General features: G+C 37.1%; 63 protein-coding genes and 1 pseudogene (1 of these 64 running past the window's edge). 54 read left to right on the top strand and 10 right to left on the bottom strand.

All coding sequences use genetic code 11. The annotated features are described in order from the left end of the window. From IQI_RS09730 to IQI_RS09670, 13 genes are all read left to right on the top strand, one after another. Positions 1–347, top strand: the 3' portion of a protein-coding gene (locus IQI_RS09730) for an AI-2E family transporter (protein ID WP_064092454.1). Its footprint begins 760 nt before the window's first position; 347 of the gene's 1,107 nt are visible here — the last part of the coding sequence; the start codon falls outside the window, past its left edge; the stop codon is at positions 345–347. A gap of 370 nt (positions 348–717) precedes the next feature. After that, the gene (gene alaS, locus IQI_RS09725; protein WP_064092453.1) at positions 718–3,351 is read left to right on the top strand and encodes an alanine--tRNA ligase; all 2,634 of its coding nucleotides are present in this window, start codon (positions 718–720) and stop codon (positions 3,349–3,351) included. Between the two features lie 83 nt (positions 3,352–3,434). Next, entirely contained in the window at positions 3,435–3,701 is a 267-nt protein-coding gene (locus IQI_RS09720; RefSeq protein WP_064092452.1) for an IreB family regulatory phosphoprotein, read from the top strand. 3 nt (positions 3,702–3,704) lie between these two features. After that, positions 3,705–4,121: a Holliday junction resolvase RuvX gene (gene ruvX / locus IQI_RS09715; protein ID WP_064092451.1), complete on the top strand. Its 417-nt coding sequence runs from the start codon at positions 3,705–3,707 to the stop codon at positions 4,119–4,121. A 14-nt stretch (positions 4,122–4,135) separates the two neighbouring features. After that, positions 4,136–4,423 carry a DUF1292 domain-containing protein gene (locus tag IQI_RS09710; RefSeq protein WP_064092450.1) on the top strand — a complete coding sequence of 96 codons (288 nt, stop codon included), beginning with the start codon at positions 4,136–4,138 and terminating at the stop codon, positions 4,421–4,423. A gap of 173 nt (positions 4,424–4,596) precedes the next feature. Continuing rightward, on the top strand, positions 4,597–5,727 hold the full coding sequence (gene mltG / locus IQI_RS09705) for an endolytic transglycosylase MltG (RefSeq protein ID WP_064092449.1): 1,131 nt from the start codon (positions 4,597–4,599) through the stop codon (positions 5,725–5,727). Between the two features lie 288 nt (positions 5,728–6,015). Beyond that, positions 6,016–6,657 (top strand): O-methyltransferase, encoded by a 642-nt coding sequence (locus IQI_RS09700; RefSeq protein ID WP_197489733.1) that lies wholly within the window; start codon positions 6,016–6,018, stop codon positions 6,655–6,657. A gap of 2 nt (positions 6,658–6,659) precedes the next feature. Next, positions 6,660–7,589, top strand: a complete 930-nt coding sequence (locus tag IQI_RS09695; protein ID WP_064092746.1) for a peptidase U32 family protein — start codon at positions 6,660–6,662, stop codon at positions 7,587–7,589. A 42-nt stretch (positions 7,590–7,631) separates the two neighbouring features. After that, on the top strand, positions 7,632–8,909 hold the full coding sequence (locus IQI_RS09690) for a peptidase U32 family protein (protein WP_064092447.1): 1,278 nt from the start codon (positions 7,632–7,634) through the stop codon (positions 8,907–8,909). 5 nt (positions 8,910–8,914) lie between these two features. Further along, positions 8,915–9,550 carry a uridine kinase gene (gene udk / locus IQI_RS09685; RefSeq protein ID WP_064092446.1) on the top strand — a complete coding sequence of 212 codons (636 nt, stop codon included), beginning with the start codon at positions 8,915–8,917 and terminating at the stop codon, positions 9,548–9,550. Between the two features lie 176 nt (positions 9,551–9,726). Then, positions 9,727–10,203 (top strand): transcription elongation factor GreA, encoded by a 477-nt coding sequence (gene greA / locus IQI_RS09680; RefSeq protein ID WP_064092445.1) that lies wholly within the window; start codon positions 9,727–9,729, stop codon positions 10,201–10,203. 581 nt (positions 10,204–10,784) lie between these two features. Beyond that, on the top strand, positions 10,785–12,545 hold the full coding sequence (locus IQI_RS09675) for a peptidoglycan D,D-transpeptidase FtsI family protein (protein ID WP_064092444.1): 1,761 nt from the start codon (positions 10,785–10,787) through the stop codon (positions 12,543–12,545). A 114-nt stretch (positions 12,546–12,659) separates the two neighbouring features. Then, positions 12,660–13,373 (top strand): YrrS family protein, encoded by a 714-nt coding sequence (locus tag IQI_RS09670; RefSeq protein ID WP_064092443.1) that lies wholly within the window; start codon positions 12,660–12,662, stop codon positions 13,371–13,373. Between the two features lie 95 nt (positions 13,374–13,468). Here the strand turns inward: IQI_RS09670 and IQI_RS09665 are convergent, their stop codons facing one another. Continuing rightward, positions 13,469–13,675 (bottom strand): DUF2536 family protein, encoded by a 207-nt coding sequence (locus tag IQI_RS09665; RefSeq protein WP_064092442.1) that lies wholly within the window; start codon positions 13,673–13,675, stop codon positions 13,469–13,471. Positions 13,676–13,850: 175 nt separating this feature from the next. On the opposite strand from IQI_RS09665, the gene IQI_RS09660 reads away from it, so the two are divergent. The 9 genes from IQI_RS09660 to arsC all read left to right on the top strand — a co-directional run bounded on the left by IQI_RS09660 (position 13,851) and on the right by arsC (position 21,085). Further along, positions 13,851–14,489, top strand: a complete 639-nt coding sequence (locus tag IQI_RS09660) for a class I SAM-dependent DNA methyltransferase (RefSeq protein WP_064092441.1) — start codon at positions 13,851–13,853, stop codon at positions 14,487–14,489. Positions 14,490–14,504: 15 nt separating this feature from the next. Continuing rightward, positions 14,505–15,197 (top strand): 5'-methylthioadenosine/S-adenosylhomocysteine nucleosidase, encoded by a 693-nt coding sequence (gene mtnN, locus IQI_RS09655; protein WP_064092440.1) that lies wholly within the window; start codon positions 14,505–14,507, stop codon positions 15,195–15,197. A gap of 137 nt (positions 15,198–15,334) precedes the next feature. Further along, positions 15,335–16,258, top strand: a complete 924-nt coding sequence (locus IQI_RS09650; protein ID WP_064092439.1) for a PLP-dependent cysteine synthase family protein — start codon at positions 15,335–15,337, stop codon at positions 16,256–16,258. A 2-nt stretch (positions 16,259–16,260) separates the two neighbouring features. Continuing rightward, on the top strand, positions 16,261–17,397 hold the full coding sequence (locus IQI_RS09645) for a bifunctional cystathionine gamma-lyase/homocysteine desulfhydrase (protein WP_064092438.1): 1,137 nt from the start codon (positions 16,261–16,263) through the stop codon (positions 17,395–17,397). 112 nt (positions 17,398–17,509) lie between these two features. Continuing rightward, positions 17,510–17,752, top strand: coding sequence for a YrhC family protein (locus tag IQI_RS09640; RefSeq protein WP_082892654.1), 243 nt, complete (start codon positions 17,510–17,512; stop codon positions 17,750–17,752). A gap of 381 nt (positions 17,753–18,133) precedes the next feature. Further along, the gene (locus IQI_RS20280; protein ID WP_082892653.1) at positions 18,134–18,277 is read left to right on the top strand and encodes a YrzI family small protein; all 144 of its coding nucleotides are present in this window, start codon (positions 18,134–18,136) and stop codon (positions 18,275–18,277) included. A 709-nt stretch (positions 18,278–18,986) separates the two neighbouring features. Next, the gene (locus IQI_RS09635) at positions 18,987–19,331 is read left to right on the top strand and encodes an ArsR/SmtB family transcription factor (RefSeq protein WP_064092437.1); all 345 of its coding nucleotides are present in this window, start codon (positions 18,987–18,989) and stop codon (positions 19,329–19,331) included. 20 nt (positions 19,332–19,351) lie between these two features. Beyond that, complete coding sequence (locus tag IQI_RS09630) at positions 19,352–20,641, top strand: arsenical efflux pump membrane protein ArsB (protein WP_064092436.1); 1,290 nt, start codon at positions 19,352–19,354, stop codon at positions 20,639–20,641. Between the two features lie 24 nt (positions 20,642–20,665). Continuing rightward, entirely contained in the window at positions 20,666–21,085 is a 420-nt protein-coding gene (arsC, locus tag IQI_RS09625) for an arsenate reductase (thioredoxin) (protein ID WP_064092435.1), read from the top strand. A 60-nt stretch (positions 21,086–21,145) separates the two neighbouring features. Here the strand turns inward: arsC and sigK are convergent, their stop codons facing one another. Next, positions 21,146–21,859 carry an RNA polymerase sporulation sigma factor SigK gene (gene sigK, locus IQI_RS09620; protein WP_064092434.1) on the bottom strand — a complete coding sequence of 238 codons (714 nt, stop codon included), beginning with the start codon at positions 21,857–21,859 and terminating at the stop codon, positions 21,146–21,148. Between the two features lie 197 nt (positions 21,860–22,056). Here sigK and IQI_RS21180 point away from each other — a divergent pair, with 197 nt between their 5' ends. Further along, positions 22,057–22,188, top strand: coding sequence for a hypothetical protein (locus tag IQI_RS21180; RefSeq protein WP_268874485.1), 132 nt, complete (start codon positions 22,057–22,059; stop codon positions 22,186–22,188). A gap of 127 nt (positions 22,189–22,315) precedes the next feature. Here the strand turns inward: IQI_RS21180 and pssA are convergent, their stop codons facing one another. Further along, positions 22,316–22,855, bottom strand: coding sequence for a CDP-diacylglycerol--serine O-phosphatidyltransferase (pssA, locus tag IQI_RS09615; RefSeq protein ID WP_064092433.1), 540 nt, complete (start codon positions 22,853–22,855; stop codon positions 22,316–22,318). A 117-nt stretch (positions 22,856–22,972) separates the two neighbouring features. Between pssA and IQI_RS09610 the strand changes: the two genes are divergently transcribed. After that, the gene (locus tag IQI_RS09610) at positions 22,973–23,752 is read left to right on the top strand and encodes a phosphatidylserine decarboxylase (protein ID WP_064092432.1); all 780 of its coding nucleotides are present in this window, start codon (positions 22,973–22,975) and stop codon (positions 23,750–23,752) included. A gap of 115 nt (positions 23,753–23,867) precedes the next feature. Here the strand turns inward: IQI_RS09610 and sda are convergent, their stop codons facing one another. Continuing rightward, positions 23,868–24,008, bottom strand: coding sequence for a sporulation histidine kinase inhibitor Sda (gene sda / locus IQI_RS09605; protein WP_064092431.1), 141 nt, complete (start codon positions 24,006–24,008; stop codon positions 23,868–23,870). A gap of 450 nt (positions 24,009–24,458) precedes the next feature. On the opposite strand from sda, the gene IQI_RS09600 reads away from it, so the two are divergent. The 8 genes from IQI_RS09600 to IQI_RS09565 are packed head-to-tail and all read left to right on the top strand — an operon-like array spanning position 24,459 to position 29,467. Then, positions 24,459–24,980: a YqeG family HAD IIIA-type phosphatase gene (locus IQI_RS09600; protein ID WP_064092430.1), complete on the top strand. Its 522-nt coding sequence runs from the start codon at positions 24,459–24,461 to the stop codon at positions 24,978–24,980. Further along, positions 24,977–26,077, top strand: coding sequence for a ribosome biogenesis GTPase YqeH (gene yqeH / locus IQI_RS09595; RefSeq protein WP_064092429.1), 1,101 nt, complete (start codon positions 24,977–24,979; stop codon positions 26,075–26,077). Before IQI_RS09600 ends, yqeH begins: the two co-directional genes overlap by 4 nt. A gap of 10 nt (positions 26,078–26,087) precedes the next feature. Next, entirely contained in the window at positions 26,088–26,936 is an 849-nt protein-coding gene (gene aroE / locus IQI_RS09590; protein WP_082892652.1) for a shikimate dehydrogenase, read from the top strand. After that, positions 26,923–27,216, top strand: a complete 294-nt coding sequence (gene yhbY / locus IQI_RS09585; protein ID WP_064092428.1) for a ribosome assembly RNA-binding protein YhbY — start codon at positions 26,923–26,925, stop codon at positions 27,214–27,216. The genes aroE and yhbY overlap by 14 nt, the downstream gene beginning before the upstream one ends. A gap of 11 nt (positions 27,217–27,227) precedes the next feature. Then, positions 27,228–27,797, top strand: a complete 570-nt coding sequence (locus IQI_RS09580) for a nicotinate-nucleotide adenylyltransferase (RefSeq protein ID WP_064092427.1) — start codon at positions 27,228–27,230, stop codon at positions 27,795–27,797. Continuing rightward, entirely contained in the window at positions 27,790–28,356 is a 567-nt protein-coding gene (gene yqeK / locus IQI_RS09575) for a bis(5'-nucleosyl)-tetraphosphatase (symmetrical) YqeK (RefSeq protein WP_064092426.1), read from the top strand. Before IQI_RS09580 ends, yqeK begins: the two co-directional genes overlap by 8 nt. A gap of 4 nt (positions 28,357–28,360) precedes the next feature. Continuing rightward, positions 28,361–28,714 carry a ribosome silencing factor gene (rsfS, locus tag IQI_RS09570; RefSeq protein ID WP_064092425.1) on the top strand — a complete coding sequence of 118 codons (354 nt, stop codon included), beginning with the start codon at positions 28,361–28,363 and terminating at the stop codon, positions 28,712–28,714. Then, positions 28,715–29,467, top strand: coding sequence for a class I SAM-dependent DNA methyltransferase (locus IQI_RS09565; RefSeq protein WP_064092424.1), 753 nt, complete (start codon positions 28,715–28,717; stop codon positions 29,465–29,467). It begins immediately after the preceding gene. A gap of 232 nt (positions 29,468–29,699) precedes the next feature. Here the strand turns inward: IQI_RS09565 and IQI_RS09560 are convergent, their stop codons facing one another. Together IQI_RS09560 and comER are read right to left on the bottom strand one after the other, a co-directional pair. Beyond that, positions 29,700–29,882, bottom strand: coding sequence for a DUF4083 domain-containing protein (locus IQI_RS09560; protein ID WP_064092423.1), 183 nt, complete (start codon positions 29,880–29,882; stop codon positions 29,700–29,702). Positions 29,883–30,047: 165 nt separating this feature from the next. After that, positions 30,048–30,869 carry a late competence protein ComER gene (gene comER, locus IQI_RS09555; RefSeq protein WP_064092743.1) on the bottom strand — a complete coding sequence of 274 codons (822 nt, stop codon included), beginning with the start codon at positions 30,867–30,869 and terminating at the stop codon, positions 30,048–30,050. Positions 30,870–30,951: 82 nt separating this feature from the next. Between comER and IQI_RS09550 the strand changes: the two genes are divergently transcribed. The 3 genes from IQI_RS09550 to IQI_RS09540 are packed head-to-tail and all read left to right on the top strand — an operon-like array spanning position 30,952 to position 34,479. Further along, complete coding sequence (locus IQI_RS09550) at positions 30,952–31,575, top strand: helix-hairpin-helix domain-containing protein (protein WP_064092422.1); 624 nt, start codon at positions 30,952–30,954, stop codon at positions 31,573–31,575. A 59-nt stretch (positions 31,576–31,634) separates the two neighbouring features. Then, positions 31,635–32,201, top strand: coding sequence for a ComE operon protein 2 (locus IQI_RS09545; RefSeq protein WP_064092421.1), 567 nt, complete (start codon positions 31,635–31,637; stop codon positions 32,199–32,201). Further along, entirely contained in the window at positions 32,191–34,479 is a 2,289-nt protein-coding gene (locus IQI_RS09540) for a DNA internalization-related competence protein ComEC/Rec2 (protein WP_082892651.1), read from the top strand. The genes IQI_RS09545 and IQI_RS09540 overlap by 11 nt, the downstream gene beginning before the upstream one ends. A 156-nt stretch (positions 34,480–34,635) precedes the next feature. Here IQI_RS09540 and IQI_RS20145 read toward each other — a convergent pair whose 3' ends face one another. Further along, on the bottom strand, positions 34,636–34,770 hold the full coding sequence (locus IQI_RS20145) for a YqzM family protein (protein ID WP_064498967.1): 135 nt from the start codon (positions 34,768–34,770) through the stop codon (positions 34,636–34,638). Positions 34,771–35,064: 294 nt separating this feature from the next. Between IQI_RS20145 and holA the strand changes: the two genes are divergently transcribed. Next, on the top strand, positions 35,065–36,096 hold the full coding sequence (holA, locus tag IQI_RS09535) for a DNA polymerase III subunit delta (protein ID WP_064092420.1): 1,032 nt from the start codon (positions 35,065–35,067) through the stop codon (positions 36,094–36,096). 127 nt (positions 36,097–36,223) lie between these two features. On the opposite strand, the gene IQI_RS09530 is transcribed toward holA, so the two are convergent. After that, positions 36,224–36,556: a winged helix-turn-helix transcriptional regulator gene (locus tag IQI_RS09530; RefSeq protein WP_064092419.1), complete on the bottom strand. Its 333-nt coding sequence runs from the start codon at positions 36,554–36,556 to the stop codon at positions 36,224–36,226. A 133-nt stretch (positions 36,557–36,689) separates the two neighbouring features. On the opposite strand from IQI_RS09530, the gene IQI_RS09525 reads away from it, so the two are divergent. Next, complete coding sequence (locus tag IQI_RS09525; RefSeq protein ID WP_064092418.1) at positions 36,690–37,184, top strand: lactoylglutathione lyase family protein; 495 nt, start codon at positions 36,690–36,692, stop codon at positions 37,182–37,184. A gap of 453 nt (positions 37,185–37,637) precedes the next feature. Here IQI_RS09525 and rpsT read toward each other — a convergent pair whose 3' ends face one another. Continuing rightward, positions 37,638–37,889, bottom strand: a complete 252-nt coding sequence (rpsT, locus tag IQI_RS09520; protein WP_064092417.1) for a 30S ribosomal protein S20 — start codon at positions 37,887–37,889, stop codon at positions 37,638–37,640. Between the two features lie 201 nt (positions 37,890–38,090). Between rpsT and gpr the strand changes: the two genes are divergently transcribed. The 14 genes from gpr (at position 38,091) to deoC (ending at position 55,521) form a co-directional block, all read left to right on the top strand. Continuing rightward, a complete protein-coding gene (gene gpr / locus IQI_RS09515) occupies positions 38,091–39,227 on the top strand; it encodes a GPR endopeptidase (protein WP_082892670.1) in 1,137 nt (378 codons plus the stop codon). 388 nt (positions 39,228–39,615) lie between these two features. Further along, on the top strand, positions 39,616–40,821 hold the full coding sequence (gene spoIIP, locus IQI_RS09510; protein WP_064092416.1) for a stage II sporulation protein P: 1,206 nt from the start codon (positions 39,616–39,618) through the stop codon (positions 40,819–40,821). A 17-nt stretch (positions 40,822–40,838) separates the two neighbouring features. Then, positions 40,839–41,174, top strand: coding sequence for a DUF3679 domain-containing protein (locus IQI_RS09505; protein WP_064092415.1), 336 nt, complete (start codon positions 40,839–40,841; stop codon positions 41,172–41,174). A gap of 330 nt (positions 41,175–41,504) precedes the next feature. Then, a complete protein-coding gene (gene lepA / locus IQI_RS09500; RefSeq protein WP_064091437.1) occupies positions 41,505–43,340 on the top strand; it encodes a translation elongation factor 4 in 1,836 nt (611 codons plus the stop codon). A gap of 66 nt (positions 43,341–43,406) precedes the next feature. Continuing rightward, on the top strand, positions 43,407–44,570 hold the full coding sequence (gene hemW, locus IQI_RS09495) for a radical SAM family heme chaperone HemW (protein WP_064091601.1): 1,164 nt from the start codon (positions 43,407–43,409) through the stop codon (positions 44,568–44,570). Between the two features lie 86 nt (positions 44,571–44,656). Beyond that, the gene (gene hrcA / locus IQI_RS09490; protein WP_064091602.1) at positions 44,657–45,691 is read left to right on the top strand and encodes a heat-inducible transcriptional repressor HrcA; all 1,035 of its coding nucleotides are present in this window, start codon (positions 44,657–44,659) and stop codon (positions 45,689–45,691) included. Positions 45,692–45,813: 122 nt separating this feature from the next. Beyond that, positions 45,814–46,392: a nucleotide exchange factor GrpE gene (gene grpE / locus IQI_RS09485; RefSeq protein WP_064091438.1), complete on the top strand. Its 579-nt coding sequence runs from the start codon at positions 45,814–45,816 to the stop codon at positions 46,390–46,392. 37 nt (positions 46,393–46,429) lie between these two features. Continuing rightward, complete coding sequence (dnaK, locus tag IQI_RS09480; RefSeq protein WP_064091439.1) at positions 46,430–48,259, top strand: molecular chaperone DnaK; 1,830 nt, start codon at positions 46,430–46,432, stop codon at positions 48,257–48,259. A 270-nt stretch (positions 48,260–48,529) separates the two neighbouring features. Further along, complete coding sequence (gene dnaJ, locus IQI_RS09475; protein ID WP_064091440.1) at positions 48,530–49,654, top strand: molecular chaperone DnaJ; 1,125 nt, start codon at positions 48,530–48,532, stop codon at positions 49,652–49,654. 24 nt (positions 49,655–49,678) lie between these two features. Continuing rightward, a complete protein-coding gene (gene prmA / locus IQI_RS09470; RefSeq protein WP_064091441.1) occupies positions 49,679–50,620 on the top strand; it encodes a 50S ribosomal protein L11 methyltransferase in 942 nt (313 codons plus the stop codon). 31 nt (positions 50,621–50,651) lie between these two features. Further along, positions 50,652–51,404, top strand: a complete 753-nt coding sequence (locus IQI_RS09465; protein ID WP_064091442.1) for a 16S rRNA (uracil(1498)-N(3))-methyltransferase — start codon at positions 50,652–50,654, stop codon at positions 51,402–51,404. 5 nt (positions 51,405–51,409) lie between these two features. Further along, positions 51,410–52,753 (top strand): tRNA (N(6)-L-threonylcarbamoyladenosine(37)-C(2))-methylthiotransferase MtaB, encoded by a 1,344-nt coding sequence (mtaB, locus tag IQI_RS09460; protein WP_064091443.1) that lies wholly within the window; start codon positions 51,410–51,412, stop codon positions 52,751–52,753. 239 nt (positions 52,754–52,992) lie between these two features. Next, a complete protein-coding gene (locus tag IQI_RS09455) occupies positions 52,993–54,657 on the top strand; it encodes a glycoside hydrolase family 13 protein (protein ID WP_064091444.1) in 1,665 nt (554 codons plus the stop codon). Between the two features lie 192 nt (positions 54,658–54,849). Next, positions 54,850–55,521, top strand: a complete 672-nt coding sequence (gene deoC / locus IQI_RS09450) for a deoxyribose-phosphate aldolase (protein ID WP_064091445.1) — start codon at positions 54,850–54,852, stop codon at positions 55,519–55,521. Between the two features lie 31 nt (positions 55,522–55,552). On the opposite strand, the gene IQI_RS09445 is transcribed toward deoC, so the two are convergent. Further along, entirely contained in the window at positions 55,553–56,488 is a 936-nt protein-coding gene (locus IQI_RS09445) for a Na/Pi symporter (protein WP_064091446.1), read from the bottom strand. A 351-nt stretch (positions 56,489–56,839) separates the two neighbouring features. Here IQI_RS09445 and rpsU point away from each other — a divergent pair, with 351 nt between their 5' ends. The 3 genes and pseudogenes from rpsU to IQI_RS09430 all read left to right on the top strand — a co-directional run. Beyond that, the gene (gene rpsU / locus IQI_RS09440; RefSeq protein ID WP_032087602.1) at positions 56,840–57,013 is read left to right on the top strand and encodes a 30S ribosomal protein S21; all 174 of its coding nucleotides are present in this window, start codon (positions 56,840–56,842) and stop codon (positions 57,011–57,013) included. A 14-nt stretch (positions 57,014–57,027) separates the two neighbouring features. Next, positions 57,028–57,474: a GatB/YqeY domain-containing protein gene (locus tag IQI_RS09435; RefSeq protein WP_064091447.1), complete on the top strand. Its 447-nt coding sequence runs from the start codon at positions 57,028–57,030 to the stop codon at positions 57,472–57,474. Continuing rightward, positions 57,431–57,671: pseudogene (locus IQI_RS09430) on the top strand (UV DNA damage repair endonuclease UvsE); the annotation flags it as partial. The gene IQI_RS09435 and the pseudogene IQI_RS09430, both read left to right, overlap by 44 nt.

Genomic DNA, 57,671 nt, shown 5'->3' with positions numbered 1-57,671 from the left:
CAAATGTGATTCCTTATTTCGGTCCCATAATTGGTGCAATCCCCACTGCCATTGTGGCAAGTACAATGTCTTTGAATATGGTGATATATGTTGTGGTTTTAGTTATTATATTACAATTCCTTGAAGGAAATATCCTATCGCCTTTAATTGTTGGGAAAAGCCTGCATATGCATCCTCTCTTTATTATGGCTGCCTTAATTATTGGTGGAGAGGTTGGAGGAGTTATGGGTCTTATTTTAGCCGTTCCGGTCCTGGCCATTGTAAAGGTAGGTATACTTCATGGTAAAACTCATTTTATAAATACAGTAAGTGAAGAGAATCTTTCAGAAAAGAGCCATGAGCATTGACAAATAGAATGAAAATTTCTATAATCCAACATATACAAGTAAACTTAAATAGTTAAATGCAATGACGGAACCAGTACGTTATAGTCCATCTTTAAGAGAAGAATTTCCTTAGGCTGAGAGAAATTCTAGGTGAAGGATAACAGAAAGCTAATCCAGAGTGCAGGTAAAGCCTGCCGTATAACCGCGTTAAGGTGTTTTGAGGGATGGACAATTATAGTAGTACACTATAGTTTAGAGAATCGTAAACGATTCTACTAATTGTTCATAACCAGGGTGGTACCGCGAGCTAGCTCTCGTCCCTGTTTTTAGGGATGAGGGCTTTTTTCTATTCTTTTTTAACATGTACATAAATACAAGGAGGAAGTTTCACATGAAAACATTAACAGGTGCAGAAATTCGTCAGAAGTTTTTAGATTTTTTTCAGGAAAAAGGTCATAGTGTTGAACCAAGTGCATCCTTAGTTCCCCACGAAGATCCTTCTTTACTGTGGATCAATAGTGGAGTAGCTACATTAAAAAAATATTTTGATGGACGAGTCATTCCTCAAAATCCAAGAATTGTGAACGCTCAAAAATCAATTCGTACAAATGATATTGAAAATGTAGGAATCACAGCTCGACACCACACTTTCTTTGAAATGTTGGGAAATTTCTCTATCGGAGAATATTTTAAGGTGGAAGCAATTGAGTGGGCATGGGAGTTCTTAACCGATAAAAATTGGATAGGATTTGATCCAGAAAAGCTTTCTGTGACGATTCATCCAGAGGACCATGAAGCCTTTGACATTTGGAACAAAAAGGTTGGAGTACCTGCTGAAAGAATCATCCGTATTGAAGGTAATTTTTGGGATATAGGAGAAGGTCCAAGTGGTCCAAATACAGAGATTTTCTATGATCGTGGTCCAGAATACGGGGAAAACCAAGAAGATCCTGAATTATACCCAGGCGGTGAAAATGATCGTTATCTAGAGGTTTGGAACCTTGTGTTCTCCCAATTTAACCATAATCCTGATCATACGTATACTCCACTTCCAAAGAAAAACATAGACACAGGTATGGGCCTTGAAAGAATGGCATGTGTTGTACAAGGAGTCCCTACGAATTTTGATACAGATTTATTTATGCCAATCATCTCTGCTACAGAAAAATTATCCGAAAAAAAATACGGTGAAAATGATGAAGACAACGTTGCTTTTAAGGTGATTGCAGATCATATTCGTACCGTCTCTTTTGCAATTGGAGATGGGGCACTTCCTTCGAATGAAGGAAGAGGATATGTTTTAAGACGTTTATTACGTAGAGCAGTAAGGTTCGCAAAGCAAATTGAAATTAACCGTCCGTTTATGTACGAACTTGTTCCAGTGGTAGCAGATGTTATGGTCGACTTCTACCCTGAAGTAAAGGAGAAAATAGACTTCATTCAAAAGGTTGTAAAAAATGAGGAAGATCGTTTCCACGAAACCTTAAATGAAGGGTTAGCCATTCTTTCGTCCATTATAAAAAAACAGAAATCTGCTGGAAATCAAACGATTCCGGGGGAAGATGTATTCCGTTTGTATGATACATACGGGTTCCCTGTTGAGTTAACAGAAGAATATGCTGAAGAAGAAGGTTTAACCGTTGACCATGATGGTTTTGAAAAAGAAATGGAAGCTCAACGTAATCGAGCACGTTCAGCTCGTCAAGATGTAGGAAGTATGCAGGTTCAAGGTGGAGTTCTAAGTGATATCGTAGTGGAAAGTACGTTTGTGGGGTATGATTTATTAGAGACCGAAGCTACGGTGCTAGAATTACTGGTGAATAACGAACGTCAACCAAAAGCGGAAAAGGGACAGGAATGTCAATTTATATTAGATCAGACACCTTTTTATGCGGAAAGTGGCGGACAAATCGGAGATAAAGGGTATGTAGAATCAAACGGGGTAAAGGTTTTTGTCACATCGGTAAAGAAAGCACCTAATGGACAAAATCTTCACTCAGGTATAGTGGAAGAAGGTGTACTGGAAACCGAACAAAAAGTTGTAGCGAACGTTTCCAGGGAATCAAGAAAGAAAGTGGAGAAAAACCATACTTCAACACATTTACTGCATCAAGCCTTGAAGGATGTACTTGGAGATCATGTCAATCAAGCAGGATCCTTAGTAGAGCCTGACCGTCTACGATTTGATTTTTCCCACTTCGGTTCAGTTTCTCAAGACGAGCTTGATAAGATTGAGAGTATTGTAAATGATAAAGTATGGAAAGCTATTTCAGTAAATACTTCACTGAAATCTTTAACAGAAGCAAAAGAAATGGGAGCGATGGCTCTATTTGGTGAAAAATATGGGGATGAGGTTCGTGTTGTTTCAATTGGCGACTATAGCCTGGAGCTTTGTGGAGGTTGCCATGTATCAAATACATCAGAAATTGGTTTATTTAAGATCATTTCTGAAAGTGGAATAGGTGCAGGAACAAGAAGAATCGAAGCAGTTTCTGGAGAAAATGCTTATGAACGATTAAACGATCAGGTCACGCAATTAAAAGAAATTGCCTTAAAATTAAAAACAAATCCTAAAGAAGTTGTTAATAAAGTGGATACTTTATTGACAGAGATGAAAGAGCTTCAGCGAGAAAATGAATCATTAGCAGCAAAATTGTCTAACATAGAAGCAGGAAGTCTAACAGATCAAGTGAAGGTCATTGACGGAGTAAATGTATTATCTGCCAAAGTTGGAGCAGGAGACAGTAATGGGTTGCGGACGATGATGGATGATTTAAAACAAAAATTAGGTTCTGGAGTCATTGTTCTTGGAACTGCTGAAGATGGTAAAGTTAGTATCATTGCAGGAGTTACGAAGGATTTAGTCGAAAAAGGTTATCATGCCGGAAAACTTGTGAAGGAAGTTGCTTCACGCTGTGGAGGAGGCGGTGGTGGCCGTCCAGATATGGCTCAAGCAGGTGGGAAAGACCCTGAAAAATTAGAAGAAGCTCTTCAATTTGTAGAAGAATGGATCAAATCCGTTTAACTCCATGTCAAAGTGGTGTACAATGTAGGTAACGATTAACAATTCGGTTGTCAAAGAGACAAGCCTAAAGAGAGGTGCTAATAATGAGTTCTTTTGACAAAACGATGCGGTTTGATTTTTCAGAGGAGCCGTTTGAACATGATGTGAGGGAAGTTCTCCTTCAAGTTCATGATGCTCTTCAAGAAAAAGGATATAATCCTATTAATCAAATCGTTGGGTATTTATTATCTGGAGATCCTGCTTACATTCCAAGACATCAAGATGCCAGAAATATCATTCGTCGTTTAGAGCGTGATGAAATCATCGAAGAATTAGTCAAATCGTATTTGAAACAGCATAAAGAGGGATAATACATGCGGGTAATGGGTTTAGACGTTGGCTCTAAAACAGTAGGAGTCGCAATTAGTGATGCACTTGGCTGGACAGCTCAGGGTATTGAAACCATTAAGATTGATGAAGAGCAAGGAGAGTTTCGAATCGATCGCTTAAAGGAACTTGCCGATGAATATGAAGTGGATACGATTATTGTTGGATTACCTAAAAATATGAACAATACAATTGGTCCACGTGGAGAGGCTTCAAAAGCTTATGGTGAATTAGCTCAGAAAGAGTTATCTATTCCTGTGAAGTATTGGGATGAACGACTTAGTACAATGGCAGCTGAAAGAGTCCTGTTAGAAGCCGACGTAAGTAGAAAGAAACGTAAAAAAGTAATCGATAAAATGGCTGCAATGATGATTCTGCAAGGATATCTTGACAGTCAAAAATAATGAGGTGAATGTTCATGGAACACGGAGAAAAACAAATTACAGTAGTTGACGAACAAGGAAATGAGCAATTATGCGAAGTACTTTTCACATTTGAATCAGATAAATTTAACAAATCGTATGTTCTTTACTATCCATTAGGAGCAGATGAAAACGACGAAGAAGAAATTGAAATTCATGCATCTGCATTCGTTGCTGGTGATCAAGGTGAAGAAGGCGAATTAAAGCCAATCGAAACAGAAGAAGAATGGGAAATGATCGAAGAAATGTTAAACACTTTCTTAGATGAGGAAGAAGCTGAATAAACAGGGTTCTTCGTTTCTTAAAAATAACAGGGATCGGCAGAAAGGATAAAAAATTTATCCTTTTTGCTGGTCCCTGTTTTACTTTGTGCAAAATATTGTATAATAGTGAAGATGATGTCGAAATGTGCACAAAGGATATCCCACTTTTTTGCTCGAAAGGGGGAAGTGAAGTCATGGTAGAAAAAAAGAATTTTAAAGAAACATTGATGAATAAGCTTTTAGAACGACAAGAAGAAGCTAAAGTGATTAGGAAAATTGTTGGACTGGTTATTTTATGCTTAGTCATTGTTATTGGTGGAACTGCTATTGGTGGGTATTTATATGTTAGTTCAGCGCTTAAACCCGTTGATCCAGAAAATAGTAAACCAGTAAAAGTCGAAATACCAATAGGTTCTGGAGTAACTTCTATTGGAAATATTTTAGAAGAAAATGGAATTGTCAAAAATTCAACCATCTTTAAATATTATGTTAAATTTAACAATGAATCCGGTTTCCAAGCAGGTTCTTATGACTTAACACCTGCTATGACCTTAAACGAAATTGTTAATAGTTTAAAAACAGGAAAAGTAATGAGAAAAGCGGAGTTTAAAATTACCATTCCTGAGGGACTTCAATTAGATCAGATAGCAGATATCATTGCGAAGAAGTCTCCATATAGTAAAGATGAAATCCTGACAAAATTAAGCGATAAGAAATGGATCGAGCAATTAAAGAAGGCATATCCAAGTTTGATTACCGACGAAATATTAAAAGAAGGAATTATAAGACCACTAGAAGGATATCTGTATCCAGCTACGTATTCATATTATGAAAAAGAACCTTCATTAGAGGCTATTCTAACAAAAATGATCTCTCAAACTGATGAGGTACTCGCCCAATATGAAGGCTCAATGGATGAACTGAAGTATTCCCCTCATAGTCTTTTAACATTAGCATCTCTTATTGAAGAAGAGGCAACGGAGAAAGCGGATAGAGGAAAAATTTCAAGCGTCTTTTACAATCGGTTAGAAGAAGGCATGCCTCTTCAAACGGATCCAACAATATTGTATGCACTAGGTGAACATAAAGACCGTACTGTATACAAGGACTTAGAAATAGATTCTCCGTATAATACGTATAAAGTGAAGGGACTTCCTCCAGGACCAATTGCAAATGCTGGTCTATCTTCCATTGAGGCAGCACTCGTACCAGATGAAACCAACTATTACTACTTCCTGGCTTCAGCTAATGGATCAGTTTATTATTCTGAAACGTTAGAAGAACATAATGAGAAAAAAGCGAAGTACATTACCAATCAAGAATAAAGAATTTCCACAGGGATTTTTCAATATTATGTGATATTGGTAGAAGAGGACTGGGAATAGTCCTCTTCTACTTGTGAGAACCTTTATTTAATATTCAAAGAAACATTCGCTTTCAAGTTTCTTATATGTTAAAATAGTACAAGTTAATTTTATATTTTTGCGTAATCCTACGGATATTTATGCAGACAGTAGAAAGCTCTTGGTAGCTTTCTTCTTTTCATGTTGTCTGCAAAAGAATCAATATTATGAAAAGGAAAGTTCCTTTTTTGCGAATCGAGAGGATTTATTATGAACGAACAAGTAGTTCAATATATAGAATCAATCACACCATCGCGTTCTGATTTATTAACAGAGATGGAACAATACGCTGACAATCATGATGTGCCTATAATGGAGCTGGTAGGAATTGAAGCATTACTAGGGATGTTAAGGATCCAACAACCCAAGCGCATATTAGAGATAGGAACAGCAATCGGTTATTCTGCATTAAGAATGGTTGAAGCTGTCCCACACTCTACTGTCGTTACCCTTGAAAGGGATGAAGAGCGTTATGAGGTTGCACAGAGCTTCTTATCCCGCTCCATTCATGGAAACCAAGTGATTTCATTATTTGGAGATGCATTGGATGTAGTAGAAGAAGCAGAGAAGCATGGCCCATTTGATGCGATTTTTATTGATGCAGCAAAGGGACAATATCAAAAGTTTTTTGATATATACTCTACAATGCTCACAAATAATGGAGTTGTGTATTCTGATAATGTGCTATTCAAAGGACTCGTTGCACAAGAAGAGGTTGAGCAGAAAAGAATTCGAAATATGGTCAAAAAGCTCCAAAAATATAATATGTGGCTTATGAATCATGATCAGTTCGTAACAAGCATTTTACCTGTAGGTGATGGTATTGCCATTAGTAAGAGAAGAGGTGAATGAATTTGAAAAAGCCAGAATTATTAGTTACTCCAACATCTGTTTCAACTATTGAAGCACTGGCACTAGCTGGAGCAGATGCTTTTTTTATTGGTGAACAAAGGTACGGTCTAAGGCTTGCTGGAGAATTTTCTAAAGAAGATGTGAAAAAGGCAATAAGAATTGCTCATCAATACGATAAAAAAGTATATATTGCCATGAATGCACTATTTCATAATGATAAAGTAGCTGAAATTGAAGAATATATTTCATTTTTAAATAAAGCAGGAGCAGATGCTATTGTGTTTGGAGATCCTGCTGTATTAATGGCTGCCAGAGAAGTAGCTCCTCAAATGAAGCTCCATTGGAATACTGAAACGACAGCTACGAATTGGTACACATGTAATTATTGGGGGAGAAAAGGAGCGAAGCGTGCTGTTCTAGCTCGAGAATTAAGCATGGACACCATTGTGGAGATAAAGGAAAATGCTGAGGTTGAGATTGAGGTGCAGGTTCATGGGATGACATGTATGTTTCAATCAAAGCGTTCCTTATTAGGTAATTATTTTGAGTATCAAGGAAAAGCTTTAGAGATAGAAAACCGTAAGGAACAAAAGAATATGTTCCTTCACGATAAAGAAAGACATAACAAATATCCCATCTATGAAGATGAGAATGGAACACATATTATGAGTCCAAATGATATGTGCATAGTAGATGAGCTTGAAGAAATGATTGAGGCGGGTGTAGACTCTTTTAAAATTGAAGGAGTTCTTAAAGACTCAGAGTATCTTCTCAATGTGACCAAACTTTATCGTAAAGCCATCGATCTATATTTCCAAAATCAAGAAGAATATGAAGAGGCCAAAGATGATTTGTTGGAAGAAGCAAAAGAACTTCAACCAGAAAATCGCCCATTAGATACAGGGTTCTTTTTTAAGGAAACCGTTTATTAATGAACGGTTGTGAACAAGTTGGATAAGAACGGAGGAGTTACGATGACAACGGTAGTTAAAAAGCCTATCTCTAAGGTTGTTGACGGGAAGCGTGTCATTGACAAAAAACCTGAATTACTAGCTCCTGCTGGTAATCTTGAAAAACTAAAAATCGCTGTACACTATGGTGCAGATGCAGTATATATTGGTGGACAAGAATATGGTTTGCGTTCTAATGCAGGGAATTTCACGTTAAAAGAAATGAAAGAAGGCGTGGAATTTGCAAAGGGATATGGCGCGAAAATTTATGTCACAACTAATATTTATGCACATAACGAGAATATGGAAGGGTTAGACGACTATTTACGTGGTTTAGAAGAGGCTGGAATAGCTGGAATTATTGTTGCAGATCCACTCATTATAGAAACCTGTAGAAAAGTTGCTCCCAACGTTGAAGTCCATTTAAGTACACAACAATCTCTTTCTAACTGGAAAGCAGTTCAATTTTGGAAAGAGGAAGGCTTGGATCGAGTGGTTTTAGCCCGTGAAACAAGCGGAGATGAAATTCGTGAAATGAAGGAAAAGGTAGATATTGAAATAGAAACCTTTATTCATGGGGCTATGTGTATTGCTTATTCAGGACGTTGTACATTGAGTAACCACATGACAGCCCGTGATTCCAATCGTGGAGGTTGTTGCCAATCCTGCCGTTGGGATTATGACCTGTATGAGCTTGATAAAGATACAGAGATGCCCCTTTATACTGAAAACGATGCCCCATTTGCGATGAGCCCAAAAGACTTAAAACTTGTGGAATCTATTCCACGTATGATTGAATTGGGTATTGATAGCTTAAAGATTGAAGGGCGAATGAAATCCATTCATTATGTTGCCACAGTGGTAAGTGTTTACCGAAAAGTAATCGATGAGTACTGTAAAGATCCAGACAACTTTAAAATAAAGAAAGAGTGGCTGGAGGAATTAGAAAAATGTGCAAACCGAGACGCTGCTCCTGCTTTCTTTGAAGGTGTACCTGGCTTTAATGAGCAAATGTTTGGTGTTCATAACAAGAAAAATACCAATTTTGATTTTGTAGGACTGGTTTTAGATTACAACGAAGAAACCCAAATGGTCACACTTCAACAACGAAACTATTTTAAAACAGGTCAAGAAGTAGAATTTTTCGGTCCGGAAATATCAAATTTCACTCAAATAGTTGAAAAAATGTGGGACGAAAAAGGAAATGAACTTGATGTGGCAAGACACCCATTACAAATCGTGAGATTCAAAGTTGATCAGAAAGTATACCCTGACAACATGATGCGAAAGGAGAACACCTGAAAATTATGAAACATAAACCCGTTGTGATTGGTGTAGCAGGAGGTTCCGGCTCAGGTAAGACAAGTGTTACTAAAGCGATTTACGAACAATTCCAAGGACACTCCATTTTAATGCTACAGCAAGATTATTACTATAAAGATCAGTCTCACCTTCCTTTTGAGGAAAGACTCAAAACGAATTATGATCATCCTTTAGCCTTTGACAATGATTTGTTAATCAAGCATTTACATGGTCTTCTAAGTCATAATTCTGTTGAGAAACCTGTGTATGATTATAAAATGCATACACGTTCAGATGAAACGATTCATGTTGAGTCGAAAGATGTTATCATTTTAGAAGGAATTTTAGTATTAGAAGATGAAAGATTGCGTAACTTAATGGATATTAAGCTTTATGTAGATACCGATGCGGATCTTCGTATCATTAGAAGAATGTTGCGTGATATAAAAGAGCGAGGGCGTTCCATTGATTCTGTGATTGATCAGTACATTACAGTTGTCCGTCCAATGCATAATCAATTCATTGAGCCGACCAAGAGATATGCAGATGTCATCATTCCAGAAGGTGGACATAATCACGTAGCGATTGATTTAATGGTAACAAAAATTCAAACAATTCTTGAACAAAAGTCATTTTTGTAATACGATAGCATAGATAAAGAGATATAACTAAAATTTACATTTCCCACATTGTTAGGTAACAGGGAATGGAGAGAGGCTAACTCATCTCCATTCCCTACCTTTACATTATTACAAAGTATTATTTACATAAAAGAGCAAGGGGAAGCTCTTAGAGAGTAGAAGGAGTGAAGAGGGTCATGAGTACAGACAAAGTATTTCCAATGACATTAGAAGGAAAAGAAAAGTTAGAAAAAGAATTAGAAAACTTGAAAACGGTTAAACGTAAAGAAGTAGTTGAGCGTATTAAAATTGCTCGAAGCTTCGGTGATTTATCTGAGAACTCTGAGTATGACGCAGCAAAGGATGAGCAAGCGTTTGTTGAAGGTCGTATCTCAACATTGGAAAATATGATTCGCAATGCGAAAATCATTCAAGAAACTGATAACAATACAGATACAGTACAATTAGGTAAAAAAGTAACATTTGTTGAACTGCCTGATGGTGATAAAGAAACGTATACAATTGTTGGTAGTGCAGAAGCAGACCCATTTGAAGGAAAGATTTCAAATGACTCTCCAATAGCTAAAAGCCTGTTAGGCCATAAAATTGGAGCAGAAGTCACAGTCCATACTCCAGGTGGAGAAATGAATGTGAAAATTATTGAAGTAAGCTAATATAGCTTTTTAAAGAAGAGACTCTTAAACGGGGTCTCTTTTTTTATGACTTAATGGTTCTTTATACAAAGTTGTTTTCGTTAATTTTGTTACTATTGAAATAGAGAGTAGTGGTTGATTTCCGCTCCAGGTGCTCGCTTTCCGCGGGGCGTGAGTTGAGCCTCCTCGGGCTTTGCCCTGTGGGGTCTCAACGTTCCCGCTATTCCCGCAGTAGTCGAGCACCTTCCGCTCCAATCAACTTTATAAGTATGTGTTTCTTGCTAAAGACTTATATAAATATCTTATAAAGAATTTAGTGGTGAATATAAATTGTATTTTAGAAAGACTGCTTTTTTCGATTGTATATTTTCACAACTAGGCTCTGTCACATAAATCTCTTTTGATAGTTGAGGGGAAATGCTTAAATTCCAACAAACTTTTTACTAGCCTCTTTTCTCTGAAATTTACTTCACATGTCTTTGTACAAAGCATCAAGAAAGATTGAAGAAAGATTCTTACTTAATAACAATTAACAAATACTTACACGAATTGAGAGTCTAAGCTGAGTAAAACTCGTCAACAATGTTGACGAGGTGACAATTATGAAGCGAAAAAGGGTCTATACCCTCAGCCTTGTTTTACTCCTGTGCTTTTCACTCTATTGTGCTAGATTAATGCAGCTGCAATTGTTTCAAACCGAATCCTTTTCAAAGCATAAAATAAATCTTCTTGAAGAAAGTGTCATTCAACGAACTCAACAGTTAATCATTGATGAAGGAAGAGGCGAATTTTTAGATCGAAATGGTGTACCCCTTACGTATACTGAAAAAAATGTTTTAGTACTATTTCCTTTTCTCAAAAAAATGAATTGGCCAGTGGAGAAAGTGGCAAGCGTCCTGAATATCAGTCCTGAATTTATCCGAACGAGCGTAGAGGAGTCAAAAGGACCTATTGTTTTGGGAGGCAAGTCAGCCGTTGAGCTGTCTGAGAATCAAATGGAGGCGATTAACGGACTTGAAATTCAGGGGGTATTCGCTCTATCAAAGAAATTTAAGAATGAACAAGTAATAGCTTCACAGTTAATTGGTATTACGGGTGAAAATGCTGAAGTATTTCATAAACGATACCCTGATAAAGTAAAGGGGTACAATCAGAAAATTGGTGTTTCAGGTCTACAAGAAAGCTTTGATGAATGGTTAGTAGCAGAAGAACAGGCCAAGCTCATTTATCATGTAGATAATATGGGGGGACCCTTGTTTGGAGTGGATGTTAAATATTTAGCACAAGCAAATCCTTTTTACCCACTTAATGTAAAGACCACCATTGATGGAGAAATTCAATTAGCTTTAGAATCGGTTGCTGACACCTACGATATAAATAAGGGTGGATTATTACTACTGGACATTGAAAAAAATGAAATAGTAGCCAGCGTATCAAGACCTAAAATGAGCAGTAGTGACCCTTTCAATGCAGGAGCAACTAACTTTATGCTCAAAGCCCTAATTCCCGGTTCTGTCTTTAAAACCGTTGTAGCAGCGGCAGCTATGGATGAAGGGATTGTTGACGAAAGTCGCTTGTTTCCTTGTGATGAGGATATCTATGGAAGCATGGCTGAAAAACCACATGGAAATATAAATATTAAGACAAGCCTTGCAGTGAGCTGCAATCGAACCTTTGCAGATTTGGCAAATGAGCTGGTGGAAAAAGATAGCCATGCCCTAGAAAACTACGCAAAAAAGCTTGGCTTATTAGGAGATATATCATGGAACGGAGATGTTTTCCATTATGAAAATTTCCCGCAATTACAAGTGAGTGAGGGAAGAATATTTTCTTCTGAAGTAGGAAGGAGTGACCCTAACTACATCTCCCAAACGGGTATAGGGCAATATGAAGTAAGAGTAACCCCTTTAGGAGTTGCCAATATGATGGCAACCATTGCAAGAGGAGGAGATAAGTATCAAGTGAGTGCGGTATCAGCTGTTGAGTATCAAAATGGAACGGAGATGTTTTCATTTCCTCAGAAGAATATAGGTGGGGAAACCATTACTCCATATACAGCAATGAAACTACAACAATATTTAAGAGGGGTTGTAAATTCACCTGAAGGGACAGCTCAATATTTGCAAACTGCGGCTTACCCAATTGCAGGGAAAACCGGTACGGCTGAGACAGGCAAGCACAAGTATCAAATAAAAGAAGATAAATATAAATTATACAATAAATGGTTTGCTGGCTATTTTCCGTTTGATAATCCCAAATATGCCCTTGTTGCTGTGAATATGGATGTTTTGGAGTATGAAGGTGGTATTTATCCAATTTATCAAGATAGTGTGGATGCCATATACAATATTGAGAACGAATAGTTCCATACTCTTACTTCTAATAATGGCGTATACCAACTTAGCCTATATGATGTTTTCCTTTATTCTTTTCCCTCTGTCATGTTAAAATGTTTAGGATAATAGGGAGGGAAACGAATGGCGAAATATAAGTCTCGATTAGATAAGCGATCAAAGAAAAATACAAATAAAATTTTAAACATCCTGATTGCAGTGGTAGTGTTACTCATTGTGGTAGTGGGTGGTTCAATTATTATGGGGAATACTTCAGGAGATGAGAAAGCAACTTCTGTGAGTCCTGATAAAGATACAAAAAATGCAGAAGAAAATAGCGAATCTGCCAAAAAAGAAGATAATGAAAAGAAAGAAGAAAAGTCTGTTGATATGAAGGAAGAAGATTCAGAGTCTGAATCCACTGATGAATCATCAACGGAAGATACAAAGAAAGAGGATGAAACGTCAGAAGAGAAAAAAGAAACAGTTGCTTTAGAATCAGAAGATGAAAATAAAGTTCAGGTTGAAGAAAGTGATGAACCGAATGTTAAGAAAAACATTGTCCATCCTGATTGGAAACCAGTAGGAACAGATCAAACAGGAGAACACGTTTCCTCGTATGATACAGGATCTGTTGACTGGCAAGAAAAAATCAAAGCTATGTCCTATGCTACAGGGATTTCAGAGGATAATATGACTGTCTGGTATATCGAAGGGAATGGTGGACCTCAAAAATCCCTGGGAACGATTACTTCCAAGGATCAATCACAGGTATACAGAGTTCATTTACAATGGGTTGATGGCGAAGGCTGGAAACCGACAAAAGTTCAAGAACTAGTTGAAAATGATAAAGATTAATATAAGTTGGCTCCCTTAAAGCGTTGAATTCACGCCTTAAGGGAGCTTTTTAATTTTGTTTTCGTAAAGCTCTTTTCTCAACAATGTATAAAGAATTATTTCTTCACCTTAAAATGAACGACTGCACTGTACAGTCTCCGCCCATTTTCATCGATGGCTACTCCGTGATTCACGCTGTGAACGCTTAACATAATCGCTTTATTGTGTTGTATTTGTTCATCTACTTTTTTTTCAAGTGTTTTTAAACTTTCAGCTTCAAAAAATTCTACTTTATCTTCAATTAAATCAAATGAAATATTCAATGTAATCCTCCTGAGAAATGCTTGATAGCTAATATTTTAAGGTCAAAAATCACATTTTACAAATATTATTTGTTGAATAAAAAGAAAGAGTGTGATAATTTAATAACAGTTTAATTTTTAATTCATAGTATGTTTATAGGAATTATAAACTTAAAATATACTGAGGTGCTTATCAATGGGTCGAGAGTTTTTGGATTTGTTTCAGGATTGGGCAGATTCTTACGATGATACAGTGACAGGGAAAGATATTGAATATAAAGCAGTATTTCAACATTATGACAACATTCTTGATGAGGTGGTAAAAAGATCGAGTGGTCGAGTGGTTGAATTTGGACCGGGTACTGGGAATCTTACACAAAAATTAGTAGAAGCCCAATTAGAAGTCCTTCCATATGAACCTTCACCGGAAATGAGAGCAATTGGAATGCAGAAGCTTGGGAAACAAGTGACGTTTTTTGATGGAGATTTTTTAGATTTTAATCTAGAGGGCAGTGTGGATTCGATTGTAAGCTCTTATGCTTTCCATCACTTAACTGATGAAGAAAAAGGAAAAGCTTTTAGCATATATGGAAAGCTACTATCACAAGGTGGTAAAATAGTATTTGCTGACACGATGTTTGAATCAAATCAGCATTATCAAGCCGCCATATCCCAAGCCAATAAACAAGGATTTCAAAATTTAGCGGAAGACTTAAAACGAGAATATTATACTACGTTAGATGTATTGAGAGACTTATTAACTTCTCATGGTTTTACCGTTGAGTTTCAGCAAGTAAATAGCTTTGTTTGGATCATGGAGGCGACTAAACAGTAGAAAGAGGTTTTAGTAATGAAAATCGCCATCATTGGAGCAATGGAAGAAGAAGTAGCCCTATTAAGAGAAAATATTTCTAACCCAACAGTAGAAACAATCGCAGGCTGTGAATATACAACTGGAATACTAAAAGAAAAAGAAGTCGTCTTACTCCGTTCAGGAATTGGTAAGGTTAATGCAGCAATGTCTACAGCTGTATTGTTACAGCATTTTAAACCTGATCATATCATCAACACTGGGTCAGCTGGAGGTTTCGATCCTTCATTAAATGTAGGGGATGTGGTCATTTCTACAGAGGTAAGGCACCATGATGTGGATGTAACAGCTTTTGGATACGAATACGGTCAAGTCCCTCAACTTCCTGCAGCATTTGTAGCAGATGAAAAGCTGAAGCAGGTAGCTATTGACAGTGTGAAGGAATTAGGAGACGTACAGGTGGTGTCTGGCTTAATTGCAACAGGCGATTCCTTTATGAATGACCCACTTCGTGTAGAAGCTATTCGAGATAAATTCGTTGACTTACAAGCTGTTGAAATGGAAGCAGCGGCTATTGCCCAAGTTGCTCATCAATTTGGAGTTCCATTTGTTGTTATTCGTTCTCTTTCTGATATTGCCGGGAAGGAATCAGATGTTTCCTTTGAACAATATTTAGAAAAAGCAGCGCTCCATTCAGCCAAAATGGTTATGAGCATTGTTGAGTCTGTTTAACAGAATTGTAAAATAGAGAGGCTGACCCAAGCATTTTCCTATTACTTTCTACACTTACTGCGGTGAACCACCTCAATAAATCCTGTAGAAGAAAGAGAAGATGTGTAGGTTAGTCTTTTTTAAAGGGGAATAAATAGATGGATGTATATAAAAATGTACATGAGCTCATAGGAAATACGCCTATTGTTGAGCTTACTCATTTTCCACTTAAACAAGGTGTACGACTCTTCGCGAAATTAGAATTTTTTAATCCAGGTGGAAGCGTAAAGGACCGATTAGGTAAAGAATTATTAGAGGATGCCATTTTAAATGGGAAGATCAAGCAGGGTGGTACGTTTATTGAACCGACTGCTGGAAACACAGGAATAGGTTTAGCTCTCGCTGCCGTAAACTCTGGTTTTAAAGTGATGTTCTGTGTACCTGAGAAATTCAGTATTGAAAAGCAGGAGCTGATGAAAGCGTTGGGAGCACAAATTGTGCATACGCCTACTGAGGAAGGGATGAAGGGTGCCATTGCGAAAGCCAATGAACTTGTTGAAGAGATTCCAAATTCCTATTCTCCTCAACAGTTTGGGAACATAGCTAATCCACAAACGTATTACAAAACATTAGGACCAGAGGTATGGCAACAAATGAATGGTAAGATTCATACATTTATTGCCGGTGCTGGAACCGGTGGAACGTTTATGGGGACAGCTCGATATTTAAAGGAAATGAATCCTGCTATTAAAACCGTTATCGTGGAGCCTGAAGGATCTATATTAAATGGTGGTCCTTCTGGTCCTCATAAAACAGAAGGTATTGGCATGGAATTCTTACCGGATTATATGGATTCTTCTTATTTTCAAGGAATTCACACAGTGACAGATAAAGATGCATTTCAAAGAGTAAAAGAATTAGCTTTATTAGAAGGATTACTTGTAGGTAGCTCATCGGGTGCTGCTCTTCATGCTGCACTTCTTGAAGCAGAATTAGCACAGCCTGGCAGTCATATTTTGACGATTTTCCCGGATTCAAGTGAAAGATATTTGAGTAAGAAAATTTATGAAGGAGGAATTTAACAATGAAGAAAAAAACACAACTCATTCACGGTGGTATTCCAACTGACCCTCAAACAGGAGCCGTTTCAACTCCTATTTATCAGGTAAGCACTTATAAGCAAGATGAAGTAGGAAAACATAAAGGGTTTGAATATTCACGTTCAGGCAATCCTACCAGACATGCTCTTGAGGAGTTAATAAAGGATTTAGAAGGTGGAGAAAAAGGATTTGCATTTGGATCAGGTATGGCAGCTATTACAGCTGTTATGATGCTTTTTGATAGTGGAGACCATATCGTTATGACAGATGATGTGTACGGAGGGACCTATCGCGTTATGACGAAGGTATTAAACCGTCTCGGAATCCAATCTACATTTGTTGATTCCAGCAATCTCGATACCCTTGAAAAAGCGATTCAAACAAATACAAAAGCGCTTTACATTGAAACACCAACAAATCCTTTGTTAAAAGTGACAGACATTAAAGGTGCAGCCGAATTAGCTAAAAAACATCAATTAGTAACGATTGTGGACAATACGTTTAGTACACCTTATTGGCAAAATCCGATTTCATTAGGAGCTGATATTGTACTTCACAGTGCCACAAAATATATTGGTGGACACAGTGATGTAGTAGCTGGTTTAGTAGTTGTAAATTCATCAAAGTTAGCTGAAGATCTATTCTTTGTACAGAACTCTACAGGTGGAGTTCTTGGACCACAGGATTCTTGGCTGTTAATTCGAGGCATTAAAACATTAGGATTGCGTATGGAAGAGCATGAAGTGAACACGAAAAAAATCGTAGAATTCCTCCTGAACCATCCTAAAGTGTCAAAAGTCTATTACCCTGGCTTAGAAACTCATCCCAATCATGAGATTGCCAAACAACAGGCATCTGGTTTTGGAGGAATGGTTTCATTTGATGTAGGCAGTGAAGAAAATGCAGATCGCTTATTAACCAATACTAAGTATTTTACGTTAGCTGAAAGTCTTGGAGCAGTAGAGAGTTTGATTTCAGTTCCAGCTCGAATGACACATGCCTCGATCCCGGTTGAAAGAAGAAATGAGTTAGGTATTACAGATGGACTGGTACGTATTTCTGTGGGACTAGAGGATGCAGAAGATCTTATTCAAGATATAGAAAACGCCCTTTCACATTAATAAATAATCAATTAGCTACTGGAAGAACTGGCATCAATTACATGGTAGGATGATGATCTGAATATGTTACCATAGAATGAGAGTTTACTAGTTCTAAAGTAGGTGATGAAGTTTGGGGAACATTACAAATAAAAAAACAATTCAACAAAAAATAAATGATTTTAAACGATTTGGCTTTACGCTACTGGCACTTAGTGTATTTATGTACCTTGGTGTCATCATCCCGTCTGAAACTGTTACTTCTAGCAAAACGGTTACACTCATGACAGGTACCGTCGTCTTACTGGGTTTCTCACTTGTATTTTTCACGAAAGCAATAAAATATAAAAAAGAGCTTCATTCAGCAGACGAATAAGAAACAAAAAAGTCAGGATCTCATTGAGATTCTGACTTTTTTGTTTTGTGGGAAATTGTAGAAAAAAATATCACGAAATAGGTTTACTTCTAATCTATAATTGGATATACTAACCAATGTAAGAAAAAATTCACATTAAAGGAGGTCGAATAACATGTTTATTTTAATTGATAAAAAGAAAACAATTTTATATAGTACGATTCATTCGACCACTTGTGGGATGTTTTTCGCTTAATTTAATTTTATTTAAATGATAGCCACAGGGAGGATGACTTTCCTGTGGCTTTTTTGTGCCACAAGGAGCCTTTCTTTGTGGCTTTTTATTTTGTTTTAGCTTCTATATCGTTTTATGATTAGTAAGCTTTGAAAGGGGTGATATGTATGACACTAAATCTATTGTTTATAACCGTTACATTTAAAAAGAAACAAGAAACATTTGATGAAGCTACACATTTTGAAAATGTTTCACAGCGATTTGAAGAAACAAAATCCAAGCAATATACGAAAATGTCTCAAATTTTTTAATTCTAATAATTTATGGAGAGGAGAATGAAAAATGATTTATTTACAAGAGAAGAGACTGAATGCGCTATGGATTGAGAAGGACACAGCCTAACGAATCGAAAAAGTAGGTGAAAGTATGTTTTTAAATATTGTTATTTGGACTGCATTCTTTCGAAAACGAAGAAGTGTAAAAGAATAGTAAGTACAAGGAGATGCCAATTCGTTGGCATCTTTTTGTTATTCATTTTAAGATGTACCAGACATCGAGGTATTGATCCTTTTTGTAAATTAACTTTATTTAATAAAGAAAGCTTCATTCACATTTCTGTCAATCTTTAGTAATAAGTTGTTCACTTATTGCCCGGGAATTTCACCTTAATCATGATACATTAATAGTAAGAAGAGCGAATTAAATTGCTACTAATAAGGGAGAGTGATTAGGATGTTTTCAATGGTAATGGGAGTAATCATAACATCTGTTATTGGTTTAATTATTTCAGCGGAAGTCAGTGTAGAATAGTGAATTTTTAAAAACGACCTGATCAGGTCGTTTTTTTATTGGATTATGTATAGTCTAAATGGTGAGGGGAAGCGCGTTGACTACTTCCCAAATACATTCGTGCTCAGACCCTGAAGCGAAGGATGTCCCTTCACCATCTTGTAAATTACCATTGAATATATAAGTGAATTATTATATATTAATATCCGGATGAGTTTAGGAGGTGCATTTATGGAAGGAACTACCCTGGAAATAGATAAATGTGCAATAATTTTAAAGCTATTAGGAGATAAAACTCGTTTAACTATGATGAAAATATTAGACACGAATGATTGTTGTGTCTGTGAGTTTGTTGAGATTTTTAAAGCTAGCCAGCCAGCTATTAGTCAACACGTTCGTAAATTGAAAGATGCTGGAGTTATTCGGGAAAAACGAAGAGGACAGTGGATTATCTATTCCCTTAATCGAGAAAGTGATTATTTTCCAATGGTTCAAAGTCTTCTACATCATCTTCCCAACCAAGATTTTAAATTAGAAGAATTAAAAGAAAAAGGATTACGCATCTCATGTGATTAATTGGAGGTTTAAGTGTAAAGATGACGATTTTAGCATCCGTGATTTTTCTTATCACTCTTATTTTAGTAATTTGGCAACCAAAGGGCCTTTCAATTGGCTGGTCAGCATGTGGAGGAGCGGCTTTAGCACTCCTCGCTGGAGTTGTTGATTTTAACGATGTCATTGACGTGACATCCATCGTTTGGAACGCCACCCTGGCATTTATTGCAATCATCATTATTTCTCTTATTTTAGATGAAATTGGTTTTTTCGAGTGGGCAGCGCTACATATGGCGAAGGCTGCAAAAGGAAGTGGGGTACGAATGTTTATCTACGTATCCATTCTCGGTGCCATCGTTGCTGCTTTATTTGCAAACGATGGAGCGGCCCTTATTTTAACCCCGATTGTCTTAGCGATGGTTCGAAACCTTAACTTTAGTGAGAAACTTATCTTTCCATTTATTATTGCTAGTGGGTTTATAGCTGATACTACGTCACTCCCTTTAGTTGTAAGTAATCTTGTGAATATCGTTTCAGCAGATTTTTTCGGAATCGGCTTTGTTGAATTTGCTTCAAGAATGATCGTTCCAAACCTCTTCTCACTAGGTGCAAGTATATTGGTTCTGTATCTATTCTTCCGAAAAAGTATTCCGAAGAATTATGACGTATCACAATTAAAAAGACCTGTTGATGCTATCCAAGATCAAAAAATGTTTCGACTATCATGGGTTGTCCTGGCGGTTCTGCTAGTAGGTTATTTTGCAAGTGAGTTTATCGGCTTGCCTGTTTCCATTATTGCAGGCATTGTCTCCATTTTCTTCTTGTTTATGGCAAGAAGAAGTGCAGCTGTAAATACAAAAACAGTTATCAAAGGTGCTCCCTGGGCCATCGTCTTTTTCTCCATTGGAATGTACGTTGTTGTTTATGGATTGCGTAATGTAGGATTAACAAATGTCCTGGCTGATGTCATTCAAGTGACAGCTGATCATGGATTATTTACCGCGACAGTGGGAATGGGTTTTATTGCAGCCATTCTTTCGTCAATTATGAATAATATGCCGACAGTCATGATCGATGCCCTAGCTATCGCAGATACAAGTACGACCGGGGTAACCCGAGAAGCTCTAATATATGCGAATGTTATTGGTTCTGATTTAGGTCCAAAGATCACACCTATTGGTTCCCTTGCTACCTTACTTTGGCTACACGTACTTTCTCTAAAAGGAGTAAAAATTTCTTGGGGAACATATTTTAAGACGGGCATCATACTGACCATCCCAACATTATTCATTACATTAGTTGGGCTTTATATATGGTTATTAATTATCTAATTCACACAAAAGGAGACGTTCATCATGTCAAAAAAAACAATTTACTTCCTATGTACAGGTAATTCTTGTAGAAGCCAGATGGCAGAAGGCTGGGCAAAAAAACATCTAGGTGATGATTGGAAGGTTTACAGTGCCGGAATTGAAGCACATGGATTAAATCCTAACGCCGTAAAAGCCATGAATGAAGTAGACATTGATATTACAAACCAGACATCTGATATCATTGATACAGATATTCTAAATAATGCTGATTTAGTCGTAACCCTTTGTGGAGACGCAGCTGATAAGTGTCCAGTGACTCCACCACATGTAAAGCGTGTACACTGGGGCTTTGATGATCCGGCTAAAGCTCAAGGGACAGACGAAGAAAAGTGGGCTTTCTTCCAGCGTGTGCGCGATGAAGTGGGAGAAAGAATTCTACGCTTTGCCCAAACAGGTGAATAAACAAGAAAACCAAGAGATTTTCTCTTGGTTTTTTTCTTGTTCTCTACATATCTTTCCATACTATTTATTTCGTTTTTCTTTTTCTTCACGATAAAATTCATGGAACATCTTCATCAAAGCTCTCTTCTCAATTCTTGAAACATAGCTCCGTGAAATTCCTAATTCCTTTGCAATTTCTCGTTGTGTTTTTTCCTCTTTCAGTTCTAATCCAAAACGACCTACGATGACCTCTTTTTCTCGTTCGTCTAGGACACAAATATATTTCCTTACTTTTTCAAGCTCCATACTTAATTGAATCGTTTCAATGACATCATCTGTTTCAGATTTCAGTATATCAATTAAGCTAATTTCATTGCCTTCTTTATCTTGACCAATGGGGTCATGAAGAGAGACGTCCTTTTTTGTTTTCTTAAGCGCTCGAAGATGCATGAGGATTTCATTTTCAATACATCTTGCTGCATAAGTAGCCAGCTTTGTTCCTTTCCCTTCGGAATAACTTTCAATGGCCTTTATTAACCCGATCGTCCCAATGGAAATTAAGTCTTCTGGATCTTCGCCAGTATTTTCAAATTTTTTCACAATATGAGCAACTAATCTTAAATTGTGCTCAATCAGCATGTTACGAGCATGATCATCACCAGCAGCCATCCGTTTTAAATACTTTTTTTCATCAGCGGCAGATAACGGTTGGGGAAATGCATTATTCTTAACGTAAGATACGAGAAAAATTAATTCTTTTAAAAAATAGCCTAGTGCTGTCAGAACTCCAGACATGTTTTCACCTCCATAAGGACTTATGTCTATATTCATTCATATGAAGATGAAAGCGTGTCCTTGCATGTCCTGGAAAAGTAAACAACAATTACGTGAGATTTCTTGTAATCTGCCATGTGATTTGTAGTCAAACGCCTATACCTGAAAATCTTGTTCCTCATATACTAATGGTAATAAGTAAGTGAGGAGGTATTATGATGCCATATGGATATCCATATTATGGACCTGTTTATCCTGGATACTATGGTGGGTTCTATTTCGCGTTAGCCGTTGTACTACTAATCTTACTTTTTTTATTTGGTGGATGGTGGTATTACAATAATTGTTAGTAAGAAAAGTGGAGTAGACTTGCTTAGCGCCGACAATTAAAAGGTTCTTGGGTTAAATAATAGCAATGACTGTGAAAAAAACCGAAACAAAAAAATGCCCTGATTGACGTTTTGGGGCATTTTTAGTTTACATTTTTTTAATTTGAAATGGGCTGATCATTAGAAAGGAGAATAGCATTGTCAAAATTAAAAACGATACACCGGGGATATAAGGTAAAGCTAAATAACTAAGTGTTAAAAAACATCCTGCTACTGTAATCGGTAAGCCGATGAAATAATGAGAGGTCTCAGTTATGTTAAATCGTGCTAAACGGTACGCTCCACAGGCAATATAAAATAGAGTAATAAGTATTCCTGGAACATCGAAGTGAACTAAGGCGGCTTGGTAGAGTAATAAAGCTGGTGCTACTCCGAAGGAAATAATATCACTCATTGAATCTAATTGCTTTCCAAAATCGGATTCGCATTGGAATTTTCTCGCGATTATGCCGTCAAAACGGTCGGCCAAGGCAGCGATAAAAATTAACAATAAGCTTAAATTCAGTTGATTATGAAAGGTAGAAATAATGGCAAACCCACCAAGAAATAAATTAGACAGAGTGACTAAATTGGCTGATTGTGACTTCAATTTCTTAGCCGTCTGATCTACAATTTCAGAGAGAATCAATTCTACTCACTCCCTATACATAAAAAGTTCCTACAATTATAGTATATGAGAATGATTTATTATATACTTATTAAACTGCTAAAGTAAGTTGAGTATAGAAATTTGTGAGGTGTCGGCATGAAACAAACAATTTACCGGTCTTTTATAGAGTTAACCAATAAGAAATGGTCATCATTTATTCTGAGAAAATTCGTCCAGTCACCTATGAGCGCTCCATTTATTCCATCCTTTATTAAAACATTTAATATTAATGTAGATGAGATAGAAGGAAGTGTAACGGACTATAAAACTCTACATGAATTCTTTATTAGAAAGCTGAAAGATGAAGCAAGAAATATTCAATATGGAGACTCACTAGCTGTAAGCCCTGTGGATGGTTTATTGGCCAGTACTGGAATGATTACAGATAAACTGGAAATAGAAGTAAAAGGAAAAAAGTATTCTGTACTTGAAATGCTAGGAAGCAAGGAGAAAGCATCTAATTATAATGGAGGGCAATTTGCCGTATTATATTTAAGCCCTGCAAATTATCACAGGATTCACAGCCCCATAAATGGGAAGATTCTCGAGAGATGGTCTCTTGGAAAACATTCTTATCCAGTAAATCATTTAGGACTAACCTATGGAAAAGAAGCTCTCTCAAAAAATTTCCGTTCCATAACTGAACTTCTTCACTCAACGGGGAAAATAGCCGTAGTCAATGTTGGGGCAATGTTTGTGAACAGTGTTGATTATGTTCACGACAGAACAGATTGGAAACAAGGGGAAGAGGTAGCTTATTTTAGTTTTGGCTCTACGGTAATTTTACTATTCGAGAAGAATACGTTTGAATTTTCAACAGCAAAACAGATTCCTAGGGAAGTGAAAGTCGGTGAAATACTCGGGAAGCTTACTTAAATTGAAAATAATCGGCTAAACCAAAGGGGAAATTTGTAGTTTTTTAAAACTAAGGAAGTAAGTGTGTAAAAATGGACGGATTCTATATGAATCCGTCCATTTTAATGGTACTATTCTATGATGTGGCTTTTATTCTATTTGTAAGAGATCGACGGTGAATTTCCAATTCGATGAGGCGAATGAATTCTGTATTGAGTTTTAGCTCGCACGCTTTAAAATAAGAATCAATTAACAATTCGTCCGATAATTTCCTCATTAATGCCACCTCCAAAGTTTAAAAAATATTTTTTATGATGAACCATAACGTTAGTAAGTAATAATCTAGTAATTAAACTTTACCAAATTTATTTTTTTAGAACAAGCGTTCCTTTATCCACAGTTTGTAGTGGATAAGTTGTGGTTAACCTGTATATAACTGGTAAAAAGACCCATGTTTGTAATATGAATAATGTGTATAAGGTTATCCACAGAGGCCGAGAACTTATGAATTTTGTCGAAAAATATTTATTGTGCACTGGAATATTCATTGACCATCTCGCATAGATGTGATTTATTTTGAATCTAAGGCTAAAATTGGGTATCATTAATCTGATATAGGATAAAAAGTAAATGTGTGCTTTTAAGATTTTTCGTTATCATCAGAAAAAATAATAGTGGCATTCATTTAAATAAACCATTAATGACAAACGAATTTGAGGTGTAGCAAGTGATAAAGCAATTTTTACCCGATGAGCAGGTTCAAGATATTTTTAGTATTCGTCCTGAGTATTTAAAGGAAAAAGGGATAAAAGCAATTATAACGGATTTAGATAATACGTTGGTAGAATGGGATAGGCCAAATGCCACTCCTAAATTAATTCAATGGTTTAAAGAAATGCAGGAACAAGGAATTCTTGTTACGATTGTATCCAATAATAATGAAAACAGAGTAGGCGCTTTTGCTGAGCCTTTAGGAGTTCCATTTATTTATCAGGCAAAAAAACCAATGGGACGTGCTTTTAAGAAAGCCGTTAAGGAAATGGGAGTTAAGAAAGAGGAAGCAGTCGTGATTGGTGACCAGCTTTTAACGGATGTATTAGGTGGGAATCGAAGCGGGTTTCATACTATTCTTGTAGTACCTGTTGCCCAATCAGACGGGTTTATTACGAAGTTTAATCGTAAAGTGGAGAGAAGAATAATGAAGTTTTTCAAGCGAAAAGGCATGCTTGAGTGGGAGGACAAAAAGTGAGTCAAGTAGTATGTATAGGTTGTGGTGTAGCGATTCAGACAGAGGATAAAGCTGGTTTAGGCTATGCTCCACCATCAGCTCTTCAAAAAGAAGAAATCATTTGTCAGCGTTGTTTCCGATTAAAGCATTATAATGAAGTGCAGGATGTCCCTTTAACGGATGATGATTTCTTAAAAATCTTAAATGAGATTGGAAGCTCTGAAGGATTGATTGTAAAGATCGTTGATATTTTTGATTTCAATGGAAGCTGGTTACCTGGTCTCCACCGTTTTGTTGGGTCCAATCCAATTTTGTTAATAGGGAATAAAGTAGATTTACTTCCAAAATCCGTGAAAAATTCAAAGCTTATTCATTGGATGAAACATGAAGCTAGCCAGTTAGGGTTAAAGCCCATCGATGTTCAATTAGTCAGTGCCGCTAGGGGACAGGGTATTGCAGAAGCAATTGAGGCAATTGAAGAATATCGTAATGGGAAAGATGTTTACGTTGTAGGTTGTACCAACGTAGGTAAATCCACTTTCATCAATCAAATCATCAAGCATGTATCAGGTGAACAGGAGGTCATAACGACTTCCCATTTTCCAGGAACGACCCTTGATATGATTCAGATTCCTTTAGATGATGAAGAGTCATTAATTGACACACCAGGAATTATCAATCATCACCAAATGGCTCATTTTGTAGACAAGCAGGATTTGAAAATTATTACTCCTAAAAAAGAAATAAAGCCTAGAACATTTCAATTAAACCCTGAACAAACTTTGTTTTTCGGGGGCTTGGCACGTTTTGATTTTACAAATGGAGTACGTCAACCTTTTACTTGCTATTTCTCAAATGAACTTTCTATTCATCGGACTAAGATAGAAAAAGCCGATGAGTTATATAAGAACCATGCAGGTGAACTTTTGCAACCACCAAGAAAGGACGATATGGACACGTTCCCTCCACTGGTGAGGCATGAGTTTAGAATAAAAGAAGCAAAAACAGATATCGTTTTCTCTGGACTTGGCTGGATTACAGTAAATGATGCTGGAGCAACTATTGCTGCATATGTTCCTAAAGGAGTTAGTGTATTTTTAAGAAAATCATTAATCTAGGAGGGATTGGGTGAATGACGTTTATGGAGTTATAGGTGATCCAATCGCTCACTCGAAGTCTCCTATCATGCATAACGTTGCATTTAACGATAATCAAATAGAGGCTACTTACGTTAAATTCCATGTAAGTAAAGAACAATTACCCCAAGCCATCAGTGGGTTACGTGCACTAGATATTAAAGGTGTGAATATAACGGTTCCACATAAATCGAGTGTAATGCCTTTATTAGATGAAATTGACCCATTAGCAAATGCGATTGGGGCAGTAAATACAGTTGTTAACCAAAATGGGACATTGATAGGCTACAATACAGATGGTCTTGGTTTTGTGGAAGGCTTAAAGCCACATATAGATGGAGAGCTGGAAACGAAGTCAGTCCTTATTATTGGTGCAGGTGGAGCAGCAAAAGCTATTTATTATACTCTTGCATCTCTCGGAGTAAAGAAGATTGATTTGACGAATCGAACGAAAGAGAATGGAGTGGCACTAATAAACTCTTGTCCCTTTGCATTAGAGTCTCGATACCTGCATCTTTCAGAGGCTGAAACAATCTTGAGTGACTACGATGTTATTATTCAAACAACTTCTATAGGGATGTCACCCAGTGTAGAACAATACCCGTTGGCTCTCAGGCAATTGAAGAATGGTACCGTCGTGAGCGATATAATTTATAACCCTCTTCAAACAACATTTTTAAAACAAGCAAAACAACTTGGTGCCCGTACACAAAATGGACTGGATATGTTCGTTTTCCAAGGAGCATTAGCTTTTGAAAAATGGACGGGGATTTTTCCAAACACGATAATGATGAAAAAAGCCGTTTTAAAACAACTAGGAGGTTCACATGTTAACAGGTAAACAAAAAAGATTTTTACGTTCAGAAGCCCATCATTTAAATCCAATATTCCAAGTAGGGAAAGGCGGAGTAAATGAAAATATGATCGTCCAAATAGAAGAAGCTTTAGAAAAAAGAGAATTAATGAAGATCAGCGTTCTTCAAAACTGTGAATTTGATAAATCAGAAGTAGCAGAGCAAATAGCACAAGGTGCGAAAGCAGAAATCGTTCAAGTTATAGGCAGTACGATTGTATTATATAAAGAGTCAAAAGAAAATAAGCAACTAACTTTGCCTAGATAAGGATCGATTCTATGAAAAAGAAAGTTGGACTACTAGGAGGCACGTTTAATCCTCCTCACCTGGGTCATTTATTACTCGCTGAACAAGTATTAGAAAGAGCACAATTGGATGAGATTCGCTTTCTTCCAAATCGCGTGCCACCTCATAAGCAGGTAGATGAACGTGTATCGGTGGAACAACGCTTATTTATGCTTAAAGAAGCGATTAAGGACAATCCTAAATTTTCTATTGAAATGATTGAATTAGAGAGGGAAGGTCCCTCATACACGTATGAAACAATAAAATGTTTGACTCAAAAGGAAAAAAATATAGATTTTTCGTTTATCATAGGGGGAGATATGATTGAGTATCTCCCTAAATGGTTTCGAATTGACGAGCTTCAAACAATGGTCAGGTTCATTGGTGTTAATCGACCTTCTTATTCCCAGGTGTCACCATATGACGTTAAAATGATTAAAATTCCTACCATAGAAATTTCTTCTTCTTTCATACGGGAAAGCATCCAAAAGGGACAATCCATTCGCTATTTGGTTCCAGATAATGTGTATCGTTTCATAAAGGAGGAGAAGTTATATGAATAGGGAAGAGGCTTTACAAAAAGTAAAGAGCCATTTAACAGAACATCGTTATGTTCATACCTGTGGTGTAATGGAAACAGCGATACAGCTCGCAAAAAAATTCGGGGCAGATGAAAAAAAGGCAGAATTGGCTGCTATTTTTCATGATTATGCTAAGTTTCGAAATAAAGATGAGATGAAAACCATCATTATTGAAGAGAAATTATCTTCAGATTTATTGAAGTTTAACAGTGAACTTTGGCACGCCCCTGTGGGAGCCATTTTGGTTCAGCGTGAAGTAGGCATAGAGGACCAAGAAGTATTAGACGCGATTCGATACCATACATCCGGCAGAGAACAGATGACGACCCTTGAAAAGGTGATATATTTAGCAGACTATATAGAACCAAATCGTCAATTTCCCGGTGTAGAAGAAGTAAGAGAGTTATCCAATACTTCATTAGATAAAGGGATTATTAAAGCCCTTCAAAATACAATGACGTTTCTTATGAAAAAAAATCAAGGGATATATCCAGATACATTTCGTTTTTATAATGAGTTAATATTAGATTCTAGGAGATGAAGGAATGGAACAAAGTTTAGTAGAATTAGCATATAATGCAGCAGATGATAAACGAGCAGAGGATATCGTTGTTTTAGACATGAAAGGCGTTTCTTTAATTTCAGATTATTTTCTTATCTGTCACGGAAATTCCGATAAACAGGTACAAGCCATTGCAAGAGAGTTAAAAGATAGAGCAGAGGAAAACGGGTATAGTGTAAAACGGTTAGAAGGATTTGATCAGGCACGTTGGGTACTTGTTGACTTAGGAGATGTGGTTGCCCACGTTTTTCATAAAGAGGAAAGAGGCTATTATAATCTTGAGCGATTATGGGGAGACGCTTCTTATGTAGAGGTTGGACAAAGTGAGAACAGCTAAATGAGTTATGAGCGTTTTGCTTATATATATGATTATTTAATGCAGGACGTCCCTTATGAACGCTGGTTAGACTATGTGAACAAACAAGTACAGGCGTGCTCCATCCCGGTACGTGACGTGCTAGACATTGCCTGTGGAACAGGGGAATTATCTATTCGTCTAGCTAAAAATGGATACACTGTTACTGGTGTTGATCTTTCTGAAGACATGCTCATGATCGCCCAAGAAAAATCCTTAGAGGAAAATGTAAAGCTTTCACTATTTCAACAAGACATGTGTAAACTTGATTCTTTAGGTGAATATGATTTAATCACCATATTTTGTGATTCTCTCAATTACTTGAAAGATGAACAGGATGTTGAGAATACATTTAAAGGGGTTTATCATCATTTGAAATGGGATGGTTTGTTTTTGTTCGACGTTCATTCCATTTTCAAGATGACGCAAATTTTTATAAACCAAACCTTTACCCATACTGATGAAAGTGTATCTTATATTTGGGATTGTTTTCCTGGGGAATCACCAAATAGCGTTGAACATGAGTTAACTTTTTTTGTTTTAGATGAAGAAACAAATCTGTATGAACGTGTAGAAGAGTTGCACAGGCAAAGAACATATCCAATTCTAATGATGAAGAATATGCTATCTAATGCTGGTTTTGAGGTGTTGAGTGTATCTGCTGATTTTTCAGAGGATGAACCTACAGATCAAAGTGAAAGAATCTTTTTTGCATGTAGAAAAAAGAAAATATAAAAGAACAGCGGGTTCGGTTTTGAAAACAGGGAACCGAATTATAAACCATTTTAGCAACCATATCATATAATGATTTGGTTGCTAATTTTTTAATTACACCTCAATGTTTCATTATATTTTAAGCTGAAATTAGTTTTACTGCTATTTATCAGGTTTACCCTGATATGTGGGTGGGGTAAGGGGTTCATTAATAATCCTTTACACAAATAAAAACCTACATTTTCACCTGGGATTATTTAGATTCCTTTTCAAGCAATTCAATAATTCTATCTAATTTCTTGTTGATATCATTAGAAGTATTGGATTTGAACTTTGTATTAATAAGCAATCTCCGGATGAAAAGGGTAAAGGAAAGAGCTCCTAAAAGTAGTAATGAAATTATGACAGTTGAATAAAAAAAATCATTAATGTACATAATTCCCCCCCCTATCTTTTTGGATAATTATACCACAAATTAAATTATAGGGTGTGTAGTTGTACGATAATAAAAGAACCCTTCTTTTTTAGAAAGGTTCTTTCTGTTTTTGTAATTTATTGAAGGAATTTTACTTTTTTTGTCGAATTAAAAAAGGAGTCTAGATTAGACCCCAAACTGTGATGTTGTTTTAGCGATGTCATCCTCAAATTTCTCTTGAGTACCTTTAAACAACTGCTGAAATACATCTCCTAATTCTTTCTCCATGACGCCTATGCCAATCCCTGTCACCCCACCTTTTACACATACTTTTTCCTGTAAAGTAGGAAGAGTATATATATCTTTCTTAAGTAAATCTCCAAGTCCTACAAGCATTTCTGAAGCTAAGATAGTCGCTGTTTCTTTATCGATCTCCGTTACTTCCACTGCCGCATCTATAAAACGTTGAGTAAGATAACTGAAAAATGCTGGTCCACAGCTGACGATATCTGAGGCCACTCTTGTTACGTTTTCATCAATGAGAACGGGTGTTGAAATCTTTCCTGCCAGCTCTGACAACACATTTTTCCATTGATCACTACATTGACTACCGTATGTTAATAGAGATACTCCACTAAGAGCACGATTGGTGATGCTAGGTATGAATCTTGCACACGAACAGGATAATACAGATTGTAATTGGTGTACACTCACAGGGCTTGTTATGGAAACGACGCATTTCTCTATTGAGAAACTGTTTTTATTTTCTTGAATGATTTTAAATACATCATGAGGTTTAACACAAATAAAAAGTAAATCTGATGAGTGAATAACCTCTTCGTTTGAATGAAAAACATTTACTGTTTGGAATCTTTCTTTTATCTCTTCTGCTTTTTTGACCGTTCGATTTGTAATCATGAGATTTGAAGGAGAAATCGCTCTTGATTCTATGAGAGCTTCGATGATGATTTTCCCCATATTCCCAGTTCCGATAATACCTATCTTCATGTACAGCCCTCCTTCTTTCATACGCTCTCTCCTAAAACTTATGAATTCCACATAACGAATATTCCATTAGAGGTGATTTCATGTGCAGCCCTTAATTGAAAAGTACAATACGATTCTGGTTGTAATTGGTATTGGGGTGGTTTGTATGGTAGTTTTCTTCGTTAATACCACTTCAAACGATCCCGTTGAAGAAAAAAATTTGGAACTTCCTTTCCGTGAAAAAATGGAAGAAACTACTGCTAAAAGGGATGAGACGAAAATAAATGAAAAAAATAATGTGTTTGTAGATGTAAAAGGAGAGGTAGCATTTCCTGGCTTATATGAAGTAGAACAGGGAGAACGCTTGAAATTTGTTATTGATCAGGCAGGGGGATTTACTGAAGAAGCAGACAAAAAACTGATTAACTTGGCAGTCAAGGTAACAGATGAAATGTTAATATACGTTCCGAAAATAGGAGAAATGGAGGCAGATGCACAACTCATTACACAAAAGGGAACAAGCTCATCTATACAAAGGGTTGACCTGAATACAGCTTCTAAAGAAGATTTTGAAACGTTACCAGGAATAGGTCCATCCAAGGCGACAGCGTTTGTAAAGTATAGGGAGGAAAACGGTCCTTATCAAAAAATAGAAGATATTAAAGAGATTTCTGGGGTGGGGGAGAAAACATTTGAAAAATTAAAAGAATATATTTTTGTCCAATGAATTGACGAAATGCTTCAACTATTTATACACTTATACAGAAAAGGGAAAGGAGTATGGGAATGGAAAGAATAGCTTGGCATCAATATTTTATGGCACAAAGTCATCTACTTGCATTACGAAGCACTTGCACGAGACTTGCAGTTGGAGCCACAATTGTTCGAGAAAAACGTATTATTGCAGGTGGCTATAACGGGTCAATAGCAGGGGGAGACCACTGTATTGATGAAGGCTGTTATGTAATAGATAATCATTGCGTTAGAACCATTCATGCCGAAATGAATGCTGTGTTGCAATGTTCAAAATTTGGAGTTCCTACAAAAAATTCAGACGTTTACGTGACTCATTTTCCATGCCTGCAATGCTGTAAGGCATTAATTCAGGCCGGAATTAAAACTGTGTATTATGCTAAGGATTACAAGAATCATCCCTATGCGCTGGAACTCTTTAAACAAGCAGAAGTCCAGGTGGAAAAAGTACCATTCCATGAAAATAGTTTAGATTCAAATTTTAAAGAAAAATCTCATTTGATTTTGGAATTAATTCAAGAGTTGAGAAATCAAGGAGAGAACGAAGAAAAAATCGCTCATTTTGAAAATGAATACATAAGACTTTTTAATGATGAATAAAGGTCTTGCCCTTTATCTGGCATTATCCACACTGTCAGGAACACTCATGGCACTTCAATGGTATTGGGGTGCTTTCTTCTTTGGAGTTCTTCTGCTCTCCCTCTTTCTTAGAAAAGAAAAAACAACGGTTCTTTTTTTATCTCTTCTATTCATCCTTCTATCCTTTTTGAATGCAATAATCCAGGAAAAAAATCATCAAACCTCCCTTAGTTACAACGACATCTCTTCTGAAAAATTCACTATCACAATAAACGATATCCCTTCAATAGATGGAAATACATTTGTAAGTAGAGGAAAGATAAAAAAAGAAGATATTATGTTACGCTATCTCATACCCACAAAGGAAGATAAAAAGCTTCTTAAAGGTTTAAAGCCAGGTGCTACGTGTAGGGTGAAGGGGGAATTTTCACAGCCGAATGAAAATAGAAACCCTAATATGTTTAACTACAAACAATACCTTTACCAACAGCAGATATTTTTCATCCTATCCATTAAAACAATTGAAGAATGCACTATACATCATTCGTTGAAGTATTCTCTAATGCAATGGAGATTTGATGGTTTAAGACATATTGAAAATACATTCCCCTTGTCAACAATAGGAGTTACACAGGCGTTGATTTTTGGTGAATCAGAGCGTATTCCTGAAGAGGTTATGAATACCTTTCGGGAATTAGGTGTTGTGCATTTATTGGCCATATCAGGATTGCATGTCGGTTTAGTATTCTTCATGCTCTATTTTGTATTACTTAGGATAGGAATGATAAGAGAGAATGTAAACAACGTATTACTTCTATTCCTGTTCATTTATACGATGATCACAGGGGGTGCACCTCCTGTAATCAGAGCTTCTTCTATGTGTATGATTATTATTGTTAGTAGGAGATGGTCGAAGAGCTTAACAACACTTGATAGCTTGTCCATCATATTTAGTTTATATCTTTTTTATAATCCTTTTTCAGTGTTCAATGTAGGCTTTCAGCTTTCATTTGTAGTAAGTTTATCCATCATTTTGTCTTCTGAAAACATCATTTCCTCTTCTTATGTTATTCAACTGTTCAAAGTGACAGCAGTTGCTCAAGCTTCATCCTTACCCATCATGATGTATCACTTTTATGAATTCTCAATCATTGGTTTTTTTACGAATCTCATATATGTCCCACTTTTTTCAATTGTGATACTTCCAATTACATTATTTCTATTTTTCATGAGTTTTCTTTCCAGTAAAGTGACTGAGTGGGGAATGATTTTATATGAATATTTGGTAAAAGGCGTCGGATGGTGGTCTTCATTACTTAGCGATCTACCGATGAATACAGTCGTAATAGGAAAGCCTTCAATTGTTATAGCGATTTTTTATGCAGCAGTGATGATCGTTTTTTTTATAGGAATAGAAAGGAGGAAAGGTAAATATGCTTTCATTCTTTATTTCACTGTACTTACAGGAAATATTCTTTGGAACAATTATCAACCATTTGGGGAAATCATTTTTATTGATGTAGGACAAGGAGATTCAATTCTAATAAAACAGCCTTTTAATCGAGGAACGTATCTCATTGATACAGGTGGGGAAATGAGCTTTCCGAAGGAGGAGTGGGAGATAAAGCAGCATTCTTTTTCCGTTGGTGAGGATATCCTCGTCCCCTTTTTAAAAAGTAAAGGAGTAACCACTTTAGACAAATTGATTTTGACCCATAGTGACTTAGATCATATTGGTGGTGCTCAAGATTTACTAAACCAACTGAACATAAAAGAAGTGTACATTAGTCCAAACTCCTGGCAGAAAGAAGGCATGAACCAAGTTGTGAAAGCAGCTTATGAAAAAAATCTTCCTGTTAAAGAAGTGAAATATCCTCATGTCTGGCATGAGCAAAACAATCAATTTTATATTATATCACCTCATGATGATAAGTATGAAGGGAATAACGATTCAATTGTATTATATGCTGAAATTGGGCAGCTGAAATGGATGTTTACAGGAGATTTGGAAGCAAAAGGTGAAGAAATAATCAGGGAATTCTTTGATTTTGAAGTGGATGTGTTAAAAGTAGGTCACCATGGAAGTAAAACGAGTACAACAGAAGAGTTCCTCTCGGAATTAAATCCGTCAGTTGCCATTATTTCAGCTGGTGAAAATAATCGATTTAATCATCCTCATCCTGAAGTTATAGACAGATTGAAGCGGCATGGAATCAAGGTGTTAAATACAGGGGAAAATGGAGCAGTAACCTATCGTTTTTGGTATAAAGAAGGAACGTTTTCGGCCCAGTTCCCATAAGATGTATTACTAAAACAAATTAAGCGCTAAAGAAAAAGGAGCAGACCCATTTAAATGTCAGGCATCTTCAACCCATTTGATACTTATGTAGTAAAACAGTACCAAGTATGGAATTTGAAGAAACCAGCAACTAAAAGGTCCGCTCCTTATCTTTCATTAAGATCCAATAAGCTTAATGACAGTTGCAATGACGAACATTATAGCAAAGAATCCAAAAGATACAATAAAGCCAACACCTGAATCTACTGCATCGTTTCTCTTTGATTGTACGCTTTTTTCAAATTGGTTCACAACTACCCCTCCTATTTCTATTCTAGTATAGAACATCGCTTGAAAAAAATCTATACTTCACTGTACATTTTCCTTTACTGACAAGAGTTGTCACATATAAGTTACCCATGCAAAGGTGACACTAATCACAACAAAGGAAATACCGTTATCGTTAAAGGGTCCTAGGTCTTTCTCGATAACGTTAATATAGATATAGGGGGTGTCCATTTGACGGGCGTCCCCTTTCCCCCTTGTCAAAACCAAAAAGCTTTTTTACCATAGAGTAGATAAAAGAAAAAACTGGAGAGTGCTGACTTGGTTATTGATACTTGGAAAAACATTGAAAAATCTCAATTTGCCCCCATATACTTAGTGTACGGAAATGAATCATTTTTAATTAATGAAACAAAACAAAGAATTGTATCAGCTGCGATTTCTGAGGAAGAGATGGATTTTAATTTTTCTAGCTATGACTTAGAAGAAACGCCAATTGAAGTAGCAATTGAAGATGCTGAAACCTTCCCGTTTATGGGAGAAAGAAGAGTGGTAGTTCTTCAAAACCCTGTGTTTTTAACCGCGGAAAAAACAAAAGAGAAGGTTGAGCACAATGTAAAACGGTTTGAACAATACATACAATCACCTGCACCATACACAATTCTTATCATTACAGCTCATTACGAAAAATTAGACGAGAGAAAGAAAATGACAAAGGCTTTAAAAAAACAATCTGAAGTGGTTGAAGCAAAAAAGCTAAATGAGTATGAGTTAAAATCATGGGTGAGGGAGAGAGCAGCCTCACATGCCGTTCAAATTGACGAAGATGCAGTTGATTTACTTCTTACATTAGCAGGGACGAATCTCATGATGCTTACTCAAGAATTAGACAAGCTTTCACTATATGCAAGTGACACAAATAGAATCGATGTAGACGTCGTAGAAAAATTAACAGCACGTTCTCTAGAACAAAATATCTTTTCATTAGTAGATAAGGTCGTACACCGAAGAATAGACGAAGCCTTAAGAATTTATTACGACTTACTGAAACAAAATGAGGAACCATTAAAAATATTGTCTATTCTGGCAGGACAATTTCGTTTAATCTATGGAGTTAAAGAGCTTTCAAGAAGAGGATATGGTCAACAAAAAATTGCCACCTCTTTAAAAGTTCATCCCTTTAGGGTGAAGCTAGCTGCAGGACAGGCAAAACATTTTAATGACAGCCAACTAGCAGACATTATGGAAATGCTCTCACAGGGAGATTATGAAATAAAAACAGGAAAACTCAAAAAAGAACTTATGATCGAGATGTTCCTCTTTAAACTTCATGATCAAAGCTTTATCCAATAGCTAAACTTTATAAGATTGTCCAGAATACTTTCCGGAGCCCGGCAATGTTTATGAAAGGCCCTTTTAGTAAAGATTATTGCTTTTGAATATGTCCGTTTATTGTACCAATCGGAGGTCCGTCCCTCTTCTAAAAATCTCCATGCTCGTTTCCCCAAACGTGCATTTGTTTAAGGATTGGCATGAGTGTCATGCCGAGTTCGGTCATGGAGTATTCTACTTTAGGGGGGATGGTGTCGTATTGGGTTCGGTTGATGAACCGGTCTTCTTCCAGTTCTTTTAGTTGCTGACTCAGTACTTTATGGGCAACTCCCGGTAATAACCTGCGCAATTCATTGTATCGGAGAGTGCCATCCGTTCCTAAATGCCAAAGAATGACGGTCTTCCATTTCCCGCCTATTTTCTTCAATGTGTATTCAATAGAACACTTTAGTCTTCCATGCTGATCAATTGGTGTATCCATGTCCTGTTCACTCCTTTCTTACCTTTAGGTTAGTTTCTCACAAAAAAGTGCATTCTTACATCGAGAAGTCCTGTCACGTATAATCAGGACGTGTTAGATGAAACTTATTAAAAATAAAGGAGGAATCAGTAAGATGTTACCATACCCAAGATCTTTTTCTCATATTGGACTATCCGTCCCAAACCTGGAAGAGGCAGTTACATTTTACAGAGAGGTGTTTGGTTGGTATGTCATCATGGAACCTTCCGATGTTGAAAATGATGACACGGCAATCGGGCAGATGTGCCGAGATGTATTCGGGAATAATTGGGAAAAATTCAGAATCGCCCACCTTGCAACAGGTGATAAAATCGGGGTGGAGCTCTTTGAGTTCCCTCACAATGAAAAGCCTGACAATAATTTTGAGTACTGGAAAACAGGCTTATTCCATTTCTGCATCCAGGATCCTGATGTAGAAGGCATGGTTGAAAAAATCAAACAGCATGGTGGGAAGCAGCGCATGCCGATACGTGAGTATTATCCTGGAGAAAAACCGTATCGCATGGTCTATGTGGAAGATCCATTCGGAAATATTTTTGAGATTTACTCACATAGCTATGAATTAACTTATTCAGATGGAGCGTACTAACCATATGGAAGAAAGACATGTTCAATGATGAATGTGTCTTTTTTTTTCTATCACGGGGTTTCGAGGGGCTCTGTCTATCAGTCTGTCCTGGATGGTGAGGGGAAATACGGCCATGCCTCATATGCTTCGCTTTTTGGTATCTGCTGGCCAATTTTTCCGTTGAAGTATACGTCGTTGCCCTCACCTAAAAGAGATTCTTGACAGAGATTAATAATGACAAAAAACCAGTGTAATAGTATTTTTATAAGCTGAAATCTACAACTGACTCTTTAAAAAATGCTGTTTACTTAACCTGTGAGGAATTAGAACAGACTATAGTCAGAAGCTCACGTCCCGCATAAAGCCAGCACCTCCTGCTATCTTAAATAGCAACAAAGTTTACGAAGGCACCCTTATGAAAAGAGAGCTAAATAAAAAAACCACCTAGCAGAAAGCCAGGTGGTTTTTTATGAATTAGTTCGCTTTTTTCATTAGGCGAGACTTTTGACGATCAGCAACATTTTTGTGGATTAATCCTTTTTGTGCTGCTTTGTCTAATTGGCGAACGGCTTCGTTCACTAATTCTTTAACGTTGTCTTCGCTGTTTGCAGCTGCAGCTTCTGCTTTCTTCACAGCAGTACGCATAGAAGATTTTACAGCAGCGTTTTGAGCGTTACGCTCGTTGCTAGTTTTAACACGTTTAATAGCAGATTTGATATTTGGCATTTCCTGTCACCTCCTATAAAAGGATCGAGATTCTATGTGACTCGATTTAAATTCCTAAACAATAAGAACAAATGATATTTTATCAAACGAATGGTGATATTGCAATACTAAGGAGTGAAAATAAACAAGTGAATGAAGCTCTATCAAAAAGGTAAACCTAAAAAAATAATAGAAAAGATCTTATGGTTGGAGGTAATGTGGATGATGAAAAATGAAAACATTGATTTAAGTGTTTATTCTGTTCGTACGGATTTGGCAGTGGAAGCCCATGAAATGGTGGTAGCTGATAAGAACAATGATAATCAAGAAGACGATAAAAATGTATCAACGGAAATTAAAGGAGTAATCGTAAAAGAAAGGGAAGAGGAAGGTATTAAGGTATCATTGGTGACCGTCACACCTGAAGGAGAAGAAAGTATCGGGAAGAAACCTGGTAATTATTTAACCATTGAAGCACATGGGATTCGAGAGCAAAATACTCAATTACAAGAAAAGGTTGAAGTGGTTTTTGCAAAAGAATTTAATCAGTTCCTTATAAATAGTGGGATCGATAAAAATGCAAGCTGTCTTATTGTTGGACTTGGGAACTGGCATGTTACACCCGATTCATTAGGACCACTTGTTTGTGAAAATATTATTGTAACGAGACACCTTTTTGAACTCCAACCTGAATCTGTTCAGGAAGGCTATCGCCCTGTAAGTGCTCTCGTACCTGGCGTAATGGGGTTAACGGGAATAGAAACAAGTGATATTATTTTCGGGGTTGTTGAAAAGTCAAAACCTGATTTCATTATTGCCATTGATGCATTAGCTTCTCGTTCCATTGAGAGAGTGAATTCAACCATTCAAATATCTGACACTGGTATTCATCCAGGATCAGGGGTTGGAAACAAACGTAAGGGACTGGATCAAGAGACATTAGGGGTACCTGTTATTGCGATAGGAGTCCCGACGGTTTTAGACGCTGTCACCATTGTTAGTGATACGGTGGATTTTCTTTTAAAGCATTTTGGAAAGGAAATGAGAGAAGGCGGACGCCCTTCAAGATCTCTCGCCCCTGCTGGAATGAGCTTTGGAGAAAGAAGAAAACTTACTGAAGAAGACCTACCTGAAGAACAGCATCGCCAAACGTATCTGGGGATTGTTGGGACACTCGAGGATCAAGAAAAAAGAAGGCTGATTCACGAAGTGTTGGCTCCGATTGGCCATAATTTAATGGTTACTCCAAAAGAAGTGGATGTGTTTATGGAGGATATGGGAAATATAATCGCCAGTGGTCTTAATGCTGCCCTCCATGAATCCATTAGTCAAGAAAACACAGGTTTTCATACTAGATAATTTCTTGAAAAAGAGCTGCCTCTTTTTAAATAATGGCAGCTCCTTTTTATATCTCAAATTTCAGTTTATCGTCCCCAGAAAATATTTTAGATGCCATTCTTCAAAATAAGACAAAATGTCCATCGGTCAATTCTTCCTCTACTAACCCTATCTAAATGTATTTCAATAACCTCCCTTATAAACAAACATATTAGGTATTATTCCTTTTTATGAATAGGCTAAAGCTTTCTAATAGAGCCTTTCTAAAAAGATAAAAAATTAATAGAGAAGTTCTTCTTTTTCTGTTTATTCTTTCGCATTTAACCTCATAATGACTACTAATTATGGTTCTACTTTTTCTATTAAAGTCATAACTTGTACTAAAGTGATGATGAGAAAGGGTGAAAGAATGGGATCCTATAAATCAACCAATTATGTTGTAGCTATTAATATGTCCACGATTTTAAAAGCGGTATTAATCTTCGTAGTGGGATTGCTTTCCATCTTTTCTATTACGGGCATTCTGACTTCGTTAAATCCTGAATACAGAATCACCTCGAACTCATTGAATCAAGCAGCATCGAGAGCAAAAGGAGATGTTTTATATAAAATTCTAACCTTTGAAAATCATTCATTTAGTAGTGTTTTGACTGAGGAAGAAAAGAATTTGCCTAGTTTATCCGCTCTTATGTTTCAGGTAGCAACCAATGTTCGTTTTGAGGATCCAAGAAGTTTTCTTGGCCGTGAGCTACCGGGGTTTTCTATTTTTGATGGAGATATCCTAGTGGCTGGAGAGGGAACTGATTTCACCAATATGCCTATAGAGTCTGTTCCCCCAATGGAAGCCTTAAATGCAGAAAATGAAGCTTCTCTAAAGAATGTAGACAGCATAAATCAACCTGATTCAAATAAAAATGCTAAACCACCTATATCGACAGGTGACAAGGATACGGTGCATCTCTATTTCACTCATACCCGTGAATCTTATCTACCTTATCTAGAAGGAGTGACCAATCCTGATTCAGCCATGCATTCTCAAATCAATGTCACGAAAGTAGGGGAGATGGTGGAGAATCAATTGGAGCAACAAGGCATTGGGACAAGTATAGATAAAACCGATGTCATTCAAAACTTGAATAATAAAGGCCTAAACTATTATTCTGCTTATCAGGAATCCCGTCCTCTAGTGAAGGCAGCGATGGCAAGTAACAAAGACCTCTTATATTTGATTGATATTCACCGTGATTCCCAGAGAAGGGATGTCACGACTGGCATAATAAATGGGCAATCGTATGCCAAGCTTGCATTCGTTGTAGGGGAGGAGCATCCGAATTTCGAAAAAAATCTAAAAGTTGCCACGGAGCTTCACAAACTTCTTGAATCAAAATATAAAGGTATTTCTCGTGGGGTTATTGCAAAAAAAGGGAGCGGAACTAATGGGAAATTTAATCAAGATCTATCAAGCAATGCATTACTGCTTGAATTTGGTGGGGTAGATAATACGTTTGCTGAACTGGAAAGATCAGCTCAAGCGTTTGCAGATGTATTCGCAGAATATTACTGGCAAGCAGAAAAGGTGAATCATAATCTTTCAGCACCACCAGTAAGTCAGTAAAAAAGAGGTGGAAGTATATGAAAAAATTTATGTTTAAATGCATACTACTTGTATCTGCTTTGTTTATTGGAGTTCTCTTAGGCATGGAACAGGCGAATAATGGAATCGTTGAAATGAAAGGATATGAAGGAGAAGTTTTCACATCTCCAGTTGGAATCTCTCAAAATCAACAAGGAAATGTTGAGGCATCCTTTCTTGGAAATGATATAGAGTCAGAGACACTCAAGGAGAAGAAAGAAAAACTGGAAGAAATGAAGGCATTTAATGCATTTTCATCTATAGGGAAAGCCCTGGCAGATATGATCGTGAATATTACGAATGTGTTTGTGGATTTTATTGCATCATTAATCTAATCATTTAGAAGAAAAGACATAAAAACATATGTTTTTATGTCTTTTCTTTTTTTGACAGGCAAATTCTATAGGGTATTTGCGAAATCCACAATATATCGAGTGAAATTTCAAATATATTTGCGAAAAATACACTTTATCTAGCGAAATATTCATTTTATTTACGAGCTACCGATTTCTCGACGCAAATCGACAACAGGCGGATGCCTGTTTTATTTCCAGCTGTTTTGCTTACAAAGCTGCCCTTTTCTAGTTTACATTGAATATTATATTGTCTACTGCTATAATTCAAAATAGTGTACATGTGTGGAAATAACAGGAGTTGAACATTGAATGAATCGTGAAGACAAATTAAAAAGACAACAGAAAATTAGAAATTTTTCTATTATTGCTCATATAGATCATGGGAAATCAACCCTAGCTGACCGTATCTTAGAAAAGACAAAAGCACTTACGGCACGAGAAATGAAAGAGCAATTGCTAGATTCTATGGATTTAGAAAGAGAACGTGGAATTACAATTAAACTGAATTCAGTGCAATTAAAGTATCAAGCGAAAGATGGAGAAGAGTATATTTTTCATTTAATTGATACACCGGGACACGTCGATTTTACATACGAAGTATCTCGTAGTTTGGCTGCATGTGAAGGTGCAGTGCTTGTAGTAGATGCTGCTCAAGGTATTGAAGCTCAAACATTGGCGAATGTTTACTTAGCACTTGATAATGATTTGGAAATCCTTCCTGTCATTAACAAAATTGACCTTCCAGCCGCTGACCCAGAACGAGTTCGTCAGGAAGTAGAGGATGTTATTGGTCTTGATGCATCAGATGCAGTATTAGCTTCTGCTAAAGCAGGAATTGGAATTGAAGACATTTTAGAACAGATTGTTGAAAAGGTTCCAGCACCTGTTGGAGACCCTGATGCTCCATTAAAAGCTCTAATCTTTGACTCATTATATGATGCATATAGAGGTGTAGTAGCTTATATTCGCGTGATGGAAGGTTCTGTGAAAGTCGGAGATAAGGTCCGAATGATGGCAACCGGCAAAGAATTTGAAGTAACCGAAATTGGTGTCTTTACCCCAAAACCTACTGGAATGAAAGAACTGACAGTAGGAGATGTAGGCTATTTAACAGCAGCTATCAAAAATGTAGGAGACACTCGTGTTGGTGATACCATCACCCTAGCGAAAAATCCAGCTGAAAAAGCACTGCCTGGTTATCGTCGATTAAATCCGATGGTGTATTGTGGTCTTTACCCAATTGATTCTAATCGCTATAACGATTTACGAGAAGCGTTAGAAAAATTAGAGTTAAATGATTCTGCCTTACAATATGAGCCAGAGACATCTCAAGCTTTAGGATTTGGTTTCCGTTGTGGTTTCTTAGGACTTCTTCACATGGAAATTATCCAGGAGCGTATTGAACGTGAATTTAAGATTGATCTTATTACGACGGCTCCAAGTGTTATCTATCATGTTCAACTTACAGATGGAGAAGAAGTGAAGGTTGACAACCCGTCAATGATGCCTGATCCTCAAAAAGTTGATTATGTAGAAGAGCCTTACGTTAAAGCAACAATAATGGTTCCGAACGATTATGTAGGAGCTGTTATGGAGCTTTGCCAAGGGAAACGTGGTAATTTCATCGATATGCAATATATGGACGACACTCGAGTGAATATTGTATATGAACTTCCTTTAGCAGAAATTGTGTATGATTTCTTTGATCAGTTAAAGTCGGGAACAAAAGGATATGCATCCTTTGATTATGAACTGATTGGATACAAGGAATCTAAACTTGTGAAGATGGATATCTTGTTAAATGCAGAAAATGTAGATGCATTAAGTTTCATCGTTCACCGTGATTTTGCCTACGAACGCGGGAAGATTATTGTTGAGAAGTTAAAGGATCTGATTCCAAGACAACATTTTGAAGTGCCTATTCAAGCGGCTATTGGCCAAAAAATTGTTGCCCGTTCAACAATTAAAGCGATGCGTAAAAATGTACTTGCAAAGTGTTATGGTGGAGACATTTCCCGTAAGCGTAAACTTCTTGAAAAACAAAAAGAAGGTAAAAAGCGTATGAAATCTGTTGGTTCCGTAGAGGTTCCACAAGAAGCGTTCATGGCTGTTTTAAAAATGGACGACACTGATTCAAAAAAATAATTTTGATCTGGATAAAGGGGGGGAAGAGGCTTGTATCAACAAGCGCTACTTTACCCCCTTTTCTCTATGATTGACACTAAAGGATGGATACAATTGGTAAAATCAGCGTATATTCATATACCATTCTGTGAACATATCTGTCACTATTGTGATTTCAATAAGTTCTTTTTAGAAGGTCAGCCAGTTGATGAGTATATAACTCGCCTGGGTGAAGAAATGAAAATGAGAGTAAGAAATCAAGCCTCTGAACAATTAGAAACTATTTTTGTTGGAGGAGGAACACCTACTGCTTTAAACGCTAATCAGCTTGATAAACTCTGTACGGAAATCAACACTCACCTTCCTTTTGAAACGGGAGAGTTTACATTTGAAGCTAACCCAGGAGACCTTTCTGAAGACAAGCTTCGTGTATTGAAAGATCACGGGGTGAATCGATTAAGTTTTGGGGTACAGTCTTTCAATAATGACCTTCTTAAGGGAATTGGAAGAACTCATAAAAGTGAAGATGTTTATTCATCAATAGAAGCGGCTCAAAAGGTAGGATTCACAAACATTAGTATCGATTTAATATATAGCTTACCGAAACAAACAGAGGAAGATTTTCAAGATACCTTAAGAAAAGCCCTTGACCTTAATCTTCCCCATTATTCAGCTTATTCTCTTATTGTAGAACCTAAAACGGTCTTCTATAACTTGATGAGAAAAGGGAATCTTCCACTTCCTTCTCAGGAGCAAGAAGCAAACATGTATGAAATCTTGATTGATACAATGGAGGAGTATGGGCTGAATCAATATGAAATTAGTAATTTTGCCAAAAAAGGATATGAAAGTAAGCATAACCTCGTTTATTGGGATAATGATGAATATTATGGTTTAGGAGCAGGGGCTCACGGATATATAAACGGAGTACGCTATTCAAACTATGGACCCTTGAAAAAATATATGGAACCTATTCAACAGGGAAAGGCACCTACGATTCAGGAACATCATGTGACCAAAGGGGAAATGATGGAAGAGGAAATGTTCTTAGGTTTGCGAAAGGTAGATGGAGTTAATAAAGCTGTGTTTGAAAGAAAATTTGGATGCTCAATTGAATCTGTATTCCAATCGTCTATAGAAAAAATGAAGGATAGAAACTTAATCACTGTATCGGAAAATAGCATTTGCTTAACCAAACAAGGTCGCTTTTTAGGTAATGAAGTATTTCAATCTTTTTTGGGTGTAATCTAATATATTGACATCCCTTTTCTGATTTGATAATTTATTAATTAGATTTAGCACTCATCTTGAGAGAGTGCTAACAGGGGTGATGAATGTTGTTAACAGATCGACAACTTCTAATTCTTCAAGTGATTATTGATGATTTTATTCTTTCCGCTCAACCAGTTGGATCCAGGAGCTTGTCTAAAAAGGACGAGATTTCTTTCAGTTCAGCTACCATTCGTAATGAAATGGCGGATTTAGAGGATTTAGGTTTTATCGAAAAAACACATACATCTTCAGGACGTGTTCCTTCTGAAAAAGGTTATCGTTATTATGTGGATCACTTACTTTCTCCTCAACAATTAAACAAGAACGAGGTTCATGCATTACGTTCTATTTTTAATGACAGGATTTACGAATTAGAGAAAGTGGTTCAAAAATCAGCGAAAATTCTTTCTGAATTGACAAATTACACAACAATTCTATTAGGGCCTGATTTGAAGGAAAATAGATTGAAGAAGATTCAACTCATTCCTCTAAATAAAGACACAGCCATTGCCATTATCGTTACGGATAACGGACATGTTGAGAATAAATTATTTCAAATTCCTCCGACGATGGATGCTCTTGAGCTTGAGAAATTAGTGCATATTTTAAACGATCGTTTGTCAGGAGTTCCAATTAGTGAACTAAATGATAAGATCTTCAAGGAAGTCGCTCTGGTACTTAAAGAGCACATCCAGAATTATGATTTTATCCTACACTCGATCACAGATTCTCTTAATCCATCGGGTACAGATAAGCTGTTCTTTGGGGGCAAGACTAATATGCTGAATCAGCCTGAGTTTCATGATGTTCATAAAGTACGCATGTTACTGGAAATGATTGATCAAGAAGAGAGTCTTTATCATTTGATTCGTCCATCCTCATCAGGAGTGAATATTAAAATTGGGAAAGAAAATAATCATCTTGCAATGGAGAATTGCAGTCTCATAACCGCTACTTATTCTATTGGTAAAGAGCAATTAGGTTCTATTGCGATTATCGGACCTACTCGGATGGAGTATTCCCGTGTCGTAAGCTTACTTAATTTCTTCTCAAACGATATGTCGAAGGTTCTTACGAAACTGTATCAAAGTGAAGATTAGTGGACATATTGTATAAAGGTAAAATAGACCTGGAAATCTCATCTATGAGCTGATTTCTGGTGTCAGAGTTCGACTGTCATGTAATGTTTAGTATGGATGATTTTTATAAGGAGGTGAATGTTATGTCTGAAGAAACAAAGCAAGCACAACAAGAGACAGAAGAAGCAAAGAAAGATAACAACGAGCAAGAGGTTGTTGAAGAAGTATTTGCTGAAGAACCTCAAGTAGAGGAAGCGACAGAAGAACATGAATCAGATGAGCTTTCACAACTTCAAGAAAAGCTGAATGAATCTGAAAATCGTTATCTTCGATTAAGAGCCGATTTCGATAACTATCGCCGTCGTGTGAATGTTGAGAACGAAGCGAAGGAAAAATATCGTGCTCAAGGTCTTATTACTGAACTTTTGCCAGCACTTGATAATTTCGAGCGTGCTTTAAATATAGAAGCTGAGAACGATCAAACGAAAACGTTGCTTCAAGGAATGGAAATGGTTCACCGCAGTATCACTGAAGCCCTAAAAAAAGAGGGCGTCGAAGCAATTGAAGCCGTAGGTCAACAATTTGACCCTCATTTGCATCAGGCAGTGATGCAAACGGAAGATGAAAATTTTGAAAGCAACGTCGTAGTTGAAGAATTTCAAAAAGGATTCAAACTCAAGGACAGAGTTATTCGTCCATCAATGGTAAAGGTAAATCAATAAATAACATTACATAAGATTAATAGGGAGGTTTCTTACTATGAGTAAAATTATCGGTATTGACTTAGGTACAACAAATTCATGTGTATCAGTACTTGAAGGTGGAGAGCCAAAGGTCATTGCAAACGCAGAAGGAAACCGCACAACGCCTTCAGTTGTTGCGTTTAAAAATGGAGAAAAACAGGTTGGGGAAGTAGCGAAGCGTCAAGCTATTACAAACCCAAATACAATCATCTCAGTGAAGCGTCACATGGGGACAGATCACAAAGTAGAAGCTGAAGGAAAAGAATATACTCCACAAGAAATTTCAGCTATGATTCTTCAACACTTAAAATCATATGCAGAAGACTATCTTGGGGAAAAAGTTGAAAAAGCGGTTATCACAGTACCTGCTTACTTCAATGATGCTGAGCGTCAAGCAACAAAAGATGCTGGTAAAATCGCTGGTCTTGAAGTTGAACGTATTATCAACGAGCCAACTGCTGCTGCACTGGCATATGGTTTAGATAAAATGGACGAAGATCAAACGATTCTTGTTTATGACCTAGGTGGCGGTACGTTCGACGTATCCATCCTTGAACTTGGTGACGGTGTATTCGAAGTACGTTCTACTGCCGGTGACAATCGTCTTGGCGGAGATGACTTTGACCAAGTAATCATCGATTACCTAGTAGCTGAATTCAAAAAAGATAACGGTATTGACCTTTCTAAAGATAAAATGGCTCTACAACGTCTTAAAGACGCAGCAGAGAAAGCGAAGAAAGATCTTTCAGGTGTTACGTCAACTCAAATTTCTCTTCCTTTCATCACAGCTGGAGAAGCAGGTCCTCTTCACTTAGAAGTGAACCTTACTAGAGCGAAATTCGAAGAAATTTCTTCAGACCTTGTAGAGCGTACAATGGGACCAACTCGTCAAGCGATGAAAGATGCTGGTCTATCTGCAAGTGAAATTGATAAAATCATTCTTGTCGGTGGATCAACTCGTATCCCGGCTGTACAGGAAGCAATCAGAAAAGAAACTGGAAAAGAGCCTTCTAAAGGTGTAAACCCTGACGAGGTTGTAGCAATGGGTGCAGCGATTCAAGGTGGAGTTCTGACTGGTGACGTAAAAGATGTAGTATTACTTGACGTAACACCACTTTCACTTGGAATTGAAACTATGGGTGGAGTAGCTACGAAGCTGATTGAACGTAACACAACGATTCCAACATCTAAATCCCAAACTTTCTCAACTGCTGCTGACAATCAAACAGCTGTTGATATCCATGTATTACAAGGTGAACGCCCAATGGCAGCGGATAACAAAACCCTTGGACGCTTCCAATTATCAGATATTCCACCAGCACCACGTGGAGTACCTCAAATTGAAGTTAAATTCGACATCGACAAAAACGGAATTGTAAATGTTAGTGCGAAAGACCTTGGAACAGGAAAAGAGCAAAACATTACAATCAAATCTTCTACTGGCCTTTCTGACGATGAAGTAGAACGTATGGTTAAAGAGGCAGAAGAAAATGCTGAAGCAGACAAACAACGTAAAGAGGAAGTTGAACTTCGTAACGAAGCAGACCAACTTGTTTTCCAAACGGAAAAAACGTTAAAAGACCTTGAAGGCAAAGTAGAAGAAGATGAAGTGAAGAAAGCGGAAGATGCTAAAGCTGAACTGAAAGAAGCAATCGAGAAAGATGATTTAGATCTAATCCGTGAAAAGAAAGATGCACTTCAAGAAATCGTTCAAAGCTTAACAATGAAGCTTTATGAGCAAGCTCAAGCTGAAGCTCAGGCGGCTCAAGGTGAAGAAGGTCAAGCTGGAAATGAAGACGATGTTGTAGATGCAGAATATGAAGAAGTAAATGATGACAAGAAATAATAGGTAAGGAACAGGCTCTGATAATGTTGCAATTGATTTTAGTGTGAGGGAATCTATAAAGATTCTCCTCACTGATTTATACTTCACGTTACAGAGCAAAGTAAAAAGTCAAAGTCAGGGCGGTTCTTGGCTTTGACTTTTTCTATGAATGGACCTATTGAAATGGATAGGAATATCAGAGGGAAAATCCAAATCTCGGTTTTTATTGATATTCCATCATATACAATGTTAAAATAACCTTTATGCAAAGGATTCGGGAGTGGTGTTTTAATGAGTAAACGGGACTATTATGAGGTTCTTGGTGTCGGGAAAGACGCCTCAAAAGACGAAATGAAAAAAGCATACCGCAAGCTCTCTAAAAAATATCATCCGGATATTAATAAAGAAGCGGATGCTAATGAAAAATTCAAAGAAATATCAGAAGCGTATGAAGTGTTAAGTGATGATCAGAAACGCGCTCAATATGATCGCTTTGGACATACAGATCCTAACCAGGGATTTGGTGGCGGAGGAGACTTCGGCGGCGGTTTCGGTGGCTTCGAAGATATCTTTAATACGTTCTTTGGTGGCGGAGGCGGTCGAAGAAGAGACCCTAACGCACCTAGACAAGGAGCGGACCTCCAGTACACAATGTCCTTGACTTTTGAGGAAGCGGTTTTTGGTAAAGATACAGAAATCGAAATTCCTAAAGAAGAAGAATGTGATACATGTCATGGATCTGGAGCAAAACCAGGAACAAAGGTTGATACATGTTCACATTGTAAAGGAGCAGGTCAATTAAACGTTGAGCAAAACACTCCTTTTGGACGCATTGTAAACAGACGAGTGTGTCATTATTGTAATGGTACAGGAAAACAGATTAAAGAGAAATGTACGACATGTGGTGGAGCAGGTAAAGTGCAAAAACGCCGCAAAATTAATATAAAGATTCCAGCTGGAATTGATGATGGTCAGCAACTTCGTGTGACAGGTCAAGGAGAACCGGGTATTAATGGTGGTCCTTCAGGTGACTTGTATGTTGTGTTCCATGTTCGCTCTCATGAGTTTTTCGAGCGTAATGGGGATGATATTTACTGTGAAATGCCAGTTACATTTGCACAAGCTGCTTTAGGTGATGAAATCGAAGTACCTACTCTACATGGTAAAGTCAAGCTGAAAGTTCCAGCTGGCACACAAACAGGTACGAAATTTAGACTTAAAGGTAAAGGTGTTCCAAATGTACGTGGATATGGTACAGGAGATCAGCATGTACAAATGAAGGTAGTAACTCCTTCAAAACTAACTGAAAAGCAAAAGCAGCTACTACGAGAATTTGCTGATATTAGTGGGCAAATTCCAGATGAACAACATGAAAGCTTTTTTGATAAAGTAAAAAAAGCCTTTAAAGGCGAATAACTCAGAATGGAGTTGGTAGGATAAATGAAATGGTCAGAAATCAGTATTCTAACTACGAATGAAGCGATTGAACCGATTTCAAACATTCTTCATGAATCAGGAGCTAGCGGAGTGGTTATTGAAGACCCTTTTGATTTAATTAAAGAAAGAGAAGATATGTTTGGAGAAATCTACCAACTCAATCCTGATGATTATCCAATTGAAGGTGTATTAGTAAAAGCTTACTTACCTGTTAATAGTTTTTTAGGTGAAACAGTGGAAGAGATCAAGCAAGGAATAACAAACCTTGTTACCTATGATATTGATATAGGAGAAAATAAAGTAGAGATCTCAGAAGTGAATGAAGAGGAATGGGCAACAGCTTGGAAGAAATACTACCATCCTGTAAAAATTTCTGATAAATTCACCATTGTTCCTACTTGGGAAGACTATACCCCGGTTCATAGTGATGAATTGATCATTGAGCTTGATCCTGGTATGGCGTTTGGTACAGGTACTCATCCTACAACGGTTATGTGTATCCAGGCCTTAGAGCGTATCGTACGGGAGCAGAACACGGTAATTGATGTAGGAACGGGTTCAGGGGTTCTCTCGATTGCCTCTGCTTTGTTAAAGGCGAGTAAAGTGGATGCATATGATTTGGATGAAGTTGCCGTCCGATCAGCTAGGTTAAATGTAAAGCTGAATAAAGTGCAGCAAGTAGTAACTGTTGAAGAAAATAATCTGCTTAATGGCATTAGTGAACCGGCAGATGTTATTGTGGCAAATATTTTAGCTGAAATTATTTTACGTTTTACTGAAGATGCCTATAACCTTGTGAAACCAGGGGGCTATTTTATTACATCTGGAATCATTCAGCCTAAAAAACAAGAGGTACGAGATTCCCTGGAGAATGCTGGCTTTATCATTGAAGAGGTTATGGTAATGGAAGACTGGGTTGCCATTATCGCTAAAAAACCTTTATAGGACCCTAATAGAAGACGTGGAGTGAGACTGAATGCAAAGATATTTTATAGATGAAGCTTACAATGAGGAACTTCCTATCTATCTTACTGGTGAAGACTATCATCACATTGTTCGTGTAATGAGAATGAAGGAAGATGATCACATTTTCGTCGTATTTAATGATCAAGCATCAGCCATTTCACGTATTGAAACGATTTCCAGTGACTCCGTTGAAGTATCAATAGTACAATGGGAAACAACAACAGTAGAATTACCAATTAAAGTAACCATTGCGAGCGGCCTGCCGAAAGGGGATAAATTAGAGTTGATTTTTCAAAAGGGAACGGAGCTCGGGGCAGCTCAATTTATCCCTTTTAATGCGGATCGCTCAATTGTAAAATGGGATGCGAAAAAAGCTAAAAAAAAGGTTGAACGTTGGGAAAAGATTGTGAAAGAGGCTGCTGAACAGTCTCATAGACTTTTGATTCCCCAAGTGCTTTCACCTGTTTCTCTGAAAGAATTACTAAAGCTAGGTCAAGAGTTTGATTATAAACTCGTTGCATATGAAGAAGAAGCTAGAGCAGGAGAAAAAGGCAATCTTTCTACAACACTAACGAGCATTAAAGAAGGACAAAGTGTTCTTGTTGTGTTTGGACCAGAAGGTGGATTATCTGATAAGGAAATACAGCTTTGTAAGGAAGAAGGCTTTTTGACATGTGGATTAGGCCCTAGAATACTGCGTACAGAGACGGCTCCTTTGTACGTCCTTTCTGCCATTAGCTATCAATTAGAATTAATGAGGTGATTGTAATGCCATCAGTAGCGTTTCACACTTTAGGGTGTAAAGTGAACCACTACGAAACCGAAGCCATTTGGCAATTGTTTAAAGAAGAAGGATATGAACGTGTTGAATACGATTCGATTGCAGATGTTTATGTCATCAATACTTGTACAGTAACTAATACTGGAGATAAAAAAAGTAGACAAGTAATCCGTCGGGCAATTAGAAAGAATCCGGACGGAGTCATTTGTGTTACAGGTTGTTATGCTCAAACATCTCCTGCTGAAATCATGGCGATTCCTGGAGTAGACGTAGTAGTTGGTACACAAGACCGAAGAAAAATGCTTACCTATATAGAAGAATATAAAAAAGAACGACAGCCTATTAATGGCGTAACAAATATTATGAAAAATCGTGTATACGAAGAATTAGATGTTCCGGCCTTTACGGATCGAACACGTGCATCTTTAAAGATTCAAGAAGGGTGTAATAATTTCTGTACATTTTGTATCATCCCTTGGGCGCGTGGTCTGATGAGATCTCGTGATCCTGAAGAAGTCATTCACCAGGCCCAACAGCTTGTTGATGCTGGATATAAAGAAATTGTCCTTACGGGTATCCATACAGGTGGATACGGAGAAGACATGAAGGATTATAACCTTGCCATGCTTCTTAAAGATCTTGAACAGAAGGTGAAGGGTCTTAAGCGAATTCGAATATCATCCATTGAAGCCAGTCAATTAACAGATGAAGTCATTGAAGTAATAGACCAATCGAACATTGTTGTTAGACATCTTCATGTACCTTTGCAATCAGGATCTAATACGGTTCTTAAAAGAATGCGTAGAAAATACACGATGGAGTTCTTTGCTGAACGACTAGACAAGCTCAAGAAGGCTTTACCCGGTCTTGCTGTTACTTCTGATGTTATCGTTGGTTTTCCAGGTGAAACAGAAGAAGAGTTTATGGAAACCTATAACTTCATAAACGAGCACAAATTTTCTGAGCTTCACGTATTCCCATACTCAAAGCGCACCGGTACTCCGGCAGCGCGTATGGATGACCAGGTTGATGAAGAGGTTAAGAATGAACGAGTGCATCGTTTAATTGGACTTTCAAATCAACTGGCAAAAGAATATGCTTCTCATTTTGAAAATGAAGTATTAGAGGTTATTCCAGAAGAACCTTACGGAGATGATCTTTATGTCGGGTATACTGACAACTATTTAAAAGTAGTGTTTCCTGCAACGGAAGAAATGGTCGGTCAATTAGTTAGAGTGAAAATTACTAAAGCCGGTTATCCAATAAATGAAGGACAATTTGTTCGTGTCCTTGAAGATGATTTAGAATCAGAAGAAAAAGCCGCTATCTAACTCATAGTGAGTCACCTCTTTATACAAAGAGGTGACTCATTTTATTTTACTAGTATACTATTTGTAATCGATTTCTTTTTCTGCTTTCTTCCAAATTATCTATTGATATGTACACAAGAAGGTTGTAAACTATTATTGTTAACGTATTTGAATTATGCTCTTTTTTTATCTAATTAATGCAAACGATTGCATTGAAATGTAAGCGTTTGTATCTTACTATACTTTGATGAGGTGTTACGATGAAGAAGGCGTGGCGTAAAGAAGCAGTAGGCTATCAAATTTATCCGAGAAGTTTTCAGGATTCAAATGGAGATGGAATTGGAGATTTACAAGGGGTTATTCAACGATTAGATTATATTAAAGAACTAGGAATAGATGTCATTTGGATTTGTCCAATGTATAAGTCACCTAATGATGATAATGGATATGATATTTCGGATTATCAAGATATCATGGAAGATTTCGGTACAATGGAAGATTTCGATCAATTGCTTCAAGAAGTTCATAATAGAGACATGAAGCTGATCATTGATCTTGTTCTAAATCACACTAGTGACGAACACCCTTGGTTTATTGAATCAAGCAGTTCTAAGAGAAATCCTAAACGTGACTGGTACATTTGGAGAGATGGTATTAAAGGGAAAGAACCTAATAATTGGGAAAGTATCTTCGGTGGGTCTGCTTGGCAATATGACGAGGAAACGGATCAATATTTTCTTCACGTATTTTCAACCAAACAACCGGATTTGAATTGGGAAAATGAAGAGGTACGAGATGCCCTGTATGATACTGTAAATTGGTGGCTAGATAAAGGAATTGACGGTTTCAGAATTGATGCTATTAGCCATATTAAAAAACGACCAGGTCTACCTGACATGCCAAATCCTAAGAAGAAGAAATATGTGTCTTCTTTTGACATGCACATGAATCAAAAAGGAATCCATACATTCTTACAAGAGTTCAAAGACCGTACGTATTCAAACTATGATGTGATGACAGTCGGGGAAGCAAACGGTGTGAAAGCTGATGAAGCTGAGCTATGGGTTGGAAAAGAAAATGGGAAAATGGATATGATTTTTCAATTTGAGCATTTAGGGTTATGGGATGCTGAAACGAATCCAGAACTAGATATCGTTGAGTTAAAGAAAGTATTGACTCGTTGGCAAAAAGGACTTGAAGGCAATGGTTGGAATGCTCTATTTATCGAGAACCATGATAAACCAAGAGTTGTATCTACATGGGGGAATGATAAAGAATTATGGAGAGAAAGTGCCACCGCTATGGCAACGATGTATTTCTTAATGCAAGGAACACCGTTTATTTACCAAGGACAAGAAATTGGTATGACAAATGTTCAATTCCCTTCTATCACAGACTATGATGATGTAGCTGTGAAAAATTTATATCGTCTAAAGCGCGAAGAAGGTGTAGAGCATCAGGAAATCATGGAAATTATTTGGGCTTCTTCCCGGGATAACAGCCGGACACCAATGCAGTGGTCAGATGAAGAAAACAGTGGATTTACAACTGGAATACCATGGATGAAAGTGAATCCAAACTATAAAACCATTAATGTAAGAGCTCAAGAAAAGGATGATACTTCAATCCTTGCTTTCTACAAAAAAATGATATCATTAAAGAAAACGGAAGATATTTTCACTTATGGAACCTATGATCTTCTTCTTGAGAAAGATCCACAAATTTATGCTTATACACGAACAACGGAGAATGAGGCCATGGTTGTCATCACCAACCTATCCACCAAAGCAGCAGTTTGTGACTTAGGGAATATAGAGGTTTATTTTTCCAATCTTCTCCTAAATAACTATAATGTTCAAGATCATCAAAAAATGAGTAAGGTGTCTCTTCTACCTTACGAAGCGAGAGTATATCGATTAAAATAACAAAAAATAAACAACCTGGAATTCTTTTCTGGGTTGTTTTGTGTTTTTTTGGAAAAACATGAAAATTATATTGAAAGGGTTTACTTTATTTATGGAATCTTTAGGAGATACTATAATAAATACTCGTATTTCTTGTCCCTTTTTGATATGATAAGAGAGGTACGTACATCTGTTAAAGGAGAGATAACGATTATGTTAAAAAATATTGCAAGTATGATTGATCATACTTTACTTAAACCTGAATCAACGAAGGACCAAGTAGAAGTACTTTGTCAGGAAGCAAAAGAATTTAAATTCGCTTCTGTGTGTGTAAATCCAACGTGGGTTCAATATTCAAGTGAATTATTAAAAGGTACAGAAGTAAAAGTTTGTACAGTAATTGGTTTCCCATTAGGAGCTTCTACTCCTGAAACGAAAGCATTTGAAACAAAGGATGCTATTGAAAAGGGTGCAACGGAAGTTGATATGGTTATTAATATCGGCGCATTAAAAAGCGGTGATGATGAACTTGTGAAACGTGATATCGAAGCTGTAGTTGCTGCTTCAAAAGGTAAGGCACTTTCAAAAGTAATCATTGAAACTTGTCTATTATCAGACGAAGAGAAAGTGAAAGCATGCAAATTAGCTGTAGAAGCTGGAGCTGATTATGTAAAAACATCAACAGGATTCTCTACTGGAGGAGCGACTGTTGAAGATATCGCTCTTATGAGAAAAACTGTAGGACCAGATCTAGGTGTGAAAGCTTCTGGTGGAGTCCGTTCTGCTGAAGATGCTAAAGCAATGATCGATGCAGGAGCTACTCGTCTTGGAGCGAGCTCTGGAGTGAAAATTGTACAAGGTTTAACAAGTGATTCTGATTATTAATAACTATAGAAAAGCTGAATGAGGCTATGCCTCATTCAGCTTTTTTTGGTAGGTGAAGATTTTCAATGAAACGGGCGAATGAATGAGCAAATGGCAGAACTAGAAGGGAGCATAGGATATTAAAAATTACACTGGCATGAGCGAGCTGTAAATCTGGAGAATGGGCTAAAGATTGAACAACGGATCTTAAAATGGGAATGAGAGGGAGAAAGAATAAAACTCCTAATACATTTAGCCAAATATGTGCATAGGCTGTCAATTTGGCCTCGTTCCCGCCGCCGATGCTGGCTATAAATGCAGTAATACAAGTTCCGATATTCGCTCCAAGCATAATAGCAATTCCTGCATCCAAATCAATGGAGTTAGCAGCAAGAAATCCCATCGTTACGCCTGTCACTACCGTGCTTGATTGAATAGTGGCAGTTAAGATACATCCAATGAATAAAGCAAGAAACAGGTGTTCATTTACTTCAAGAATATAGGATCGTAATGACTCATGTTTTGTTAATGGTGTTGCTAACCATTGAATAGCCTGTATAGAAGTGAAAATCAGTCCAAAGCCGATACATATAAAAGCAGTACTTTTCAATGTTGGAGAAGGAAGAGCATACATAATAACTCCCAAAACCATAGAAGGGATAATAAGATAATTCATATTTAAAGTGAACATTTCAAGGGTAAAGGTAGTACCAATGTTAGTACCAAGCATTATGCCAATTGTTTGCCTAAAAGGAATAAGTCCAGAAGAGGCAAGTCCAACAGTTAACACCATTACTGCTGAACTACTGTGAATAAGAGCAGTGACAATGGTACCAGTGAAAACCCCTTTAGTAGCTGTGTTTGTTAAGTAGTGGAGCACGGATTTAATTTTCGTGTTTGCAATATTAAAGAGGCCAGTTCTTAACCAGGTCATACCGGTTAAAAAACATAATATAAAAAATATAAAGGCAAGTATATGTAATAGCATGTTCCTCCTCCCTTTTAGACGAGAATTCTACTTTCATTTATATAATGTATGGGAAAAGATAAGAGACATGCCTATTTAAACAAGCAATTATATAGAAATTGTTGACCTATCTCAAGACATATATTATAATGGCAAAGTACATGGATTTCTTTATGTAAATAAAGAATTTCATCCAAGAAAGACATACACTTTCTGTCCCCTTGTGACAAATACAACAAGGGCGAAGCCATACCTATTGGTGAAGTAAAGGACGTTAGAGCTTAAATGATCTTACGTCTAGGAAAAATGGACCTATCCATTTTCTTGACTTGAACATGTAAGTGTAGTGTGTTCGGAGGGAGGGAAAGAGAGATGTCAAAAACAGTTGTTCGTAAAAACGAATCGCTTGAAGATGCTCTTCGTCGCTTCAAACGCTCAGTTTCTAAAACAGGAACTTTACAAGAGTTTAGAAAGCGCGAATTTTATGAAAAGCCAAGCGTAAAACGCAAAAAGAAATCAGAAGCAGCAAGAAAACGTAAGTTCTAAGAGAGGGTGTAAGCATGAGTCTTCTCACTCGTTTAAATGATGATATGAAACAAGCGATGAAAAATAAAGAAAAAGAGAAACTTTCTGTTATCCGTATGCTTAAGGCTTCACTTCAAAATGAAGCGATTAAACATGGAAAACAGGAACTCTCTGAAGACGAAGAGTTGACTGTCCTTTCTCGTGAAGTGAAGCAAAGGAAAGACTCCCTCCAAGAATTTAGAAACGCAGGTCGTGAAGATCTCGTTGAGAAAATTCAAACAGAACTGACTTACGTCGAAATATATATGCCTAAACAGCTTTCAGAAGAAGAGGTCTCAGCCATTGTTCAAGAAACAATGGTTGAGGTAGGTGCTACTACTAAAGCTGATATGGGTAAAGTGATGGGAGCAATCATGCCTAAATTAAAAGGGAAAGCCGATGGAGCTCTCGTCAACAAACTTGTTCTTCAACATCTATCATAAGATAAAAAACCCGATGGGCATTGATCCCACTCACCGGTGTGTGCTTCATGTTGGAGGAGCTTATGATGACAAGGAGAAGGCATTGGAGCAATTATACATAATTGGGCTTGACCCCTGTTCACTTCAACGAATGATTATGTTAGAGAATGACGATACGGTGTTTAGTGCAGCGGATGCTTTATATCTTTGTGAGAAGC

The organism is Rossellomorea aquimaris TF-12 (assembly GCF_001648555.1).
Taxonomy (GTDB): domain Bacteria; phylum Bacillota; class Bacilli; order Bacillales; family Bacillaceae_B; genus Rossellomorea; species Rossellomorea aquimaris.
The sequence above is the reverse complement of the archived record's forward strand: the minus strand, read 5'-3'. Positions and strand labels throughout refer to the sequence as shown.

What these genes read in the sequence shown, in the direction of transcription:
- alaS (WP_064092453.1), top strand. Translation starts at nt 718, where the DNA reads ATGAAAACATTAACAGGTGCAGAAATTCGTCAGAAGTTTTTAGATTTT.
- IQI_RS09720 (WP_064092452.1), top strand. Translation starts at nt 3,435, where the DNA reads ATGAGTTCTTTTGACAAAACGATGCGGTTTGATTTTTCAGAGGAGCCG.
- ruvX (WP_064092451.1), top strand. Translation starts at nt 3,705, where the DNA reads ATGCGGGTAATGGGTTTAGACGTTGGCTCTAAAACAGTAGGAGTCGCA.
- IQI_RS09710 (WP_064092450.1), top strand. Translation starts at nt 4,136, where the DNA reads ATGGAACACGGAGAAAAACAAATTACAGTAGTTGACGAACAAGGAAAT.
- mltG (WP_064092449.1), top strand. Translation starts at nt 4,597, where the DNA reads ATGGTAGAAAAAAAGAATTTTAAAGAAACATTGATGAATAAGCTTTTA.
- IQI_RS09700 (WP_197489733.1), top strand. Translation starts at nt 6,016, where the DNA reads ATGAACGAACAAGTAGTTCAATATATAGAATCAATCACACCATCGCGT.
- IQI_RS09690 (WP_064092447.1), top strand. Translation starts at nt 7,632, where the DNA reads ATGACAACGGTAGTTAAAAAGCCTATCTCTAAGGTTGTTGACGGGAAG.
- udk (WP_064092446.1), top strand. Translation starts at nt 8,915, where the DNA reads ATGAAACATAAACCCGTTGTGATTGGTGTAGCAGGAGGTTCCGGCTCA.
- greA (WP_064092445.1), top strand. Translation starts at nt 9,727, where the DNA reads ATGAGTACAGACAAAGTATTTCCAATGACATTAGAAGGAAAAGAAAAG.
- IQI_RS09675 (WP_064092444.1), top strand. Translation starts at nt 10,785, where the DNA reads ATGAAGCGAAAAAGGGTCTATACCCTCAGCCTTGTTTTACTCCTGTGC.
- IQI_RS09670 (WP_064092443.1), top strand. Translation starts at nt 12,660, where the DNA reads ATGGCGAAATATAAGTCTCGATTAGATAAGCGATCAAAGAAAAATACA.
- IQI_RS09660 (WP_064092441.1), top strand. Translation starts at nt 13,851, where the DNA reads ATGGGTCGAGAGTTTTTGGATTTGTTTCAGGATTGGGCAGATTCTTAC.
- mtnN (WP_064092440.1), top strand. Translation starts at nt 14,505, where the DNA reads ATGAAAATCGCCATCATTGGAGCAATGGAAGAAGAAGTAGCCCTATTA.
- IQI_RS09650 (WP_064092439.1), top strand. Translation starts at nt 15,335, where the DNA reads ATGGATGTATATAAAAATGTACATGAGCTCATAGGAAATACGCCTATT.
- IQI_RS09645 (WP_064092438.1), top strand. Translation starts at nt 16,261, where the DNA reads ATGAAGAAAAAAACACAACTCATTCACGGTGGTATTCCAACTGACCCT.
- IQI_RS20280 (WP_082892653.1), top strand. Translation starts at nt 18,134, where the DNA reads ATGACACTAAATCTATTGTTTATAACCGTTACATTTAAAAAGAAACAA.
- IQI_RS09635 (WP_064092437.1), top strand. Translation starts at nt 18,987, where the DNA reads ATGGAAGGAACTACCCTGGAAATAGATAAATGTGCAATAATTTTAAAG.
- IQI_RS09630 (WP_064092436.1), top strand. Translation starts at nt 19,352, where the DNA reads ATGACGATTTTAGCATCCGTGATTTTTCTTATCACTCTTATTTTAGTA.
- arsC (WP_064092435.1), top strand. Translation starts at nt 20,666, where the DNA reads ATGTCAAAAAAAACAATTTACTTCCTATGTACAGGTAATTCTTGTAGA.
- sigK (WP_064092434.1), bottom strand. Translation starts at nt 21,859, where the DNA reads ATGTCTGGAGTTCTGACAGCACTAGGCTATTTTTTAAAAGAATTAATT.
- IQI_RS21180 (WP_268874485.1), top strand. Translation starts at nt 22,057, where the DNA reads ATGCCATATGGATATCCATATTATGGACCTGTTTATCCTGGATACTAT.
- IQI_RS09610 (WP_064092432.1), top strand. Translation starts at nt 22,973, where the DNA reads ATGAAACAAACAATTTACCGGTCTTTTATAGAGTTAACCAATAAGAAA.
- sda (WP_064092431.1), bottom strand. Translation starts at nt 24,008, where the DNA reads ATGAGGAAATTATCGGACGAATTGTTAATTGATTCTTATTTTAAAGCG.
- yhbY (WP_064092428.1), top strand. Translation starts at nt 26,923, where the DNA reads ATGTTAACAGGTAAACAAAAAAGATTTTTACGTTCAGAAGCCCATCAT.
- IQI_RS09580 (WP_064092427.1), top strand. Translation starts at nt 27,228, where the DNA reads ATGAAAAAGAAAGTTGGACTACTAGGAGGCACGTTTAATCCTCCTCAC.
- yqeK (WP_064092426.1), top strand. Translation starts at nt 27,790, where the DNA reads ATGAATAGGGAAGAGGCTTTACAAAAAGTAAAGAGCCATTTAACAGAA.
- rsfS (WP_064092425.1), top strand. Translation starts at nt 28,361, where the DNA reads ATGGAACAAAGTTTAGTAGAATTAGCATATAATGCAGCAGATGATAAA.
- IQI_RS09565 (WP_064092424.1), top strand. Translation starts at nt 28,715, where the DNA reads ATGAGTTATGAGCGTTTTGCTTATATATATGATTATTTAATGCAGGAC.
- IQI_RS09560 (WP_064092423.1), bottom strand. Translation starts at nt 29,882, where the DNA reads ATGTACATTAATGATTTTTTTTATTCAACTGTCATAATTTCATTACTA.
- comER (WP_064092743.1), bottom strand. Translation starts at nt 30,869, where the DNA reads ATGAAGATAGGTATTATCGGAACTGGGAATATGGGGAAAATCATCATC.
- IQI_RS09545 (WP_064092421.1), top strand. Translation starts at nt 31,635, where the DNA reads ATGGAAAGAATAGCTTGGCATCAATATTTTATGGCACAAAGTCATCTA.
- IQI_RS09540 (WP_082892651.1), top strand. Translation starts at nt 32,191, where the DNA reads ATGATGAATAAAGGTCTTGCCCTTTATCTGGCATTATCCACACTGTCA.
- IQI_RS09530 (WP_064092419.1), bottom strand. Translation starts at nt 36,556, where the DNA reads ATGGATACACCAATTGATCAGCATGGAAGACTAAAGTGTTCTATTGAA.
- IQI_RS09525 (WP_064092418.1), top strand. Translation starts at nt 36,690, where the DNA reads ATGTTACCATACCCAAGATCTTTTTCTCATATTGGACTATCCGTCCCA.
- rpsT (WP_064092417.1), bottom strand. Translation starts at nt 37,889, where the DNA reads ATGCCAAATATCAAATCTGCTATTAAACGTGTTAAAACTAGCAACGAG.
- gpr (WP_082892670.1), top strand. Translation starts at nt 38,091, where the DNA reads ATGATGAAAAATGAAAACATTGATTTAAGTGTTTATTCTGTTCGTACG.
- spoIIP (WP_064092416.1), top strand. Translation starts at nt 39,616, where the DNA reads ATGGGATCCTATAAATCAACCAATTATGTTGTAGCTATTAATATGTCC.
- IQI_RS09505 (WP_064092415.1), top strand. Translation starts at nt 40,839, where the DNA reads ATGAAAAAATTTATGTTTAAATGCATACTACTTGTATCTGCTTTGTTT.
- lepA (WP_064091437.1), top strand. Translation starts at nt 41,505, where the DNA reads ATGAATCGTGAAGACAAATTAAAAAGACAACAGAAAATTAGAAATTTT.
- hemW (WP_064091601.1), top strand. Translation starts at nt 43,407, where the DNA reads ATGATTGACACTAAAGGATGGATACAATTGGTAAAATCAGCGTATATT.
- grpE (WP_064091438.1), top strand. Translation starts at nt 45,814, where the DNA reads ATGTCTGAAGAAACAAAGCAAGCACAACAAGAGACAGAAGAAGCAAAG.
- dnaK (WP_064091439.1), top strand. Translation starts at nt 46,430, where the DNA reads ATGAGTAAAATTATCGGTATTGACTTAGGTACAACAAATTCATGTGTA.
- dnaJ (WP_064091440.1), top strand. Translation starts at nt 48,530, where the DNA reads ATGAGTAAACGGGACTATTATGAGGTTCTTGGTGTCGGGAAAGACGCC.
- prmA (WP_064091441.1), top strand. Translation starts at nt 49,679, where the DNA reads ATGAAATGGTCAGAAATCAGTATTCTAACTACGAATGAAGCGATTGAA.
- IQI_RS09465 (WP_064091442.1), top strand. Translation starts at nt 50,652, where the DNA reads ATGCAAAGATATTTTATAGATGAAGCTTACAATGAGGAACTTCCTATC.
- mtaB (WP_064091443.1), top strand. Translation starts at nt 51,410, where the DNA reads ATGCCATCAGTAGCGTTTCACACTTTAGGGTGTAAAGTGAACCACTAC.
- IQI_RS09455 (WP_064091444.1), top strand. Translation starts at nt 52,993, where the DNA reads ATGAAGAAGGCGTGGCGTAAAGAAGCAGTAGGCTATCAAATTTATCCG.
- deoC (WP_064091445.1), top strand. Translation starts at nt 54,850, where the DNA reads ATGTTAAAAAATATTGCAAGTATGATTGATCATACTTTACTTAAACCT.
- IQI_RS09445 (WP_064091446.1), bottom strand. Translation starts at nt 56,488, where the DNA reads ATGCTATTACATATACTTGCCTTTATATTTTTTATATTATGTTTTTTA.
- rpsU (WP_032087602.1), top strand. Translation starts at nt 56,840, where the DNA reads ATGTCAAAAACAGTTGTTCGTAAAAACGAATCGCTTGAAGATGCTCTT.
- IQI_RS09435 (WP_064091447.1), top strand. Translation starts at nt 57,028, where the DNA reads ATGAGTCTTCTCACTCGTTTAAATGATGATATGAAACAAGCGATGAAA.